The 57,671-nt window shown below is 60.9% G+C and carries 46 protein-coding genes and 2 riboswitches (1 of these 48 only partly in view); of the genes, 25 read left to right on the top strand and 21 right to left on the bottom strand.

Annotated features, from left to right (window positions below; translation table 11 throughout):
* The 7 genes from ACEN8Z_RS15600 to ACEN8Z_RS15570 all read left to right on the top strand — a co-directional run.
* Window positions 1-594, top strand: the final stretch of a protein-coding gene (locus ACEN8Z_RS15600) for an ABC transporter ATP-binding protein (protein WP_495594769.1). It extends 984 nt beyond the left edge of the window; only the last 594 of its 1,578 coding nucleotides appear in the window; the start codon falls outside the window, past its left edge; the stop codon is at window positions 592-594.
* Between the two features lie 145 nt (window positions 595-739).
* Window positions 740-2,155 (top strand): sigma-54 interaction domain-containing protein, encoded by a 1,416-nt coding sequence (locus tag ACEN8Z_RS15595; RefSeq protein WP_495594768.1) that lies wholly within the window; start codon window positions 740-742, stop codon window positions 2,153-2,155.
* Between the two features lie 285 nt (window positions 2,156-2,440).
* Window positions 2,441-3,832, top strand: coding sequence for a GntP family permease (locus ACEN8Z_RS15590; RefSeq protein ID WP_495594767.1), 1,392 nt, complete (start codon window positions 2,441-2,443; stop codon window positions 3,830-3,832).
* A gap of 7 nt (window positions 3,833-3,839) precedes the next feature.
* Window positions 3,840-4,613 carry a 3-hydroxybutyrate dehydrogenase gene (gene hbdH, locus ACEN8Z_RS15585; RefSeq protein WP_495594766.1) on the top strand — a complete coding sequence of 258 codons (774 nt, stop codon included), beginning with the start codon at window positions 3,840-3,842 and terminating at the stop codon, window positions 4,611-4,613.
* Window positions 4,614-4,733: 120 nt separating this feature from the next.
* On the top strand, window positions 4,734-6,689 hold the full coding sequence (locus tag ACEN8Z_RS15580; RefSeq protein ID WP_495594765.1) for an acetoacetate--CoA ligase: 1,956 nt from the start codon (window positions 4,734-4,736) through the stop codon (window positions 6,687-6,689).
* A gap of 207 nt (window positions 6,690-6,896) precedes the next feature.
* Complete coding sequence (locus tag ACEN8Z_RS15575; protein ID WP_495594764.1) at window positions 6,897-9,434, top strand: PAS domain-containing hybrid sensor histidine kinase/response regulator; 2,538 nt, start codon at window positions 6,897-6,899, stop codon at window positions 9,432-9,434.
* A 68-nt stretch (window positions 9,435-9,502) separates the two neighbouring features.
* Complete coding sequence (locus tag ACEN8Z_RS15570) at window positions 9,503-9,778, top strand: peptidylprolyl isomerase (RefSeq protein ID WP_007898282.1); 276 nt, start codon at window positions 9,503-9,505, stop codon at window positions 9,776-9,778.
* A gap of 116 nt (window positions 9,779-9,894) precedes the next feature.
* Here ACEN8Z_RS15570 and ACEN8Z_RS15565 read toward each other — a convergent pair whose 3' ends face one another.
* From ACEN8Z_RS15565 to ACEN8Z_RS15525, 9 genes are all read right to left on the bottom strand, one after another.
* Window positions 9,895-10,827, bottom strand: coding sequence for a sugar kinase (locus tag ACEN8Z_RS15565; RefSeq protein ID WP_495594763.1), 933 nt, complete (start codon window positions 10,825-10,827; stop codon window positions 9,895-9,897).
* Between the two features lie 130 nt (window positions 10,828-10,957).
* Entirely contained in the window at window positions 10,958-12,175 is a 1,218-nt protein-coding gene (locus ACEN8Z_RS15560; RefSeq protein WP_495594762.1) for an amino acid deaminase, read from the bottom strand.
* A gap of 39 nt (window positions 12,176-12,214) precedes the next feature.
* Window positions 12,215-12,979, bottom strand: coding sequence for an IclR family transcriptional regulator (locus ACEN8Z_RS15555; RefSeq protein WP_108228185.1), 765 nt, complete (start codon window positions 12,977-12,979; stop codon window positions 12,215-12,217).
* A gap of 172 nt (window positions 12,980-13,151) precedes the next feature.
* A complete protein-coding gene (locus ACEN8Z_RS15550; protein WP_008000121.1) occupies window positions 13,152-13,541 on the bottom strand; it encodes a RidA family protein in 390 nt (129 codons plus the stop codon).
* Window positions 13,542-13,571: 30 nt separating this feature from the next.
* The gene (locus ACEN8Z_RS15545; RefSeq protein ID WP_495594761.1) at window positions 13,572-14,366 is read right to left on the bottom strand and encodes an amino acid ABC transporter ATP-binding protein; all 795 of its coding nucleotides are present in this window, start codon (window positions 14,364-14,366) and stop codon (window positions 13,572-13,574) included.
* Window positions 14,363-15,025: an amino acid ABC transporter permease gene (locus ACEN8Z_RS15540; RefSeq protein WP_495594760.1), complete on the bottom strand. Its 663-nt coding sequence runs from the start codon at window positions 15,023-15,025 to the stop codon at window positions 14,363-14,365. Before ACEN8Z_RS15540 ends, ACEN8Z_RS15545 begins: the two co-directional genes overlap by 4 nt.
* Before the next feature lie 9 nt (window positions 15,026-15,034).
* Window positions 15,035-15,697 carry an amino acid ABC transporter permease gene (locus tag ACEN8Z_RS15535; RefSeq protein ID WP_108228182.1) on the bottom strand — a complete coding sequence of 221 codons (663 nt, stop codon included), beginning with the start codon at window positions 15,695-15,697 and terminating at the stop codon, window positions 15,035-15,037.
* A gap of 51 nt (window positions 15,698-15,748) precedes the next feature.
* Entirely contained in the window at window positions 15,749-16,597 is an 849-nt protein-coding gene (locus ACEN8Z_RS15530; protein WP_495594759.1) for a transporter substrate-binding protein, read from the bottom strand.
* A gap of 308 nt (window positions 16,598-16,905) precedes the next feature.
* On the bottom strand, window positions 16,906-17,310 hold the full coding sequence (locus ACEN8Z_RS15525; protein ID WP_008000112.1) for a MerR family transcriptional regulator: 405 nt from the start codon (window positions 17,308-17,310) through the stop codon (window positions 16,906-16,908).
* A gap of 76 nt (window positions 17,311-17,386) precedes the next feature.
* Here ACEN8Z_RS15525 and ACEN8Z_RS15520 point away from each other — a divergent pair, with 76 nt between their 5' ends.
* On the top strand, window positions 17,387-18,610 hold the full coding sequence (locus tag ACEN8Z_RS15520; RefSeq protein ID WP_495594758.1) for an NADH:flavin oxidoreductase/NADH oxidase family protein: 1,224 nt from the start codon (window positions 17,387-17,389) through the stop codon (window positions 18,608-18,610).
* Between the two features lie 136 nt (window positions 18,611-18,746).
* On the opposite strand, the gene ACEN8Z_RS15515 is transcribed toward ACEN8Z_RS15520, so the two are convergent.
* From ACEN8Z_RS15515 to cobW, 4 genes are all read right to left on the bottom strand, one after another.
* Window positions 18,747-19,292, bottom strand: a complete 546-nt coding sequence (locus ACEN8Z_RS15515) for a vWA domain-containing protein (protein WP_495594757.1) — start codon at window positions 19,290-19,292, stop codon at window positions 18,747-18,749.
* A gap of 119 nt (window positions 19,293-19,411) precedes the next feature.
* A complete protein-coding gene (locus tag ACEN8Z_RS15510; protein ID WP_495594756.1) occupies window positions 19,412-20,419 on the bottom strand; it encodes a magnesium chelatase ATPase subunit I in 1,008 nt (335 codons plus the stop codon).
* 150 nt (window positions 20,420-20,569) lie between these two features.
* Window positions 20,570-24,418, bottom strand: a complete 3,849-nt coding sequence (gene cobN / locus ACEN8Z_RS15505; protein ID WP_495594755.1) for a cobaltochelatase subunit CobN — start codon at window positions 24,416-24,418, stop codon at window positions 20,570-20,572.
* Between the two features lie 3 nt (window positions 24,419-24,421).
* Entirely contained in the window at window positions 24,422-25,492 is a 1,071-nt protein-coding gene (cobW, locus tag ACEN8Z_RS15500; RefSeq protein ID WP_495594754.1) for a cobalamin biosynthesis protein CobW, read from the bottom strand.
* 103 nt (window positions 25,493-25,595) lie between these two features.
* Window positions 25,596-25,808: riboswitch (cobalamin riboswitch) on the bottom strand.
* 176 nt (window positions 25,809-25,984) lie between these two features.
* Window positions 25,985-26,210: riboswitch (cobalamin riboswitch) on the top strand.
* Window positions 26,211-26,331: 121 nt separating this feature from the next.
* Here cobW and ACEN8Z_RS15495 point away from each other — a divergent pair.
* From ACEN8Z_RS15495 to cobM, 4 genes are all read left to right on the top strand, one after another.
* Window positions 26,332-26,523, top strand: coding sequence for a CbtB domain-containing protein (locus ACEN8Z_RS15495; RefSeq protein WP_108228174.1), 192 nt, complete (start codon window positions 26,332-26,334; stop codon window positions 26,521-26,523).
* A gap of 11 nt (window positions 26,524-26,534) precedes the next feature.
* On the top strand, window positions 26,535-27,242 hold the full coding sequence (locus ACEN8Z_RS15490) for a CbtA family protein (protein ID WP_495594753.1): 708 nt from the start codon (window positions 26,535-26,537) through the stop codon (window positions 27,240-27,242).
* Window positions 27,239-27,652, top strand: a complete 414-nt coding sequence (locus ACEN8Z_RS15485; RefSeq protein ID WP_007998825.1) for a cobalamin biosynthesis protein — start codon at window positions 27,239-27,241, stop codon at window positions 27,650-27,652. The genes ACEN8Z_RS15490 and ACEN8Z_RS15485 overlap by 4 nt, the downstream gene beginning before the upstream one ends.
* A gap of 85 nt (window positions 27,653-27,737) precedes the next feature.
* A complete protein-coding gene (cobM, locus tag ACEN8Z_RS15480) occupies window positions 27,738-28,484 on the top strand; it encodes a precorrin-4 C(11)-methyltransferase (RefSeq protein ID WP_495594752.1) in 747 nt (248 codons plus the stop codon).
* Between the two features lie 157 nt (window positions 28,485-28,641).
* Here cobM and nfuA read toward each other — a convergent pair whose 3' ends face one another.
* Both nfuA and ACEN8Z_RS15470 read right to left on the bottom strand, forming a co-directional pair.
* Window positions 28,642-29,226: a Fe-S biogenesis protein NfuA gene (gene nfuA / locus ACEN8Z_RS15475; protein WP_495594751.1), complete on the bottom strand. Its 585-nt coding sequence runs from the start codon at window positions 29,224-29,226 to the stop codon at window positions 28,642-28,644.
* Window positions 29,227-29,412: 186 nt separating this feature from the next.
* Window positions 29,413-31,722 carry a fatty acid cis/trans isomerase gene (locus ACEN8Z_RS15470; protein ID WP_495594750.1) on the bottom strand — a complete coding sequence of 770 codons (2,310 nt, stop codon included), beginning with the start codon at window positions 31,720-31,722 and terminating at the stop codon, window positions 29,413-29,415.
* 156 nt (window positions 31,723-31,878) lie between these two features.
* On the opposite strand from ACEN8Z_RS15470, the gene metH reads away from it, so the two are divergent.
* Both metH and ACEN8Z_RS15460 read left to right on the top strand, forming a co-directional pair.
* Window positions 31,879-35,589 carry a methionine synthase gene (gene metH, locus ACEN8Z_RS15465; protein ID WP_495594749.1) on the top strand — a complete coding sequence of 1,237 codons (3,711 nt, stop codon included), beginning with the start codon at window positions 31,879-31,881 and terminating at the stop codon, window positions 35,587-35,589.
* A 193-nt stretch (window positions 35,590-35,782) separates the two neighbouring features.
* Window positions 35,783-36,001, top strand: a complete 219-nt coding sequence (locus ACEN8Z_RS15460) for a DUF2970 domain-containing protein (protein ID WP_495594748.1) — start codon at window positions 35,783-35,785, stop codon at window positions 35,999-36,001.
* Between the two features lie 6 nt (window positions 36,002-36,007).
* On the opposite strand, the gene ACEN8Z_RS15455 is transcribed toward ACEN8Z_RS15460, so the two are convergent.
* Window positions 36,008-37,093: an ABC transporter substrate-binding protein gene (locus ACEN8Z_RS15455; RefSeq protein WP_495594747.1), complete on the bottom strand. Its 1,086-nt coding sequence runs from the start codon at window positions 37,091-37,093 to the stop codon at window positions 36,008-36,010.
* A 524-nt stretch (window positions 37,094-37,617) separates the two neighbouring features.
* Between ACEN8Z_RS15455 and ACEN8Z_RS15450 the strand changes: the two genes are divergently transcribed.
* Both ACEN8Z_RS15450 and ACEN8Z_RS15445 read left to right on the top strand, forming a co-directional pair.
* Window positions 37,618-39,276, top strand: a complete 1,659-nt coding sequence (locus tag ACEN8Z_RS15450) for a nitrite/sulfite reductase (RefSeq protein WP_495594746.1) — start codon at window positions 37,618-37,620, stop codon at window positions 39,274-39,276.
* A complete protein-coding gene (locus ACEN8Z_RS15445; RefSeq protein ID WP_007987432.1) occupies window positions 39,260-39,754 on the top strand; it encodes a DUF934 domain-containing protein in 495 nt (164 codons plus the stop codon). The genes ACEN8Z_RS15450 and ACEN8Z_RS15445 overlap by 17 nt, the downstream gene beginning before the upstream one ends.
* A gap of 51 nt (window positions 39,755-39,805) precedes the next feature.
* On the opposite strand, the gene ACEN8Z_RS15440 is transcribed toward ACEN8Z_RS15445, so the two are convergent.
* Both ACEN8Z_RS15440 and sohB read right to left on the bottom strand, forming a co-directional pair.
* A complete protein-coding gene (locus tag ACEN8Z_RS15440) occupies window positions 39,806-43,696 on the bottom strand; it encodes a dermonecrotic toxin domain-containing protein (protein WP_495594745.1) in 3,891 nt (1,296 codons plus the stop codon).
* Between the two features lie 326 nt (window positions 43,697-44,022).
* Window positions 44,023-45,045 (bottom strand): protease SohB, encoded by a 1,023-nt coding sequence (sohB, locus tag ACEN8Z_RS15435; RefSeq protein WP_007995949.1) that lies wholly within the window; start codon window positions 45,043-45,045, stop codon window positions 44,023-44,025.
* A 201-nt stretch (window positions 45,046-45,246) separates the two neighbouring features.
* Here sohB and ACEN8Z_RS15430 point away from each other — a divergent pair, with 201 nt between their 5' ends.
* From ACEN8Z_RS15430 to ACEN8Z_RS15410, 5 genes are all read left to right on the top strand, one after another.
* Window positions 45,247-45,957 (top strand): histidine phosphatase family protein, encoded by a 711-nt coding sequence (locus ACEN8Z_RS15430; RefSeq protein WP_007995948.1) that lies wholly within the window; start codon window positions 45,247-45,249, stop codon window positions 45,955-45,957.
* 64 nt (window positions 45,958-46,021) lie between these two features.
* The gene (locus ACEN8Z_RS15425; protein WP_007976511.1) at window positions 46,022-46,336 is read left to right on the top strand and encodes an SCP2 sterol-binding domain-containing protein; all 315 of its coding nucleotides are present in this window, start codon (window positions 46,022-46,024) and stop codon (window positions 46,334-46,336) included.
* A 268-nt stretch (window positions 46,337-46,604) separates the two neighbouring features.
* Window positions 46,605-47,468: a LysR family transcriptional regulator gene (locus ACEN8Z_RS15420; RefSeq protein WP_495594744.1), complete on the top strand. Its 864-nt coding sequence runs from the start codon at window positions 46,605-46,607 to the stop codon at window positions 47,466-47,468.
* Between the two features lie 106 nt (window positions 47,469-47,574).
* A complete protein-coding gene (locus ACEN8Z_RS15415) occupies window positions 47,575-48,720 on the top strand; it encodes a sterol desaturase/SRPBCC family protein (RefSeq protein ID WP_495594743.1) in 1,146 nt (381 codons plus the stop codon).
* The gene (locus tag ACEN8Z_RS15410; protein WP_495594742.1) at window positions 48,717-49,796 is read left to right on the top strand and encodes an SMP-30/gluconolactonase/LRE family protein; all 1,080 of its coding nucleotides are present in this window, start codon (window positions 48,717-48,719) and stop codon (window positions 49,794-49,796) included. The genes ACEN8Z_RS15415 and ACEN8Z_RS15410 overlap by 4 nt, the downstream gene beginning before the upstream one ends.
* Before the next feature lie 272 nt (window positions 49,797-50,068).
* Here the strand turns inward: ACEN8Z_RS15410 and ACEN8Z_RS15405 are convergent, their stop codons facing one another.
* The 3 genes from ACEN8Z_RS15405 to ACEN8Z_RS15395 form a co-directional block, all read right to left on the bottom strand.
* Window positions 50,069-50,302: a DUF465 domain-containing protein gene (locus ACEN8Z_RS15405; RefSeq protein ID WP_007995940.1), complete on the bottom strand. Its 234-nt coding sequence runs from the start codon at window positions 50,300-50,302 to the stop codon at window positions 50,069-50,071.
* A gap of 172 nt (window positions 50,303-50,474) precedes the next feature.
* Window positions 50,475-52,586, bottom strand: a complete 2,112-nt coding sequence (locus ACEN8Z_RS15400; RefSeq protein ID WP_495594741.1) for a hybrid sensor histidine kinase/response regulator — start codon at window positions 52,584-52,586, stop codon at window positions 50,475-50,477.
* A 265-nt stretch (window positions 52,587-52,851) separates the two neighbouring features.
* Window positions 52,852-53,541 (bottom strand): GntR family transcriptional regulator, encoded by a 690-nt coding sequence (locus ACEN8Z_RS15395; RefSeq protein ID WP_007987445.1) that lies wholly within the window; start codon window positions 53,539-53,541, stop codon window positions 52,852-52,854.
* 140 nt (window positions 53,542-53,681) lie between these two features.
* Between ACEN8Z_RS15395 and ACEN8Z_RS15390 the strand changes: the two genes are divergently transcribed.
* From ACEN8Z_RS15390 to ACEN8Z_RS15375, 4 genes are read left to right on the top strand one after another with little or no spacing between them, the layout of a single operon-like run.
* The gene (locus tag ACEN8Z_RS15390) at window positions 53,682-54,767 is read left to right on the top strand and encodes an ABC transporter ATP-binding protein (protein ID WP_495594740.1); all 1,086 of its coding nucleotides are present in this window, start codon (window positions 53,682-53,684) and stop codon (window positions 54,765-54,767) included.
* A gap of 1 nt (window position 54,768) precedes the next feature.
* Window positions 54,769-55,686 carry an ABC transporter permease gene (locus ACEN8Z_RS15385; RefSeq protein ID WP_007995937.1) on the top strand — a complete coding sequence of 306 codons (918 nt, stop codon included), beginning with the start codon at window positions 54,769-54,771 and terminating at the stop codon, window positions 55,684-55,686.
* Complete coding sequence (locus tag ACEN8Z_RS15380; protein ID WP_057714357.1) at window positions 55,683-56,471, top strand: ABC transporter permease; 789 nt, start codon at window positions 55,683-55,685, stop codon at window positions 56,469-56,471. The genes ACEN8Z_RS15385 and ACEN8Z_RS15380 overlap by 4 nt, the downstream gene beginning before the upstream one ends.
* Window positions 56,472-56,487: 16 nt before the next feature.
* Window positions 56,488-57,570, top strand: coding sequence for an extracellular solute-binding protein (locus ACEN8Z_RS15375; protein ID WP_442099483.1), 1,083 nt, complete (start codon window positions 56,488-56,490; stop codon window positions 57,568-57,570).
* Window positions 57,571-57,671: the final 101 nt, after the last annotated feature.

Raw genomic sequence — 57,671 nt, 5'->3', positions numbered from 1 at the left:
GACTCCGAAGGCAGCATCCGTTTTCAAGGCCAGGCGCTGGACGGCCTGACGCAAAAACAGCTACGACCATGGCGCAAGAAAATGCAGGTGGTGTTCCAGGACCCCTTCGGCAGCCTCAGTCCACGAATGTCGGTAGCGCAGATCATCAGCGAAGGCCTGGAAGTGCACAGCCAGTTGAGCACCGAAGAGTGCAACGCCGAAGTGATCCGGGCACTGAGTGAAGTCGGCCTCGACCCGCAAAGTCGCCATCGCTATCCCCACGAATTCTCCGGCGGCCAGCGCCAGCGCATCGCCATTGCCCGGGCGCTGGTGCTCAAGCCTGCGCTGATCCTGCTCGACGAACCGACCTCGGCGCTGGACCGCACGGTGCAGAAACAGGTGGTCGCCCTGCTCCGCCAGCTTCAGGAAAAGCATGGCTTGACCTACCTGTTCATCAGCCATGACCTGGCGGTGGTGCGCGCCCTGGCTCACGACATGATCGTGATCAAGGACGGCAAAGTGGTGGAACGCGGCGCCAGCCATGAAGTGTTTGATTCACCGCAGCATCCGTACACCAAGGAGCTGTTGGCGGCGGCGTTGTTGGGGCAGGCATAATCCATTGCATTCAGTTGGACCGCGGCGCGGCCTTCGCGAGCAAGCCCGCTCCTACAGGGGATTTGTGAACGACACAAATCAACTGTAGGAGCGAGCCTGCTCGCGATGAGGCCACCACAGGCAATAAATCATCAGGATCAAACCCATGAACACCACCGAAAGCCTCAAGGACTACCAGCGCGTTCGCCTGCTGGCGATCCGCTCGTTGTTCGAAATCATCGAGCAATCGAGTGAAGGCACGGTGATTGTCGACCGTGACGCCAACATCGTCTGGATGAACGAGCGCTACGCCCGGCGCTTCGGCCTGCAATCGGCGGAGGGTGCGATCGGCAAGCCCTGCGAAAGCGTGATCCCCGGCAGCCTGTTGCGTGAAGTGGTGCGCACCGGCCGGCCGATTCTGCTGGATATGCAAGACACGCCCAAAGAACCGCTGGTGGTCATGCGCCTGCCAATTCACGACGATGCCGGCGTGGTAATCGGCGCCATCGGTTTCGCCCTGTTCGACGAATTGCGCAGCCTGTCGCCGATGCTCAAGCGCTACATGAGCATGCAGGAAGAACTGGCCTCCACCCGCTCGCTGCTGCGGGCGCGGCAAACCAAATACAACTTCGCCCACTTCATCGGCACCAGCGCCGCCAGCCTGGAAGTCAAACGCCGTGCCCGGCGCAGTGCGAGTACCGAATCGCCGGTGCTGCTGCTCGGCGAAACCGGCACCGGCAAGGAATTGCTGGCCCAGGCGATCCACAATGCCTCGCCCCGCGCGCACAAGGCGTTTGTCAGCATCAACAGTGCGGCGATTCCCGAATCGCTGCTGGAGGCCGAATTCTTCGGCACCGCCCCCGGCGCGTTTACCGGAGCCGACCGCAAGGGCCGCGCCGGCAAATTGCAGATCGCCCAGGGCGGCACGCTGTTTCTCGACGAAATCGGCGACATGCCGCTGCCCCTGCAAAGCAAACTGCTGCGAGTGTTGCAGGAAAAGGAATTCGAGCCGGTGGGCTCCAACGAAGTGATCCAGAGTGATGTGCGGGTAATCGCCGCGACCTCTACGAACCTGGAAGCAGCGATCAAACGCGGCGAATTCCGCGCCGATTTGTACTACCGCCTCAACGTGTTGCCGATACAGGTTCCGCCCCTGCGCGACCGCCTCGATGACGTGCCGGCGCTCAGTGAAGCGATTCTTGAGGAACTGCGCAGCCAGCATGAACTGCACCACGAAGCCCTGGAACTGTTGGGGCAACACGCCTGGCCGGGGAACATCCGGGAACTGCGCAATGTGCTGGAGCGGGCCGCGCTGCTCAGTGATGATTTGCGGCTGACTACAGCGGATATCCGTGCGGCGATTGGTACGTTCACGCCAGTGGAGCGCGCGGTGCCCTTGGCCATCGAGCCGATTGCCCACGAAACGTTCAGTGCGGCGCGGGAGCGATTTGACCGGCATCTGATCGAAACGACCCTCGCGCAATGCGGGGGCAAGGTGATTGAGGCAGCGGCGCGATTGGGGCTGGGGCGGTCGACGTTGTACAAGAAGATGGCGGCGTTGGGGATTGTAGAGTCTCCATAAAGAGACACAAATCTCTATTGTTAGACAGACCATCGCGAGCAAGCTCGCTCCCACAGTTGACCGCGTTGGTTCGGAGAATGCCTTCTTCTGTGGGAGCGGGCTTGCTCGCGAAGGGGCCAGCACTCCCAACGAAAGTCTCAAAATAGAGACAGAAGTATCTGGAAAACTCACCGAACTGAAAATATATCCTTATATTTCAACAAGTTAGGTGCTTGGCACAAAACTCGCTATACGCCTCTCCTACCCAGTTTCACCCAACAAAAATAACAACCCAGGAGACACACCATGAGTGTGATCATTGCCTTGGCAGCCCTCGCGCTGCTGATGCTGGCTGCCTACCGTGGCTACAGCGTTATCCTCTTTGCCCCGATTGCCGCCCTCGGCGCTGTCCTGCTCACCGACCCCTCTGCCGTCGCCCCCGCTTTCACCGGGGTGTTCATGGAAAAAATGGTCGGTTTCATCAAGCTGTATTTCCCGGTGTTCCTGCTCGGCGCGGTGTTCGGCAAGCTGATCGAACTGTCCGGGTTCTCGCGCTCCATCGTCGCGGCGGCGATTCGTCTGCTCGGCACCCGCCAGGCGATGCTGGTGATCGTGCTGGTTTGCGCCCTGCTGACCTACGGCGGCGTATCGTTGTTTGTGGTGGTGTTCGCGGTTTATCCGTTTGCCGCTGAGATGTTCCGCCAGAGCAACATCCCCAAGCGGCTGATCCCGGCGACCATCGCCCTCGGCGCGTTCTCATTCACTATGGACGCCCTGCCCGGCACGCCACAAATCCAGAACATCATCCCCAGCACATTCTTCAACACCACCGCGTGGGCGGCGCCGTGGCTGGGCTTGATCGGCACGATCTTCGTGTTCTGCGCCGGCATGCTGTTTCTCCAGCGCCAACGCAACAAGGCCCAGCGTACCGGTGAAGGCTATGGTTCGGACCTGCGCAACGAGCCGGAAACCGCCGCCGACCTCAAGCTGCCCAACCCATGGCTCGCGCTGTCGCCATTGCTGGCAGTGGGCATCATGAACCTGCTGTTCACCCATTGGATTCCGCAGGTGTATGGCAAGACCCACAGCCTCGCGCTGCCGGGCATGGCCGCACCGGTGACCACCGACATCGCCAAGCTCACGGCGATCTGGGCGGTCCAGGCCGCGCTGTTGGTAGGCATCCTCATGGTGCTGGCGTTCGGCTACAAGGCGATCAGCCGCAAGCTGGCCGAAGGCAGTAAAAGTGCGGTCAGCGGTGCGTTGCTGGCAGCGATGAACACCGCCTCGGAATATGGTTTCGGTGCCGTGATCGCATCGCTGCCCGGCTTTCTGGTATTGGCCGACTGGCTCAAGAGCATTCCCAATCCACTGGTCAATGAAGCGATTACCGTGACCCTGCTGGCCGGCATCACCGGTTCCGCTTCGGGTGGCATGAGCATCGCGCTGGCGGCGATGTCCGAGCAGTTCATCAGCGCCGCCCATGCGGCAAACATTCCGCTGGAAGTGCTGCACCGGGTCGCCGCGATGGCCAGTGGCGGCATGGACACCCTGCCGCACAACGGCGCGGTGATTACCCTGCTGGCGGTCACCGGCCTGACCCACCGCGAAGCTTACAAAGACATTTTCTGTATTACGCTGATCAAGACCCTGGCGGTTTTCGTGGTGATCGGCACCTTCTACGCCACTGGCATTGTGTGAGGTATTCATGACGACTCTTTCGGGCAAGACCGCACTGGTCACCGGCTCCACCAGCGGCATCGGCCTGGGGATCGCCCTCAGCCTGGCCAAGGCCGGGGCCAACCTGATCCTCAACGGTTTCGGCGATGCCTCCAAAGTGATCGCCGAGGTGCAACAATTCGGCGGCAAGGTCGGCCATCACCCGGCCGATGTCAGCGATCCGGCACAAATTGCCGACATGATCGCCTACGCCGAGCGCGAGTTCGGCGGCGTCGACATTCTGGTCAACAACGCTGGCATTCAACACGTGGCAGCAGTGGATGAGTTCCCGGTGGAACGCTGGGATTCGATCATCGCCATCAACCTGTCGTCGGTGTTCCACAGCACTCGCTTGAGCCTGCCGGGCATGCGCGCTAAAGGCTGGGGTCGGGTGATCAACATTGCCTCGGTGCATGGTCTGGTCGGCTCGGTGGGCAAGGCTGCCTATGTCGCCGCCAAGCACGGGGTGATCGGCTTGACCAAAGTGGTCGCGCTGGAAACCGCGACCACCCAGGTCACCTGCAACGCGATTTGCCCGGGCTGGGTATTGACGCCGCTGGTGCAGAAGCAGATTGATGATCGTGCCGCCAGTGGGGTTGATCCGCAGCAGGCGCAACATGATTTGCTCGCTGAAAAGCAGCCGTCGCTGGAGTTCGTGACTCCGCCGCAACTGGGTGAACTGGTGCTGTTCCTGTGCAGCGAAGCCGGCAGCCAGGTGCGTGGCGCGGCGTGGAATGTGGATGGTGGGTGGTTGGCGCAGTGATCATCTGCCAGACCGCGTGATCGTTCATCGCGAGCAAGCTCGCTCCCACATGGAAATGCGATCCTCTGTGGGAGCGGGCTTGCCCGCGAATGGATCTAAAGACATAAGAAGAGGCAAACCATGTCCGACATCCTCTGGCAACCCGACCCCAAACGCATCGGCAAGACGCGCATGGAGGCCTTTCGGCGCTTCATCAATCAGCGACACCACCTCAAGATCGACGACTACCCTGCCCTGCACCAATGGTCCATCGATCAACGCCCGGACTTCTGGCAGGCCATCGTCGATTTCTTCGACATCCGCTTCCACGAGCAACCCGACGCAGTGCTGCTTGAAGGCACTGAGATGCCCAGCGCTCAGTGGTTCCCCGGCGCAACGCTGAACTTCGCCGAACACCTGCTACAGCGTCGCGATGATGCGATCGCTGTGGTAGCCGTTGGCGAAAACGGTCAGCGTGAACATTTGACCTGGGACGAACTCGCGGAGCATGTCGCCGGTTTTCAAAACGGGCTGGTAGCGGCCGGTGTCAGGGTTGGCGACCGGGTCGCCGCCTGCATGCCCAACACCTGGCAAACCCTGGTGGCCATGCTCGCCACCACCAGCCTTGGCGCTATCTGGTCCTGCTCTTCGCCGGACTTCGGCACCCAAGGGGTGGTTGACCGTTTCGGCCAGATCGAACCGAAAGTACTGGTGACTTGCGCCGGTTACCGCTATGCCGGCAAAGAGATTGACCAGACCGCCAAAGTCAACGAGATCCTCCAGCGCCTGCCTTCGCTGCAACAGTTGATCGTCGTGCCTTACGCACGTCCACAGGCGCACATAGAGGAATTCCGCACCCAGGCCAACGTGACGCTATGGGACGATTTCTACGAGCCCGGCGGCGAACCGGATTTCGTCCCCGTACCCTTCGCCCATCCGCTGTACATCCTCTACTCCAGCGGCACCACCGGTGTGCCCAAATGCATCATCCACAGCACCGGCGGCGTGTTGCTGCAACACGTCAAGGAACACGGTCTGCATTGCGATCTCGGCCCCGGTGAACGCCTGTTCTACTACACCACCTGCGGCTGGATGATGTGGAATTGGCTGGTGTCGGCGTTGGCGACAGGCAGTTCCGTGGTGCTGTACGACGGCTCACCGTTCCAGCCCGACCCGCAACGTTTGATCGACCTGATCGACGACGAGAGCATCAGTGTCTTTGGCACCAGCCCCAAATACCTTGCGACCCTGGAAAGCAGCGGTATCAAGCCGCGTGAAAGCCACGATCTGGGCAGCCTCAAGACGTTGCTTTGCACCGGTTCGGCGCTGTCACCGCAGAGTTACGACTTCGTCTATCGCGACTTCAAGGCTGACGTGTGCCTGGCGTCGATGTCCGGCGGCACCGACATCGTCTCGTGCTTCGTCAACGGCAACCCTGTGTCACAGGTCAGGCGCGGCGAAATCATGGGCAAGAGCCTGGGCATGGCCGTCGAAGTGTGGAACGACGAAGGCCAACCGGTAATTGGCGAAAAAGGCGAGTTGGTTTGCACCCGGCACTTCCCGGCGATGCCCGTTGGCCTGTGGAACGATCCCGATGGCGAGAAACTGCGCAAAGCCTATTTCAGCCAGTTCCCCGGCGTCTGGGCTCAAGGCGATTACGCTGAACAATTGCCCCATGGCGGGATGATGATCCACGGTCGCTCGGACGCCGTTCTCAACCCCGGTGGCGTACGTATCGGCACTGCCGAGATCTATCGTCAGGTGGAAAAAATTCCACAGGTGCTCGACAGCGTGGCCATCGGTCAGCAGTGGCAGGACGACGTGCGGGTGGTGCTGTTTGTACGGTTGCGTGACGGGCTCGAACTGGACGAGGCGCTGCAACAGCAGATCCGCGAGACGATTCGCGCCAACACCACGCCGCGTCATGTGCCGGCGAAAATTGTCGCGGTCACCGACATTCCCCGGACCATCAGTGGCAAGGTCGTTGAGTTGGCGGTACGCAATGTAGTGCACGGGCAGAAAGTGAAAAACACCGATGCACTGGCCAATCCCGAAGCGCTGGAGCAGTACCGAAACAGGCCAGAACTCCAGTCTTGAACCGCCACAAAAACCTGTGGGAGCGAGCTTGCTCGCGATAGCGGAGTGTCAGTTGACATCAATGCAAATTGACCCGACGCCATCGCGAGCAAGCTCGCTCCCACAGGTCCTGCGTCGCTGAACCGCTCAAGCGCCCGAATCAACCTGCGCCTGCCACCTGTGCAAGAATAGAGGCCAGCTAATGCGACCCAGGCGCAGGACTCCCAGATGAACGCAACACCAACCGCCAACGATGCCCAGGCCTTGATCGCCCGAATCGACTGGGCAAGCAGCCCGCTGGGCGCGGCCAGCAACTGGCCACAAAGCCTGCGAACCGCCGTGGACATCGTCATTCACTCTCCGATGCCGATGTTGCTGCTATGGGGCCCGCAACTGACGCAGATCTACAACGACGGCTTCGCCCTGCTCGCCGGAAGCAAACATCCACACGCCTTCGGACAACCGACACACCTGATCTGGCCAGAGTTGAAAGACTTTACCGACCCGATTTACAGCGCCGTCCTGCAAGGACAGGTACGCACCTACAGCGAACAGCGCTTTACCCTGCAACGTGAGGGCCGGGAGTCCGACTTCTGGCTCGACCTGACCTACAGTCCAATCCGCGACGAAGGTGCCAGGGTGGCCGGGATCCTGGTCACCGCCATCGAAACCAACGAGCGCCGGCGCATCGCCCTCGAACTCGAACAGCGCTCGGCGGCCAGCCTCAAGGCCCAGCGTGAAACCGAGGAGCGTCTGCAACTGGCCCTCGCCGCCACCGATGCGGTTGGCACCTGGGATTGGGACATCAGCGAGGACCGCTTCATCGCCGATGCGCATTTTGCCCAGCTGCACGGCATCGACCCGGCCATGGCCAACCAGTTGCCGATCAGTGAGTACCTGCACGGCGTACACCCGCAAGACCGCGCCCTGATCGCCCGCAGCATCAAGCACTGCATCGCCCACGGCAGCGAATACGCCGAGGAATATCGCCTGTTGCAAGACGACGGCCAGTTGCGCTGGGTGTTTGCCCGCGGTCGCTGCTACAAGGATCACCACGGCCGGCCGATGCGTTTCCTCGGCGCAGCCCTGGACCTGACCGAACGCAAACACACCGAACAGGCCCTGCGCCAAAGCCAGACCGAACTGCAACTGATCATTAATGCCATGCCGGTTCTGATCAGCTACGTCGACCGCGAAGAACGCTTTCGCCTGAACAATGCTGCGTACCTCGACTGGTACGGGCTGACGCCGCAAGAGCTATACGGGCGAACCATTCGTGAAGTGCTCGGCGAAGAAGCCTATGCGCTGCGCGCTCCGTACATCACTGAGGCGCTGTCCGGCCGGCCCTGCAGTTTCAGCATCAGCACGCCACACCGCGACGGCAGCATGCGCCAGGCCTTGATGAATTACCTGCCACGCCATGGCGCAGACGGCGCGGTAAACGGTTTCTACATCTTCGTGATCGACGAAACCGAACGCAAAAAGACCGAAGAAGCCCTGCGTAACCTGAACGAAACCCTTGAGGAACGGGTTGCCGCCCGCACCCGCCAACTGGCCGAGGCCAACGAGCGTCTGCAAAACGAGATGTTCGAACGTGAGCGCGCCGAAGACGCCTTGCGCCATGTGCAGAAAATGGAAGCGGTCGGCCAGCTGACCGGCGGCATTGCCCATGACTTCAACAACATGCTCACCGGCATCATCGGCAGCCTCGACCTGATGCAACGCTACATTGCCGACGGCCGTGCCAGCGAGATCGGCCGATTCACCGAAGCGGCCGTGTCCTCGGCTAACCGCGCCGCAGCCCTCACCCATCGCTTGCTGGCGTTCTCCCGGCGTCAGTCGCTCAACCGCAAGCCGTTGAACCCCAACGAGTTGATCCATTCGCTCGAAGACTTGTTCCGTCGTACCAAGGGCGACCACATCGAACTCAAACTGCAACTGACCGAGAACATCTGGCGGGTCAGCACCGATGTCAGCCAGCTGGAAAACGCCTTGCTCAACCTGGTGATCAACGCCCGGGATGCCATGCCCGATGGCGGCGAATTGCAGATCGAAACCGCCAATGTGTACCTCGACGGCAGCGACATCACGACCCTGGAACCGGTCAAGGCAGGCGACTACGTGATGATTGCCGTCAGCGACAACGGCACCGGCATGACGCCCTCGGTGCTGGCCAAGGCATTCGACCCGTTCTTCACCACCAAGCCCATCGGCCAGGGTACCGGTTTGGGCTTGTCGATGATTTACGGTTTCGCCCAGCAGTCAGGGGGCCACGTCAATCTGTTCAGTCTGCCCGGACGGGGCACCAGCGTGCGCTTGTACCTGCCGCGCCTGCATTCGACCGAGCCGGAAAAAGCCCTGTCGCCCGTCCTCGGCGAGGCACCGGCGGCGATTGCTGGCGAAACCGTGATGCTGGTGGAAGACGATCCGGCAGTGCGCATGCTGGTAATGGACCTGCTCAAGGAACTGGGTTACCGCGCCCATGAAGCCGAAGATGCCAAGGGCGCCCTGCCGGTGCTGGAGTCAGACTTGCGGGTAGACCTGCTGGTGACTGATGTGGGATTGCCGGGCATGAACGGCCGACAACTGGCAGAAATCGCCCGCCAGCATCGTCCCGAACTGAAAGTGCTGTTCATGACCGGCTACGCGGAAATCGCCGCCGAGCGCCAGGGTTTCCTCGAAGAAGGCATGGACATGGTGACCAAGCCGTTTTCCATCGACCTGCTGGCCAACAAGATTCGCACGATGATCGGTCAACCGAACTGAATTGAGGCATAATCGCGCGCCCCCCGCTGCCACCCACATAGCCAGCATCGTTGCAAGGTAACTGTCCCATGAAAGCTCAAGCCCGCCATATTCTGGTGAAGACCTCGGAAGAAGCCGAGCAGCTCAAACAACGCATCGCCAAGGGTGAAGCGTTCGATGTGCTGGCCAAGAAGTATTCGACCTGCCCATCGGGCAAGCGCGGCGGCGACCTCGGTGAAGTGCGGCCGGGGCAGATGGTCGGTGTGATCGATGCGGTAATCTTCAAGAAACCGCTGCGGGTGGTACATGGCCCGATCAAGAGCAAGTTCGGGTATCACCTGGTGCAGGTGTTTTACCGGGATTGATGCTATTGGCTTTCGGGCCTCTTCGCGGGCAAGCCCGCTCCCACATTTGGAATGCGTTCCCCTGTGGGAGCGAGCCTGCTCGCGATCCGATGGCGCAGCCAGCGGCCATTCAGCTGTTACTTGGGGATCAGTGCCCCCGGCACCTGAATCACCCGGCTCGCCAACCGATGCCCGGCCTCGGCGGCCTCCCCCGGGCTACCGCCCTTCAGGCGCGAGGCCAGATACGCGGCACTGAACGAATCTCCCGCCGCCGTGGTGTCCACCACCCGCTCGACCTTCTGCGCCGGCACCTCGAATGACTCGCCATCACAACGAATCAGGCACGCTTGCGCGCCGCGCTTGAGCACCACTTCCGGCGTACCGATCTGCTCATACGCTGCAAACACTGCTTCGCAATCGGCATAACCAAACAACGCCTGTTCGTCATCCACCGTCAGCAATGCCATGTCGACATGCGGCAGTATGCTGCGATACGCCGCTTGTGCGTCCTCGACCGATGCCCACAGCCGTGGCCGGTAGTTGTTGTCGAACACAATTCGCGCATCGCGCTGGCGGGCTTCAATCAGAGTGTCCAGCAATTTTTCCCGACCTTGAGCACCGAGCACCGCCAGGGTGATGCCGCTGAAATACAGCACGTCGTAATCCGGCAGCGCCGCAAGGATCGGCGCGGCGGCTGGCGTAGTGAAGCAATCGCGCACCGCCGCTTCATTGCGCCAATACAGAAAGCGTCGCTCACCGGCGGCGTCAGTCTGGATGCAATACAAACCCGGCAGGCGTCCAGGCAGGCGCTGGACCATCTCCAGGCCGATATTTTCCGCTGCCCAACTCTGGCACATCGCGTCACTGAAACTGTCATCGCCCAGGGCGGTGACGTAGTCCACGCTGCCGTCCTCTCCCAACTCCCGGGACAGGTACACCGCCGTGTTCAAGGTATCGCCGCCGAAACTTTGTTGCAGGCTGCCGTCGGCGCGATGCTGCAACTCGATCATGCATTCGCCGATCAGGGCAATGCGTGGAGTGTTGGGGCCGAGGGTGTTGATGGTGTTCATGTTGTGGGGTCTCTGGTGTTTCTTTGTTGTCTGGGCCGCCGCTATCGCGAGCAGGCTCGCTCCTACATTTGGAATGCGTTCCCCTGTAGGAGCGAGCCTGCTCGCGATGGCAGCGCCTCGGTCTCAAGCCTTAGAAACAGGTTTCCATGGTCTCGATGACGTTCAGTTGCTCGTCCACCAAACAGCCGACACGCCACTTGTCGAACGTCAGGCACGGGTGCGAAGTGCCGAACGAAATGATATCGCCCACCCGCAGATCAACCCCCGGCGCTACGGTCATGAACGCATGCTGGTCCATCACTGCAGTCACTTTGCAGGCACTCACATCATCGCCTATGGCCGGCACGACGCCCGCCTTGTAACGCAATAATGGCACCGGCAAACCGGCGTCATAGGCCACGTCGCGTTTGCCCAGGGCAATCACCGCGAAGCCCGGCTCCGGCAGCGATTGCACGTGCGCCCACACTTCCAGCGCCGGACGCAGGCCTTCGTGCAGGTCACTGCGACGGTCGAGTACACAGCACTGCGCTTCCTTGTAGATGCCATGGTCGTGAGCCACATAGCTGCCCGGACGCAGCACGCTGAGGAAACGTCCGGCGGCGTTCTGTGCTTCGAAGGATTCGGCAATCAGGTCATACCAGGCCGAACCCGACGCAGTGATGATCGGCTTGGCAATGGCGAAGGCTCCGCTGTCCTGCAACTGCACCGCCAGGCGCACCAGTGATGCGGCGAAATCGCGAATGCCGGTCACGGCGTGATCGCCATGGATCACGCCTTCATAGCCTTCGATCCCCGTCAGGGCCAGCGCCGGTTGCGCGGCGATGGCCTTGGCCAGGTCGAGCACTTCCTGCTCGCTGCGGCAACCGCAACGACCACCGACTACGCCGTATTCGATCATCACGTTGAGGCGCACGCCACGGGAGGCGAAATAGGCGCCGAGGTCGGCGACGTTGTCCGGGTGGTCGACCATGCAATAGAAGTCGAACGTCGGGTCGGCCAGCAGGTCGGCGATCAGCGCCATGTTCGGCGTGCCGACCAACTGGTTGGCCATCAGCACCCGGCGCACGCCATGGGCGTAGGCCGCACGGGTTTGCGTGGCGCTGGCCAGGGTGATGCCCCAGGCACCGGCGTCCAGTTGGCGACGGAACAACGCCGGGGTCATGCTGGTTTTGCCATGGGGCGCCAGTTCCGCTCCGCTGTCGCTGACGAATGCCTGCATCCAGCGAATGTTGTGTTCCAGCGCCTCGCGGTGCAGTACCAGCGCGGGCAGGCTGACGTCACGCACCAGGTTGGCACCGATCGGGGCAGCGCCTTTATCCACGTTGGCAGTATGGGGGGCAGAAGACATGGTCGAACTCCTCGTTCACGCAGCCGCAGGCAGCCGCTGTTATTCGTTGATGCGACGGGCCAGGCTGTTGGCGCTTTCGATCAGCACCCGGCGATAGTCGTTGTAGTTGTTCTTGGCATCGGCCCGTGGGGCGACGATGCACAGGGTCGCGATGGCCACGCCGTTGGGGTCTTTGACCGGCGCGGCGAAGCAATGGGTAAAAGTATCGGCAACGCTATCGAAGGAAAAGAAACCATCGATGCCGGCCTGACGGATTTCCTTGAGAAACTGCGCAAGCTCCAGGCGTTCGCCATCGGGCAGGATGAAGTCGTCGTGGTCGATCAGGTCGACGATTTCCTGGTCGCTCAGGTGCGCCAGCAACAGGCGCCCGGAGGCGGTCCAGGGGATGGGCGCGTTTTCGCCGATGTCCGAGGAAATGCGGAAATGCCGCTCCCCCTCTTTCATCAGCGCAACGGTGTATTTGCGCCCGTTGAGCAGGCACATCTGCGCGGTTTCATGGGTCTGGCTGACGATTTCCTGCAAGGCGTGATCGGCCTCGCGGGTCAGGTCGAAATGCCGCAGGTGCGCCTGCCCGAGAAAGTACAACTGACGACCGAGATAGACATGACCGTCCTTGCCCACCGGCTCCAGGATGCGCCGTTCCAGCAGCGAGGCCACCAGTTCGTAGACCGTGGATTTGGGGCTGCCGATGCCGTTGGCGATGTCGTTCGGGCGCAGCGGCTGGCCGATCTCCTTGAGGAAATCAAGGATATCGAACGCCCGGTCCAGACCGCGTGCCCGGCGCTTGATGGTGTCTTCGGTCATTTCAGTGGTTCCCATTCAAAGTCGCCGGGGAGTTTACCGAGAGTGTTGCTTTGACTGTTAGGCCGCCATCGCGAGCAGGCTCGCTCCCACAGGTTCTGTGTGCTGCCACAGACTGCAAACACACCTTCAATTCCTGTGGGAGCGGGCTTGCCCGCGATGGGCGCGACTCGGTTCAAGCCTTTTTCTTGTACGCAATGCAGTCGATCTCGACCTTGCAGTCGACCATCATGTTCGCCTGCACACAGGCCCGCGCCGGGGCGTGCTCGGGTTTGAAGTACTCGGAGAAGACCTTGTTGAAACTCGTGAAATCCCGCGGATCCTCCAGCCACACGCCAGCACGCACCACATCTTCCAGGCCAAAACCTGCCTCTTCGAGAATCGCGATCAGGTTCTTCATGGTCTGGTGGGTCTGCTCGACAATGCCGCCAGTAATAATCTCGCCGTCCACCGCCGGCACTTGCCCGGAAACATACAGCCAGCCATCGGCTTCAACGGCGCGGGCGAAAGGGCGAGGCTGACCGCCAGCGGCGGTACTGCCGGTGCCGTAACGAGTAATGCTCATGAGTGTTTCTCCTGATTGAACATTGAAGAATCAAAAACGGGTGCTTTTGAGAAATTCCGCCAGTCGTGGCGATTGCGGGCGCTCGAACAGGTCCTTGGGCGGCCCCTGTTCTTCGATACGCCCCTGATTCATGAAAACGATCTTGTCCGAAACCTCGAACGCAAAGCGCATTTCGTGGGTCACCAGCAGCATGGTCATGCCGTCTTCGGCCAGGCCCTTGATCACGCTCAGCACTTCGCCCACCAGTTCCGGGTCCAGCGCCGAGGTGACTTCGTCGAACAGCATCAGGCTCGGGTTCATCGCAATCGCCCGGGCTATCGCCACGCGCTGCTGCTGCCCGCCGGACAACTGACCGGGATAGTGATCGCGCCGTTCCAGCAGGCCAACGCGCTCCAGCCATTTCTCGGCCAGGGCCACGGCCTCGTCCTTGTGCAGCTTCTTGACCTTGAGCAGGCCCAGGGTGACGTTCTGCAACGCCGTCAGGTGCGGGAACAGGTTGAACTGCTGGAACGCCATGCCGGTCATGGCGCGATGGCGCGCGATGACTTTTTCCGGGTGGCGAATGCGTTTGCCGTTGACCTCGTCATAACCGATCGATTCGCCGTCGAGCAGGATCTGCCCGCCCTGGAACTCTTCAAGCATGTTCACGCAGCGCAGCAGCGTGGTCTTGCCCGAGCCGCTGGAGCCGATCAGCGTCACCACGTTGCCGCGCTGCATGGTCAGGTCGACGCCCTTGAGCACTTCGAGCTGGTCGTAACGTTTGTGCAGGCCGCGAATGTCCAGCAGCGGTTGGCCGTTTTGTGCTTGGGTTTGAGTCTGAGTCATGGCAAAGCCACCCGCTTTTCAATGTGCCGGCCGAGTAATTCGATGCCGTAGTTGATGACGAAAAACAGAAATCCGGCAAACAGGTAAAACTCCAGGGTCATGAAGGTCCGGGCGATGATCTGCTGGGTACTGAGCAGCAATTCCGCCACACCGATCACCGACAGCAGTGTCGAGGCCTTGACGATCTCGGTCGACGAGTTGACCCAGGTCGGCAGAATCTGCCGCAACGCCTGGGGCAACAGTACATAACCGAGGGCCTGGTAGAACGTCAGGCCGATGGCCTTGCTCGCTTCCATCTGCCCGCGCGGCAATGCCTGCAACGCCCCGCGCACGATCTCGGCGACATGGGAGCCGCAGAACAGCGTCAAACCCAGCGCACCGGCCTGGAACGCGCTGATATGCCAGCCCAGCGCCGGCGCCATATAAAAGCAGGCCAGCACCAGCACGAACACCGGCGTGCCGCGAATCACATCGACATAAAAACGAAACGGTGCGCGCATCCAGAACTTGCCGTAGGTCAGCACCAGTCCGGCGACGACACCAACCAGCGTGCCGAGCAAAATCGCCAGCACCGACACCTGCACACTGGTCAGAAAGCCCTGCCACAGGGGTTCGCGCGCCACCCACAACTCATGCAACCAACTGGGGGATTCGTACATGGGGGCCTCCTATCGGCGAATCGCCAGACGCTGTTCGAGGTAACGCAGCATCATGGCAATGAGGTAACAGGCCGCCACATAGAGCGCCGTGGTCACCAACCAGGTTTCAATCACCCGGTAGCTCTCGACATTGATCTTGCGCGCGTAATAGGTCAGCTCCGGTACGGCGATGGCCGCCGCCAGCGAGGTGTCCTTGAACAGCGAAATGAAGTTGTTCGACAGGGCCGGCAACACATTGCGCAACATCACCGGCACGGTGACATAGGCCTTGACCTGCCACTCACCCAGGCCAATGGCCAACCCAGCTTCACGCAGGCCCCCGGGAATGCTCAGCAAACCGCCGCGGAACACTTCGGTCAGGTAGGCCCCGGCATACAGCGACAGGGTGATGATGAACGAGGGAATCTTGTCCAGACGGATCCCCAGGCTTGGCAACGCAAAGTAGATCAACAGAATCAACACCAGGATCGGCGTGTTGCGGATCACCGTGACATACACCGACGCCAGCACCCGCAATGCGCGATGCTTCGACAGCAAGGCAAACGCCATCATCAGGCCGATCACGCAGCCGATGGCGATCGACACCAGGGCCAGTTCAAGACCCATGCCGAGCCCCGCCAGCAAGGTGTCGAAATCGCGCCAGACGGCAGCAAAGTTCAACTGATAGTTCATGGTCAGCAGTACCTGAACGGGGCGATTCATAACCGCCCCGCTCTCACGGGATCATTTGAATTCGACAGGGAAGCCAATTGCAGGCGTTGGAAGATCCACACCGAACCATTGCTTGAACGATGCCGCGTAAGTCGGGAACTCAACGCCGGTCATGGCTTCATGCAGGGTGGTGTTGACGAAGTTCAGCCAGTCCTGATCGCCGCGCTTGACCGCACAGGCGTAGGTTTGCGGGCTCCAGGCGTAAGCCGGGCTGCGATAGCGGCCGGCGTTCTGCACCATCAGGTATTTGACCGAAGACTGGTCGGTGGCCGCCGCGTCGGCACGACCGGAGTTCACGGCCTGATACATCAGGTCAACGCTGTCGTACTGATCGACCTTGGCCTTGGGCAGCGCCTGATGCACCAACTCTTCGGCATAGACGTTTTGCAGCACTGCCACGGTCAGGCCATCGCCGGCGGCTTTCATGTCGTCGATTTCCTTGTACTTGCTGTTGGCCGGCAACAGCAGGCCGACGCCTTCGCGGTAGTACGGCAGGGTGAACGCCACTTGCTGGGCACGGCTGGCGGTCACGGTGATGAACTGGCAACTCATGTCGACCTTGTCGGTCAGCAGGTTGGGGATACGCGCGTCGGACGACTGCACCACGAACTCGACCTTGCTCGGGTCGTTGAACAACCCTTTGGCGACCATTCGGGCGATATCGATATCAAAACCCTGCAACTTGCCGTCGGCGCCCTGGAAGTGCCACGGCGCATTGGTGCTGCCGGTGCCTACAATCAGTTTGCCGCGGGCCAGAACGCTGTCGAGCTTGCTGTCCGCCGCCTGGGCCACGCCCATGGCAGCGGCGCAAGCCGCGAACAGAAAAACACACGCTTTGAACAAGGAAGGTCGGCGATGCATGGCAAGCACTCCAGGGTAATGTTTATTCCGCTATACCGGAACATGGTATGCAACAACGGAATAGACAGCAGAAAGTGTGCCACAGGATGTGGAGGGAATGTGAGGGAGATTGAAATTTGTTTTGAATCAGAGGGATGCGTAAAAACAGCAAAAAACGTTACGAATCGCTCGGCACCGTAACCGCTACCGTTGGCTACAAAGGGCGGGTATCTGGTTCTCAAACGGGCTGCGCCAATGCACAGCCCTGTTCCATCGGCATCGTCAGCGCTGCCGGGCAACCCTTGTGCGCTGAACCGATGTCCTCGCAATCAGTGCTTGAATGAAGTCATCACCCTTTCGGCATTTTCGTCGCAGGTCATGCCTTCGGGTCGGGCCTCAATGGTGTCGATCCATCCCAGCAACTGCGCCTTGCTGTGGGCCAGGTGCCGTTGCATCTCTTCGATCTGCTCGATCTTGCGATGGAGGCCGGCCATCAACTCATCGTGCTTGAACGCGCCCGTCACATTATCCGGCAGCAATTGCTTGAGCTCATCCAGACTGAAACCGGCCTGTTGTGCACACTGGATGAGTTGCAGGGTTTGCAGCGCCTGTTGCGAGTAACGCCGATACCCGTTGGCAGAACGCTCGACCTGCCGGATCAATCCCTGAGACTCGTAAAAACGGATGCGCGATGCGGTCAACCCGCTCAACTGTGCCAATTCACCAATTTTCATCGGGACCTCATTTGCCTGCTTGACATTAAAGTTAACTTTAAGCTTAGGCTCTACTCATCACTTCGAGGAGTCAAGCATGTCGCCCTTCCAGATATTGAAATTGCCCAACGGTCAGACCATCGGTAATCGCATTGCCAAAGCCGCCATGGAGGAGAACCTCGCCGATACCGAGCAAGTGCCCGACCAGGCGCTGTTTCGCCTGTATCAGGCCTGGGCCGGAGGTGAGGCCGGCTTGTTGCTGACCGGCAATGTGATGATCGACCGCCGCGCCATGACCGGCCCCGGCGGTGTAGCGCTGGAAGACGAGCGCCATCTGGAACGCTTCCGCCAGTGGGCCAGTATTGGCCGCGCTGGCAGTGCGCATTTCTGGATGCAGCTCAACCATCCTGGCCGCCAGACCATGGCCAACCTTGGCCAGCAAGCGCTGGCGCCGTCGGCGGTTGCACTGGATCTCGGCCAGTTCTCGAAGATGTTCGCCGAACCCAAACCCATGAGCGAGGACGACATCCAGGAGGTGATCCGACGCTTCGCCACCAGCGCCGCACTGGCGGAGAAAGCCGGTTTTACCGGTGTACAGATCCACGCCGCTCACGGCTACCTGATCAGCCAGTTCCTTTCACCATTGACCAATCGACGCACCGATCAATGGGGCGGTTCGCTGAAAAATCGTGCGCGCCTGCTGTTGTCCGTCGTCGAGGCGGTGCGCCAGGCGGTGTCGCCACAATTTTGTGTGTCGGTGAAGCTCAATTCAGCGGATTTCCAGCGTGGTGGTTTCGATGCCGATGATGCGCGGCAGGTGATCCTGTGGCTCAACGAACAACCGATCGACCTGCTGGAACTCTCCGGTGGCAGTTACGAAGCACCGGCCATGCAAGGTGAAGCGCGCGATGGCCGGACCCTGGCACGGGAGGCGTACTTTCTGGAAATGGCCGGTGAACTGGCCAGCGTGGCGCGCATGCCGGTGATGGTGACGGGCGGGATCCGCCGTTTGGCAATCGTCGAACAGGTTCTCGACAGTGGCATCGCCATGGCCGGCATCGGCACTGCGCTGGCCGTGGAACCGCACTTGGTCAAGCACTGGCGCGAAGGCCAGAACAGCCACCCGCAACTGCCGCCGATCCGCTGGAAGCGCAAACCTTTGGCGGCGCTGGCGAGCATGGCGGTGGTGAAGTTCCAGCTGCATCGTTTGAGCCGTGGGCGCACCACCCGGCCTGACGTGTCGGCGTTGTGGGCGTTGATTGTCGACCGGTTGTACATTGGCAAGCGTACCCGGCAGTATCGGCAGGCGATGGGCAAGTGATTCAAATTTGAGGTTGGCAGGTACACCGCTATCGCGGGCAAGCCCGCTCCCACAGGATTAGCGCCATTTCAAAATCTGCGCATGACCTGTGGGAGCGGGCTTGCCCGCGATGGGGCCAGTACAGGCAAAACAGATCTCAGCCCGGAATCAGCTCGTCAATGTGCCGATACTCGGCCTGCAACTGCGCTGCCAGCACCTTGCTGCGCCCAAGCCGAATCGGCCCGCGCTCGATGTCGATCAGCACCCCCGGGCACTCCAGCGTCGGCAGCAGCGGCCAGTCCTTCAGCCGACCATCGGTCACCAACAACAACCGCTGCTGCTCTGCCGGAAAATACTTTTGCCGTGCTGCAAGCCATTGCCCCGCTTCGCTCAAAGCCGCCAGCAGCGGCGTGCCGCCACCGGCGCCAAGGCCATCGAGCCAACGGCGCAACCCGGTCGAAGCCTTCAACCCCTGCACCTGCCACTTGGGTACAGAACCGCTGGCCGTGAGCAGGGCCAGTCGCGCACGCTGGCGATAGGCATCGTCGAACAATTGCGCCAGCAGGCCCTTGGCATCGCTCAATGCCTGATGACGGCGGGTCGATGCCGAGGCATCAACGATCACCAGCCACAGCTCATGGGGCGAACGCGTGCGCAGGTGAAACAACAGATCGTCACGCTGACGCGGCCGGCCATTGAGCAATGTACCTGGCCAGTTGATCGAGCCATTGCGTGCGGCGTGACGCTTGCCCTGCTTGCCGTGGTCCAGCCGCCCGGCACGGGGTCTGGCATTCGCCCCCGCGTCGGAGCGAGGGCGAATGCCTAGGGCTTTTTTGGCCAGCTCGGCACTTCACGTCGTGCGCCGACCGCCAGCGCCTGGGCAGGCATTTCGCCCCACTGGCCCTGTCCTTCGCTCGGGTTGTCGCTCTGCGGCGCGGTTTGTTGCGCAGTATGGGATTGCGCAGGTGCCGGCGGCGAATGCTCGCGACGGCGATGACGCAAGGCGAACTCGGCGACTGCGTCGATATCGTCCTCGGCGATGGTGCTCGCCCCGCGCCAGGCGGCGTGCGCCCGGGCGGCACGCAGCCAGACCAGGTCGGCGCGCAAACCATCGACGCCGGCGGCAAAGCAGCGCTCTGTGATGCGTGCCAGCGCCTGGTCGTCGAGGGGAATGTTCGGCAATGCGTTGCGTGCGTTCTGGCAACGTTCACGCAAAGACGCCTGCGCGGATTCCCATTCGGCGCAGAAACCTTGCGGGTCGCTGTCGTAATCCAGGCGACGGCGGATGATCTGGCCCCGTTCGGCAGGCGCGGTGTGGCCACCGAGGGCGACATTCAAGCCGAAACGGTCGAGCAATTGCGGACGCAGCTCACCCTCTTCCGGGTTCATGGTGCCAATCAACACGAACTTCGCCGAGTGCCGATGGGAAATACCGTCGCGCTCGACCAGATTGGTGCCGCTGGCGGCCACATCAAGTAGCAGGTCAACGAGGTGATCGGGCAACAGATTGACCTCGTCGACGTAGAGCACGCCACCGTCAGCCTTGGCCAGTACGCCGGGGGAAAACTGAGCACGACCTTCGCCCAGCGCCGCGTCGAGATCGAGGGTGCCGACCAGGCGTTCTTCGGTGGCGCCCAGCGGCAAAGTGACGAACTGACCGCTGGCCAGCAGGTCCGCCAGACCGCGGGCCAGGGTCGACTTGGCCATGCCCCGCGGGCCTTCGATCAGTACACCGCCGATTTTCGGGTCGATGGCGGTCAGGTACAGAGCCAGCTTCAAATCGTCGGCACCGACCACGGCGGAGAGCGGGAAATGCGGGGTGTCGGTCATTGTTCTATCTCGGTCATGGTCGGTGATGTCACAGACACCTATACCCCTGTGGGAGCGGGCTTGCTCGCGAAGGCAATTTGTCAGCCAACGATGATGTTGGATGTGATGGCCTCTTCGCGGGCAAGCCCGCTCCCACAGGGTTTGCGGTGACTAGCTGTCTTCTTCTATATCCAGCAACAGATTCTCCAGTGCCTCGCGGTAGGCGCCGGGTTCCTTCCACATCCCGCGTTGTTGCGCCTCGAGCATGCGTTCAGTCATGTCGCGCAAGGCATGGGGATTGTGTTCACGGACAAAATCCCGGGTGTCCGGGTCGAGCAAATAGGCGTCGGCCAACAACGCGTACTGGTGATCGTCGATCAACTGCGTGGTGGCATCGAAGGCGAACAGGTTATCGACTGTCGCGGCCATTTCAAACGCGCCTTTGTAGCCGTGACGTTTAACGCCTTCGAGCCACTTCGGGTTGGCCGCCCGGGAGCGGATCACCCGGTTCAGTTCTTCCTTCAGGGTGCGAATCTTCGGCAGGTCCGGCTGGCTGTGGTCGCCATGATAACTGGCTGCCGCCTCACCTCTCAGGCTTTCCACCGCCGCGAGCATGCCGCCCTGGAACTGGTAGTAATCGTTGGAGTCGAGCAAATCGTGTTCGCGGTTATCCTGGTTTTGCAGCACCGCTTGCACCTGGCCCAGACGCTGGGTGAATTGCTCACGAGCCGCAGTGCCTTCGTCAGAACCACCGTAAGCGTAGCCGCCCCAGTTCAAATAGACGGCGGCCAGATCCTCGCGGCTCTGCCACAGGCGACCGTCGATGGCGCCCTGCACACCCGCGCCGTAGGCACCGGGTTTGGCACCGAAAATCCGCCAGCCCGCCTGACGTCGCGCTGCGTCTTCATCAAGCCCCGCCTGCAACAAGGCTGCACGCTCGGCGCGCACCTTGGCCGCCAACGGGTTGAGGTCGTCCGGCTCATCGAGGTCGGCCACCGCTTGTACTGCTGCGTCGAACAAGCGGATCAAATTGGCAAAGGCATCGCGAAAGAATCCGGACACACGCAAGGTCACATCGACTCGCGGACGGTCGAGCAAACTCAACGGCAGAATCTCGAAATCATCGACCCGCTGACTGCCGGTCGCCCAGACCGGACGCACGCCCATCAACGCCATGGCCTGGGCGATGTCATCGCCGCCGGTGCGCATGGTCGCGGTGCCCCACACCGACAGACCGAGCTGGCGCAAATGATCGCCGTGGTCCTGCAGGTGCCGCTCCAGAATCAGGTTGGCCGACTGGAAACCGATGCGCCACGCCGTGGTGGTCGGCAGGTTGCGCACGTCCACCGAATAGAAGTTGCGCCCGGTGGGCAGCACATCCAGGCGCCCACGACTCGGCGCACCGCTGGGGCCGGCCGGGACGAAACGACCGCTCAGGGCATCGAGCAATCCGCGCATTTCCGCCGGACCGCAGGCGTCCAGACGCGAGGCGACTACTTCGCGCAAACCATCGATGATGGCTTGCACTTCATTCCAGCCTGCCCCTTGTGGGAGCGGGCTTGCTCGCGAAAGCGGTGGGTCAAGCGACATCAATGTTGAATGGTCCGCCGATTCGCGAGCAAGCCCGCTCCCACAGGGGTTACTCAACGCGTCCGAAATCAACTGCGCAGCAAACAGTTCCAGGCGCTCGCGGGTATCGCCCGCCGTGCGCCAGGTATCTTCGCTGATGTCCACAAGAGCCTCGGGGCGCGGTCCGATCCAAGGCTCGGCCAATGCACAATCGAGCGGATCGAACCCTAGTCCGAATGCCTTGGCCAGCGCCCGCAACAAACTCGATTGCGCTCCTCGGCCATCGCCCCGTGGAATGCGTAACAACGCCAGCAAGGTGTCGATACGCAAACGACCGGTGGGCGATTCGCCGAATACATGCAAACCATCGCGGATCTGCGACTCCTTCAAGTCGCACAGGTAAGTGTCGAGTCGCGGCAACCAGATCGCTGCGTCGGCATCACTGTCGAGTTGTTCGTCCAGTTGCAGTTCACGGTCGATGTGCGTGTCACGCACCAGTTGCAGGATGTCGCGCTGCAACTCACGGGCCCGGCGCGGATCGAGCAACTGCGCTTCGTAATACTCGTCGGCCAACAGTTCGAGATTGCGCAGCGGGCCGTAGGTTTCGGCGCGGGTCAGCGGTGGCATCAGGTGATCGATGATCACTGCCTGGGTGCGCCGCTTGGCTTGGGCCCCCTCGCCCGGGTCGTTGACGATGAACGGATAGATGTTCGGCAACGGCCCGAGCAGCGCATCCGGCCAGCAGTTCTCCGACAGCCCCACACCCTTGCCCGGCAGCCATTCGAGGTTGCCGTGCTTGCCGACGTGGATCACGCCGTGGGCGCCGTAGGTGTTGCGCAGCCAGAAGTAGAACGCCAGGTAGCCGTGGGGCGGCACCAGGTCCGGGTCGTGATACACCGCGCTCGGGTCGACCTGATAACCCCGGGCCGGCTGAATGCCAACGAAGGTCAGGCCAAAGCGCAGGCCGGCGATCATCATCCGTCCGCTGCGACACATCGGGTCGTTTTCTGGCGCGCCCCAACGTTCGAGCACTGCCGCGCGGTTGGTTTCGGGCAGTGCGTGGAACATCGCCAGATAATCATCCATCCCCAGGCTTTGCTGGCACGGACGCAGGTCGAGGGTATCGACATCGTTGCTGACGCCGCCCAGCAACTGCTGGATCAGCGCGGTGCCGCTGTCCGGCAACTCCGCCGGCAACGGATAACCTTCGGCATGCAGCGCCCGCAGGATATTCAGCGCGGCGGCCGGGGTGTCGAGGCCGACGCCATTGCCGATGCGGCCGTCGCGGGTCGGGTAATTGGCGAGAATCAACGCAATGCGTTTTTCAGCATTGGGCAACCGCGCCAGATCGACCCAACGCTGCGCCAGTTCAGCGACGAAGTCCATGCGCTCCGGTTGCGACCGGTAGCACACCACATCCGACTGACTGCGCTCACTGCGCCACGCCATATCCTTGAAACTGATCGGGCGGCTGATGATCCGCCCGTCCAGTTCCGGCAAGGCAATGTGCATCGCCAGGTCGCGAGGGCCAAGTCCCTGTTCACTGGCGCGCCAACCGGGTTCATTGTCCTGGGCACAAATCGCCTGGATCACCGGAATATTGCGACGAAACGGCCGCAGGTGCGGCGCTTCGGGGCTGGACTGGGCAAAACCCGTGGTGTTCAGAATCACCGAGACGCCGGCCTCGTCGAGCCAGTCCTCGACCACGCCAAGGCAGCCAGGTTCTTTCAGGCTCGCCAGCGCAATCGGCAACGGATTCAATCCCGCCGCCTGCAAACGCTGGCAAAAAACATCAATGAAAGCGGTGTTCGCCGCCTGTAAATGCGAGCGGTAAAACAGCACCGCCGCCACCGGTTGACCCACTTGCCAGTCGGCTTCCCAGTCGCTCAATGCGGAAGAATGTTTGTGCGGATGGTAAATCGCCGTGCGTGGCAGGGTTTGCGGCTCGCTCCAGCTGTAATCGCGCGCCAGCCAGCGGTTGGCCAGGCAGCGGAAGAAATCCAGGGCGTTGCCCATGCCACCCTGACGCAGAAACTGCCAGAGCCGGTCACGATCCTCGGCGCCGACGGTGCTCAAGTCGCTGAGCTCCGGGTCCGGGCGATCATCGCCCGGTACCAGGATTACCTGCACGCCGCGCTGCGACAGCTCGACCAGGCGCTCGATGCCGTAACGCCAATAGGCGATGCCGCCATGCAGCGAAATCAGGATCACCCTGGCGTGACGCAGAACCTCATCGACGTACAAGTCGACCGAGGCATGGTTCTGCACCTGCATCGGGTTGGCCAGGCGCACGCTCGGATAATCGTCGGGCAGCTGTTGCGCCGCTTCGGCGAGCAGCGCCAGGCTGGAGTCGCCGCTGCACAGGACCACCAGTTCGGCGGGGGTTTGTCCAAGGTCGGCGATGTTGTCATCCGACACGAAACCGCCGGGCTGGGTCCTGAGCAGGTGCATGGCTTACACGCTGAGCGCGGCGCGCAGTTGCGCTTCGAGAACAGTGGCGTCCAGTTCCTGGCCAATCAGCACCAGGCGGGTGATGCGCGCTTCTTCGGCGCCCCACTGGCGGTCGAAATGTTTGTCGAACCGCATGCCCACGCCCTGGATCAGCAAGCGCATCGGTTTGTTCGGGATCGCCGCAAAACCCTTGACCCGCAAGATGCCGTGCTGGACCACCAGTTGGGTCAGCGCGTCCATCAGCAGGCTTTCGTCGGCTTGGGGCAGTTCGATGGAGATCGAATCGAAGGCGTCGTGATCATGGTCATCATGATCGTCGTCGCCATCGTGATGATGGTCGTGGTGGCTGTGACGGCTGTCGATGTGTTCTTCGGAGCCGGCACCCAGGCCGATCAGCACGTCCAGCGGCAGGCGACCGCTGCTGGCCTCGATGATTTTGACCGCTGGCGGCAATTCTTCGGCGACTTCCAGGCGCACGCGGGCCAGGTCGGCCGGGTTGATCAGGTCGGATTTGTTGAGAATCACCAGGTCGGCGCTGGCCAATTGGTCGGCGAACAGTTCGTGCAATGGCGACTCGTGGTCCAGGTTCGGGTCGAGTTTGCGTTGGGCGTCAACCTGATCGGGGAATGCGGCGAACGTGCCGGCGGCGACGGCCGGGCTGTCGACCACGGTGATCACCGCATCCACCGTGCAGGCGCTACGGATTTCCGGCCACTGGAAGGCTTGCACCAGCGGTTTTGGCAGGGCCAGGCCCGAAGTTTCGATCAGGATGTGATCGAGATCGCCGCGACGGGCCACCAGTTCGCGCATCACCGGGAAGAACTCCTCCTGGACGGTGCAGCACAGGCAGCCGTTGGCCAGCTCGTAGACACGGCCGTTGGCTTCTTCTTCGGTGCAGCCGATGGAGCACTGCTTGAGGATTTCGCCGTCGATGCCCAGCTCGCCGAATTCGTTGACGATCACCGCGATGCGGCGACCCTGGGCGTTGTCGAGCATGTGCCGCAGCAGCGTGGTTTTACCCGAGCCGAGAAAGCCTGTGACGATGGTGACGGGGAGTTTGGCCAGTGTTTTCATCGGATGCCCTTTGGCTAAGCTGGCGGGCATACGGGACGACGACCGGCAACGCGCACGCGTGTGCCTGAAGAGTTCGCCACCGGATCACCCCGCCCGGTTGAAAGTGAGAATCTGTGTCGAGGCAGGTCTCCTGGCTGACGGTGTGCCGGCCTTGAGCCTGGCATTCGCTGCGCCTTCCCGCCGGCCCCATGGATAGAGCCTGCAGTGGCGTGGCAGCGAACATCACCGTTCACAGTTGCGGGGGCAGCCGCGGCATTGACCGCGTTCCCTTCTTAGCTTCGACAAACGCCGAAGAACCTCGAAAGCGCAAGGCTACGCATGGTATTGGGGCGGGTCAATGTCTTGTGGCGCCATCAGAGGCCCCATCGCGAGCAGGCTCGCTCCCACATTGGAATGCAATCACCTGTGGGAGCGAGCCTGCTCGCGATGAAGGCACCTCGGTCTGCTGTTGAGAACCCTTGCCAATTGACGCCCAACCCCCGCCCATGCTCTCCTACACACCTTGTTACGGGTGCCCTTCACAGGGTGAAACGGGAAACCGGTGAATCATGTGCTTTACTCTTAAGCCATGTCAGTCCGGTGCTGCCCCCGCAACGGTAAGCGAGTGAAGCATCAGATCCACTGTGCCACTACGGCATGGGAAGGTGATGCTTGCAGGATCAGGCCCAAGCCTTTGCCCCTCGTGAGCCCGGAGACCGGCCCGCAACACAAAGTGACCAGTACGATCACTGAACCAACAAACCCGCGGTGGGCGGGCGCTGTTCGAAACGCTGCGCGCCTGGTCGTGCAGGTTTTTGCATGCGCTCTTATTCCCCGCTGACAGACCAGAGGGATACGCCATGTCGATCATCAGCAGCACCGGCCACATCACCACCAGCAGCACTTCTACCCTGGCCCAACGCCTGACCGCCGCCGTCTGCGCGTCGATCCTGGGCGCTTGCCTTGTGTATTTCGCCGGTTTCTCGCACATCGAAGCGGTGCACAATGCCGCCCACGATACCCGTCACAGCTCCGCGTTCCCGTGCCATTGAGAGCTGCCGACATGATCAAGCGTATTGCGCAAACCGCAGGTTTCACCGGGCTGCTGGCCGCCCTGCTGCTGACGCTGCTGCAAAGCTTCTGGGTCGCGCCGCTGATTTTGCAGGCCGAGACCTACGAAAAAGCCGAACCGGTCGCTGCTGAAGTTCACCAACACGCCGATGGCGCCATGGCTGCCCACACCCACGATGCGCAAGCCTGGGAGCCGGAAGACGGCTGGCAGCGCGTGCTGTCGACCACTGGCGGCAATCTGGTGGTGGCCGTCGGTTTCGCCCTGATGCTGGCCGGCCTGTACACCTTGCGCGCACCGACCAAAACCTCTCAAGGCCTGCTCTGGGGCCTGGCCGGTTATGCGACCTTCGTGCTCGCGCCGACGCTCGGCCTGCCACCTGAATTGCCCGGTACTGCCGCAGCCGATCTGGCACAACGGCAACTTTGGTGGATCGGCACCGCCGCCTCCACCGCTGCTGGTATCTCTCTGATCGTGTTCAGCCGTCACTGGCTGATGAAAGTCCTCGGTGCGGCGATCATCGCCGTTCCCCATGTGATTGGCGCACCGCAACCGGAAGTGCACTCGATGCTCGCTCCGCAAGCACTGGAAGCCCAGTTCAAAATCGCTTCGCAGCTGACCAACGTGGCGTTCTGGCTGGCCTTGGGCCTGATCAGCGCCTGGTTGTTCCGCCGCAAAAGCGATGGCCAATACCACGCATGACGGATGCCAGCACAGCGCCGACCCTGGTGGTCGGCCTGGGCTGCCAGCGGGGCTGCCCCGTCAGCACGTTGCTGGCGCTGCTCGATCAGGCGTTGGAGGCGCACCAGATTGCTCGTCATGAAATCAAGGCGCTGGCCAGCATCGATTTGAAGCGCGACGAACCTGCGCTGATCGAACTGGCTCAGCAGCTTGGCCTTGAATTGAAGTATTTCAGCAGCGAACAACTGGCCGTCTATGAGCCGCAACTCAGTCATCAATCGCAAATAGCGTTTGAACGCACCGGTTGCTATGGCGTGGCGGAAAGCGCCGCCCTGGCCTTGGCCGAACAACTGGCCCAGGGCCCGGCAAAACTGCTGATTCCACGACAAAAATATGCCCAGGCAACCCTGGCATTGGCCGGCGCGGCATAAAAACCCCGATAATCCCCGCCATTGATCATGAACATTCTTCATCTGAAGCCCTGTTCAGCCCCTTTTTTACCCACAGGAACCGACGATGACCGTCTACTTCATTGGCGCAGGTCCCGGCGACCCCGAACTGATTACCGTCAAGGGCCAGCGGCTGATTCGCAGCTGCCCGGTGATCATTTATGCCGGCTCTCTGGTGCCTGCCGCCGTACTGGAAGGTCATTGTGCCGAGCGGGTGGTCAACAGCGCCGAACTGCACCTGGAACAGATCATCGACCTGATCAAGAGCGCCCACGCCAAAGGTCAGGATGTGGCCCGGGTGCACTCCGGCGATCCGAGCCTGTACGGCGCCATTGGCGAGCAGATTCGCTATCTGCGTGAGCTGGACATTCCGTTCGAGATCGTGCCCGGCGTCACCGCAACGGCGGCCTGCGCGGCTCTTTTGGGCGCCGAACTGACCCTGCCGGACGTCTCACAGAGTGTAATCCTGACCCGCTACGCCGACAAAACCGCCATGCCACCCGGAGAGGAATTCTCCAGCCTGGCACAGCACGGCGCGACCATGGCGATTCACTTGGGAGTCAATCACCTGGCGAAGATCGTTGAGGAGCTTGTGCCGCATTACGGCGTCGATTGCCCGATTGCAGTGGTGCATCGCGCGAGCTGGCCGGATCAGGATTGGGTGGTAGGAACGCTCGAGGATATTGCCGGGAAGGTTGAAGCCAAGGGCTTTCGCCGTACGGCGTTGATTCTGGTGGGTCGGGTGCTGGGCAGTGATCACTTCAGCGAGTCGTCGCTGTATCGCGCGGGGCATGCGCATTTGTATCGCCCGTAGGGCCCCATCGCGAGCAAGCTCGCTCCCACATTGAAATGCGGTCAACTGTGGGAGCGACGGTGCGGCGATCCGACTTGCTCGCGATGGCGTCGGTCAATTTCACCCATAAAAAAACGGCGCTCACGGGGCGCCGTTTTTTCGTTTCGCAGCGAACACCTTAGTAGTAGGCGTTTTCTTTCTGCGTGTGGTCGGTCACGTCACGAACGCCCTTGAGCTCTGGAATACGCTCGAGCAAGGTGCGCTCAATGCCTTCCTTCAGCGTCACGTCGGCCTGGCCGCAGCCCTGGCAACCGCCGCCGAACTGCAGGACAGCGATGCCGTCTTCGACCACGTCGATCAGGGTGACCTGACCGCCGTGACTGGCCAGCCCCGGGTTGATCTCGGTTTGCAGGTAATAATTGATGCGCTCGTTGACCGGGCTGTCAGCATTGACCATCGGTACCTTGGCGTTTGGCGCCTTGATGGTCAGCTGGCCGCCCATACGGTCGGTGGCATAGTCGACAACTGCATCGTCCAGGAAGGCTTCGCTGAAATGGTCGATGTACGCAGTGAAGCTTTTGAGCCCCAGCGCGGTGTCTTCGGGTTTTTCTTCGCCCGGCTTGCAGTAGGCAATGCAGGTTTCGGCGTACTGGGTGCCAGGCTGGGTGATGAAGACGCGGATGCCGATGCCCGGGGTGTTCTGCTTGGAGAGCAGATCAGCCAGATAATCGTGGGCGGCGTCAGTGATGGTAATAGCGGTCATGGAAACTCCTCGCAGGCTTGGGCGCAGTTTACGCCAATCAACGCGCCGGACAAAGTCCTAGTATTTTTGTCGGGAAAGAATTGTGGGAGCGGGCTTGCTCGCGAAAGCGGAGTGTCAGGCGAATCAATTGCGACTGACACTCCGCTTTCGCGAGCAAGCCCGCTCCCACAGGGGGTTTGCGGTGGTTCAGAGGTTCTCGTAGCGGTTCATGTCCAGTACGCCCTCTTCCACCGGATCGGTTTCGTGGATGTAGCGGCTCAGGTCATGGAAATAAGGCCAGAATTGCGGATGACTGCGACGTATCCCCCAACGTTCGACGATTTTTTCGAAACTGTCGGCATCCTTGGCGTTCTCCATTGCATCCACAAACGCCGGCACTTGCCCGGCCGGAATATTGAACATGAAGTTCGGATAGCTGCTGAGCACACCCGGGAAAATCGTCAGGGTGTCGAGCCCCGGCTGATAGCGCAGCGATTCGCCGAGCAGGAATGCGACGTTGCTGTGGGCACGGTTGCGCAGCAGGCTGTAGACCTCACGCTTGCCACTGCTGGTTTCGATTCGCAGCAGGGTCGCTTCCGGCAGTTGATCAATCACTTTCAACCCGGCAGCCGGACGCGAAGTCAGTCGGCTCAGCGCCTGCTCGGCACTTTGCAGGTCCGGATCAATGTTCGGCCGCGAGCAGTAGGCGCCGTCGCAGCGATTGATCGGATCGGGCCTGGCATTGAGGTCACCATAACGGGCCAGCAATTGCTGGGCGAAGTCGCGCTTGGGATCCCGCGGGTTCAGCTTCAGCGCAGTCGGCGTGTCGTTGTCGATGGACTCGTAGTCCAGCCACATCTTGAATTTGCCACTGTTCTGATACCAGTCGTCGAGGTAGCCATCCCGGGAATCGGCGGGCATCAGGCGCAGGAAATTCTGTTCGGCACCGTTGCGGATCAAATCGAAATACAGGCGCGTCTGGGCCTGGTGAGACACATTGCCAAACACGTCGAAGTTCACTGCCAATTGATAGTAGGTGCGCTCCAGCAGCGGATAGTCGAACAGCCACATTGTTTGCGGCACGTCACCGATCAGGCCTTTGGTCACCGAAGCACTGTCGAAATGGCGGAAGATACTCAGCAACGCATTGTCATTGCCCGCCCACAGGGTCGACCAGCTCGGCGCAGGCTGATCGGCGTAGCTGTCCCGGCGCAAGGCTTCGTATTCATTACGCTTGTCGCGGTAGTCGTGCCACAGGCTCAGGACGCTGCCGACGTCATCGTTCTGCCCCGGCATTGCCAGCAACGGTGTGGCCTGCCCGCGATAGTTCGGATCGGTGACATAGAGGTCGTGCTCGGGTGCCTGGAACAGCGCCCAGAAGTTATCGCGGATCACGTCCGTGGCGATCTGACCACGACACACCGGCCCACGGATAAACGTGCGCACAAAGTACTCGGCGTTATCGAGCATGAACTGATAGCGCGCCTGGGCCGGAATCGCTTCGAAGGTGGCAAACGGGTTGGCCCGGCTCTGCGGCCCATAGCCCGGCAACGCGTTGACCTGCCAGTTGCCGCTGTAGAACAGCGACTTGACCCGCGCCAGCTTCGCCGTACTCAGCGGATAGGTGATGTGGGTCTTGTGCACGATCACGCCCTGCACCGGCCACAAGCGATAGTAAAACTGCGTGCCCGGATCATCGTTGGGGCGACGGGTGTTGATCAGGTCGATCGGCTGGCCGGTCGGCGTGCGCGAACGCACCCACTGGAAGAAATGCCCGGGCTCGCCATCCTTGAAGTAGAGATGGGCGAGGAACCAGTGCTCGTACAACCAGCGCCCCACCAGGCTTTCCCGGGCGCCCGGCGAATTGAGCAGGTTTTCCCACTGGACCACTTGTCGGGCTTCTGTTGCGCTGGGGGCCATGCCCTGCTGGTCGATAGGCGCCCCTGCCGCCAGCCAGCGTTGTAGCGTCTGGTACTGCTGCTCGGTCAGGCCGGTCACCGCCAGCGGCATGCCTTCCTTCGGGTGCGAAGCGGCGTAGCCGTCAAACTCCGCGGGCGTGGAGCACATGTTTTCCCGGTTCAGGCCCAGGACGATGTCCTCCGGCAGCCTGGCGTTGGGCTGCAACGGGGTTTTGTGGCCAAGTTCAAGCATCCGTGCCATCAATGCGGCCTGGCTGCCCTGGGCATCGAGCACTGAATAGAAGCCCTTTTGCTGCCAGGCCTGTTTGCCGGAGGCGTCCTGGAACAGTCGGGTCGGCGCAACCGCCTGACGGCGGTCACCGTCGTAGACCGGTACTTTGGTTGCGCCCCGTGCCGCGCCCTCGCCGCTGCCCAGGTTGAGCTGACAGGCGGCGTCGTTGCAGGCGTGGCAGGCCACGCACTTTTCAGTGAAGATCGGTTGAATGTCGCGGCTGTAGGAAATAGAAGGTGAAATGGCAGAGGAAATCGCCGGACTTTGCGCCACTGCGCCCCAGCTTGAAAACAGCAGCAATGTGCCGATGACGAAGCGATACGACATGTCCCTGGTCCTGAATCCTGAAAAAACGCCGCGATTCTACCGGTCTGTCATCCTTACCAACATGAACGATATTCATGAAAAATCGAGTCATGCTCTAAAAGCGCACAGGTTTGCTATCATCCCGGCCCTTCGTCATGGTCTTACCGAGTAGTCCAAATGTCCGATCGCAGCGTTCGCCTTCAAGCTCTCAAGCACGCCCTCAAAGAGCGCATCCTGATTCTCGATGGCGGTATGGGCACGATGATCCAGAGCTACAAGCTCGAAGAGCAGGATTACCGTGGCAAACGCTTCGCTGACTGGCCGAGCGATGTCAAAGGCAACAACGACTTGCTGGTACTGACTCGCCCGGATGTGATTGGCGGCATCGAGAAAGCCTACCTCGACGCCGGCGCCGACATTCTGGAAACCAACACCTTCAACGCCACCCAGATCTCCCTGGCTGACTATGGCATGCAAGGCCTGGCGTATGAGTTAAACGTAGAAGGCGCACGCCTGGCGCGCAAGGTTGCCGACGCCAAGACCCTGGAAACCCCGGACAAGCCACGCTTCGTTGCCGGCGTGCTCGGTCCTACAAGTCGCACCTGCTCGTTGTCCCCGGACGTGAACAACCCCGGCTATCGCAATGTGACCTTCGATGAACTGGTGGAAAACTACACCGAATCCACCAAAGGCCTGATCGAAGGCGGCGCCGACCTGATCCTGATCGAAACCATTTTCGACACTCTGAATGCCAAGGCTGCGATCTTCGCCGTCCAAGGCGTGTTCGAGGAACTGGGCATCGAACTGCCGATCATGATTTCCGGCACCATCACTGACGCCTCGGGCCGCACCCTGTCGGGTCAGACCACCGAAGCGTTCTGGAACTCCGTGGCCCACGCCAAGCCGATCTCGGTCGGCCTGAACTGCGCACTGGGCGCCCGCGAATTGCGCCCGTACCTCGAAGAGCTGTCGAACAAGGCCAACACCCACGTTTCCGCGCACCCGAACGCCGGCCTGCCAAACGAGTTCGGCGAATACGACGAGCTGCCATCGGAAACCGCCAAGGTCATCGAAGAATTCGCCCAAAGCGGCTTCCTCAACATTGTCGGCGGCTGCTGCGGCACCACGCCGGGCCATATCGAAGCCATCGCCAAGGCAGTGGCCGGTTATGCGCCGCGGGAGATCCCGGACATTCCCAAGGCTTGCCGCCTCTCGGGCCTGGAACCCTTCACCATCGATCGCAGTTCGCTGTTCGTCAACGTCGGCGAGCGGACCAACATTACCGGTTCCGCCAAGTTCGCCCGGCTGATCCGCGAGGACAACTACACCGAAGCCCTGGAAGTCGCCCTGCAGCAGGTCGAGGCCGGCGCCCAGGTGATCGACATCAACATGGACGAAGGGATGCTCGATTCGAAGAAGGCCATGGTGACCTTCCTCAATCTGATTGCCGGCGAACCGGACATCTCCCGCGTACCGATCATGATCGACTCCTCCAAGTGGGAAGTGATCGAAGCCGGCCTGAAATGCATCCAGGGCAAGGGCATCGTCAACTCGATCAGCATGAAAGAAGGCGTCGAGCAGTTCATTCACCACGCCAAACTGTGCAAGCGCTACGGCGCCGCAGTGGTGGTGATGGCCTTCGACGAAGCCGGCCAGGCCGACACCGAAGCGCGCAAGAAGGAAATCTGCAAACGCTCCTACGACATTCTGGTCAACGAAGTGGACTTCCCGCCGGAAGACATCATCTTCGACCCGAACATCTTCGCCGTCGCCACCGGTATCGAAGAGCACAACAACTACGCCGTCGATTTCATCAACGCGTGTGCCTACATCCGTGACGAACTGCCCTATGCGCTGACCTCCGGTGGCGTGTCCAACGTGTCGTTCTCGTTCCGCGGCAACAACCCGGTGCGTGAGGCGATCCACTCGGTGTTCCTGCTGTACGCGATTCGCGCCGGGCTGACCATGGGTATCGTCAACGCCGGCCAACTGGAGATCTACGACCAGATCCCGGTGGAACTGCGCGACGCCGTGGAAGACGTGATCCTCAACCGCACGCCGGAAGGCACCGACGCCCTCCTCGCCATCGCCGACAAGTACAAGGGCGACGGCAGCGTCAAGGAAGCCGAGACCGAAGAGTGGCGCAACTGGGACGTCAACAAGCGACTGGAACACGCGCTGGTCAAAGGCATCACCACGCACATCGTTGAAGACACCGAAGAATCGCGCCTGTCCTTCAACCGCCCGATCGAGGTGATCGAAGGCCCGTTGATGGCCGGCATGAACATCGTCGGCGACCTGTTTGGCGCCGGCAAAATGTTCCTGCCGCAAGTGGTGAAATCCGCCCGAGTGATGAAACAGGCCGTGGCCCACCTGATCCCGTTCATCGAACTGGAAAAAGGCGACAAGCCGCAGGCCAAGGGCAAGATCCTGATGGCCACGGTCAAGGGCGACGTGCACGACATCGGCAAGAACATCGTCGGCGTCGTGCTCGGTTGCAACGGCTATGACATCGTAGACCTCGGCGTGATGGTACCGGCGGAGAAAATCCTGCAGGTGGCCAAGGAACAGAAGTGCGACATCATCGGTCTGTCCGGCCTGATCACCCCATCGCTGGATGAGATGGTCCACGTCGCCCGCGAAATGCAGCGCCAGGACTTCCACCTGCCGCTGATGATCGGTGGCGCGACCACCTCCAAGGCCCACACGGCAGTGAAGATCGAGCCTAAGTACAGCAACGATGCGGTGATCTACGTCACCGATGCCTCCCGCGCCGTGGGCGTGGCGACGCAGTTGCTGTCCAAGGAACTCAAGGCCGGTTTCGTCGAGAAAACCCGCCAGGATTACATCGAGGTTCGCGAGCGCACGTCCAACCGCAGCGCCCGCACCGAACGCCTGAGCTATGGCGCAGCCATTGCCAAGAAACCGCAATTCGACTGGGCGACCTATACGCCGGTCAAACCGACCTTCACCGGGACGCGGGTACTGGACAACATCGACCTCGACGTTCTGGCCGAGTACATCGACTGGACCCCGTTCTTCATATCCTGGGACCTGGCCGGCAAGTTCCCGCGCATCCTCCAGGACGAAGTGGTCGGTGAAGCCGCCACCTCGCTGTACAACGACGCAAGGGAAATGCTGCGCAAATTGATCGACGAGAAGCTGATCAGCGCCCGCGCGGTGTTCGGTTTCTGGCCGGCCAACCAGGTGCATGACGACGACATCGAACTCTATGGCGATGACGGCAAGCCAATGGCCAAGCTGCATCACCTGCGCCAGCAGATCATCAAGACCGACGGCAAGCCGAACTTCTCCCTGGCCGACTTCGTCGCGCCGAAAGACAGTGAAGTGACCGACTACGTGGGTGGTTTCATCACCACCGCGGGGATTGGTGCCGAAGAGGTGGCCAAGGCCTACCAGGATGCTGGCGACGACTACAACTCGATCATGGTCAAGGCCCTGGCCGACCGCTTGGCCGAGGCCTGCGCCGAGTGGCTGCACCAGCAGGTGCGTAAAGACTACTGGGGTTATGCCAAGGATGAAGCGCTGGATAACGAGGCATTGATCAAGGAGCAGTACAGCGGTATCCGTCCGGCACCGGGTTACCCGGCCTGCCCGGATCACACCGAGAAAGCCCAACTGTTCGCCCTGCTCGATCCCGAAGCCCAGGAAATGCGCGCAGGCCGCAGCGGCGTGTTCCTCACCGAACACTACGCGATGTTCCCGGCAGCAGCAGTCAGCGGCTGGTACTTCGCTCACCCGCAGGCGCAATACTTTGCCGTAGGCAAGATCGACAAGGACCAGGTACAGAGCTACACCTCGCGCAAAGGCCAGGAGTTGAGCGTGACCGAGCGCTGGCTGGCGCCGAACCTGGGTTACGACAACTAAGCGGCTCTATTGGCCACGATATTGTGGCCAACACATACCCCTGTGGAAGCGAGCTTGCTCGCGATGGCGGACTGACAGTCGCATGGATATCGACTGTTATGGCCTCATCGCGAGCAAGCTCGCTCCCACATTTGTTTTGTGCATGCTGTGAATTGTCTATGCTTGCCTCACACACATTCCTGGCGAGGGATTTATGGACGATCCGGCCGACAACAAGCCGCCGACGTTCTGGCAAATGCTGCACAGCGTCATGGCGGCGGCGTTCGGGGTGCAGAGCGGGAAGAACCGGGCCCGTGATTTCACTCATGGCAAGCCGAGTCATTTCGTGATTCTGGGGATTCTGTTCACGGCGGTGTTTGCATTGACACTGTTCGGCATCGTCAAACTGGTGCTGTTTCTGGCCGGGGTTTGATGCGACTCAGTGCATCAGGGTTTGCAGGGTGAACGGGTAGCGCCAGGATGCGGGACGCCCCTTGGCCGAGAATTTGTGAAAGTCCACGCCGAAATCCTGCGCGGCGCCCATCGCCAGCAGTCGCCTGGCCTGTGTCCGATCGATCAGTTGCAACAACGGAACCTGTCGGTCACGGCCGCCGTACTGGCTGATGTCCACGCCTTCATCGTAGTCATGCAATTGCACCAGCGCCCAGCCTCCCAGTGTGAAGTGCCCGCCCAGCAAGACGCTCAGGCGACGGTCCAGAAGTGCCTGCAACGCCGCGGGTGAATTGTTGATCGCGCCGAACAATACGCCTTGGCCTGGCACACCGCCGGCTTCGGCATAAGCCTGCATCACACCGAACGCCATCTCGTCATTCGCGGCCCAGACCAGCGACGTCTGCGGGTAACGCTTGAACAACAACCTGGCCTGCTCGTAGGCGCGTTGCCGGGTCCAGCCGCCGTACACCAACTGGCGCAAACGTACTTCGGGGTGCTCGGCCAAGGCACGCCGCAGGCCCTTCTCGCGAAACTGCGCGGACGGGGTGATCTTCAAACCGGAAAACGCCAGCAGTTCGATCGTCTGGCCAGGGGCCACCGGGCCGCGCTGTCGAATCAGCTCTTTGAGCATCAGGTAGCCGCCCTCCTCGTCATTGGGCACCAGACTACCGAGTAAATCGGGATACTTGTCAGGTCGGGCGCCGATCAGTTTCATCTGATCCGCAGTCAAGGCGTTGTTGACCATGAACAGCTTCACACCGCTGCCATTGGCCAGCCGCAGGATTTCGGGCGCGATGTATTGCTCGTTGACGAAGACCAGATAGTCGGGACGATGGGAGCCCTGAAGGGCTTCGCGAGCCTGCCGGATAGTGTTTTCCGAGACGCGGTCGGAATACTGGATGCGCAAGTCCATCCCCAGGTCGGTCGCCGCGGCCTGCATGAACTGCGAGTAACTCATCCAAAAAGCTTCCGTGGGGGTTCCCGGGTTCAGGAACAGCACTGACGCTGCCTGGGCACAAGGTCCCACGACCATGCCCAGCGTCAGTAATACGCCACACAGAAACTTCAACATTGGTCGTCCGAGCCCCCGGAAATTCGCCGCGCATTATAGCCAGCGAACGTCCGTAAAACGGCGATTTTTCCGGTTTTTGTCAGACAATCGTCGGAACCGGGCCCGGACGGGGTCGTTTACTGATGGCTGACCCAGAAAACCGCCGTCCCCACGACCAGCATGATCAGGAACAAAATTGCCCAGGCATCAACGGTGCTATCGCTTTTCCGTGCTTTGGTTGGGTTGCTCATTGCATCGCCTCTTGTCGGTTTTATCGGTGATTGCATAAAGACTCGAGCAGAGTAAAGACGACGATTGCCCGCACCACAAACAAGGGCTTTGAAACAATAACTCTCATTAGGCGATTTGGTTCTTTACATATACTCAAACATCACTTTTGCGCATAACCGCAAACTGGTATCTTGCCCCGGCTCCGTAGGGAGTGCGCGGCCGTGCGCGCAGAATTGCCGAGGTTTTATCGGACGCCAGCAAGCCAAAAAAACGCCGCTGTTTCCGACCGGCCCAAGCCTGAGAACAGGACTTTTATGTACGTATACGACGAATACGATCAGCGGATCATCGAGGACCGCGTCAAGCAGTTCCGTGATCAGACCCGACGCTATCTGGCAGGCGAGCTGAGCGAAGAAGAATTCCGCCCCCTGCGCCTGCAAAATGGTCTTTATATCCAGCGTTTTGCACCGATGTTGCGAGTCGCCGTGCCTTACGGCCAACTGACTTCGCGTCAGATACAAATGATGGCCAAAATTGCCCGCGACTACGACAAGGGCTACGCCCACATCAGTACCCGGCAGAACGTGCAGTTCAACTGGCCGGCCGTGGAAGACATTCCGGACATCCTGGCTGAACTGGCCACCGTGCAGATGCACGCGATCCAGACCAGCGGCAACTGCCTGCGCAACGTCACCACCGACCAGTTCGCCGGTGTCGCCTTCGATGAGCTGATCGACCCGCGCCCATGGTGCGAGATCGTCCGCCAGTGGACTACATTCCACCCGGAATTCGCCTACCTGCCGCGCAAGTTCAAGATCGCCGTCAACGGCTCGACCTCCGACCGCGCCGCCATCGAAGTCCACGACATCGGCCTTGAGCCGGTGCACAACGCCGCTGGCGAACTGGGCTTCCGTGTCTTGGTGGGTGGTGGCCTGGGCCGTACACCGGTGGTGGGGGCATTCATCAATGAATTCCTGCCGTGGCAAGACTTGCTGAGCTACCTCGACGCCATCCTGCGGGTCTACAACCGCTATGGCCGTCGCGACAACAAGTACAAGGCACGGATCAAGATCCTGGTGAAGGCGCTGACGCCTGAAATCTTCGCGCAAAAAGTCGATGCGGAGATGGAACACCTGCGCGGTGGCCAGACCACATTGACCGAAGCCGAAGTGCAGCGCGTCGCCAAGCATTTCGTCGACCCGGACTACAAGGCGCTGGAAAACCAGACCGCTGCACTGGCCGAACTCGACCAGCAGCACCCGGGCTTCGCCCGCTGGCGCGCGCGCAACACCCTGGCCCACAAGAAGCCGGGCTATGTGGCCGTGACCCTGTCCCTGAAGCCGACCGGCGTTGCACCAGGCGACATCACCGACAAACAGCTCGACGCCGTGGCCGACCTGGCCGACCGCTACAGCTTCGGTCAACTGCGCACCTCCCATGAGCAGAACATCATCCTGGCCGACGTCGAGCAGGACAAGCTGTTCGCCATGTGGGGCGAGCTGCGCGAGCAAGGCTTCGCCACGCCGAACATCGGCCTGCTGACCGACATCATCTGCTGCCCGGGTGGCGACTTCTGCTCCCTGGCCAACGCCAAGTCGATCCCGATCGCCGAATCGATCCAGCGCCGTTTCGACGACCTGGATTACCTGTTCGACATCGGTGAACTGGACCTGAACATCTCCGGTTGCATGAACGCCTGTGGCCACCACCACGTTGGCCACATCGGCATCCTCGGGGTGGACAAGAAAGGCGAAGAGTTCTATCAGGTTTCCCTCGGCGGCAGCGCCAGCCGTGACGCCAGCCTGGGCAAGATCCTCGGCCCGTCCTTTGCCCAGGAAGCCATGCCTGACGTGATCGAAAAGCTGATCGACGTGTACATCGAACAACGTACCGAAGACGAACGCTTCATCGACACCTATCAGCGTATTGGCATCGAACTCTTCAAGGAGCGTGTCTATGCAGCGAATAATTAAGAACAACGAGGTCGTCGACGAGACCTGGCACCTGCTGCCCAAGGATTTCAACATCGACGGGATCAGCAACTGCGACGACCTCATCGTGCCGTTGCAGCTGTGGCGCGAACACAGCCGTATGCTCCTGGCCCGCGACGGCGGCCTGGGCATCTGGCTGGACGCCGATGAAGAAGCCGAGGAAATCGGTGAAGACGTGGCGCAGTTCCAGGTCATCGCCCTGAACTTCCCGGCATTCACCGATGGCCGCAACTACTCCAACGCCCGCCTGCTGCGCGACCGTTACGGTTTCAAAGGCGAATTGCGGGCCATTGGCGACGTGCTGCGTGACCAGTTGTTCTACATGCATCGCTGCGGTTTCGATGCCTTTGCTGTACGCCCCGACAAAGACCCGTACGAAGCCCTTGAAGGCCTCAAGGACTTCTCGGTGACCTATCAGGCCGCTACCGACGAACCGCTGCCGCTGTTCCGTCGCCGCTGACCGTCACGCCTTGAACCCCGGCCCGGGGTTCAAGGCGTTTTACCCTTCCCGCTAAAACACCGGATGATCCGCCAGCGGAATCGGCCGCCCCATGGCGACCCAGTCGCGGTACAGCCGGACTCGATCTTCCAGTACCACGAACAACCTGAACGGATTGTCCGCATCGGCCATCCGCGTTTCGACACACTGACGCAACCAGCCCCACAACTCCTCTGAAGCATCCGCTTCGTGCAGCAAGCGCCACACTCGCGCCTGTAGCGACAGATAACCGACCTGGAAATCCGCCGTCAGGCTCAAACCATCCATTACCCTCAGCAACGTACTGCCCGATGGCTTGCCCGCCAATCGTTGCCAGATCTGTTGCCGCGCCTCGCGCACGCTTTCGTCGCCCTCCTCCAGCCAGGGCGTCGCACTGCCATAATCGGCACCCGGCTCACTCAACCACAGATTGATACCGGTGCGCTCACGATGACTCACCAGGCGCAACAACGTGTCTTCATCCGTCAGCGGGTTACCCCACAGTTTCACCCGGTCCCGGGAGACCGCCTGATTCAGAATCGCGTAGGGAACCCGGTCGATCCGGTTGCCGCGCAAGTCAAGCGAGGTGAGGTACGGCTGATCGGCGATGCCAATCGGGCAATGGCGAATTCCGGTGTTTCTCAAGTTCAACACGCGCAACTCATTCAACCCCAGTACAACGGGCGGGACAGCCAAAGGGTTGTCGCTCAGATCCAGCGTTTGCAGGCTCACCAGATCACAAAACTGTGAAGCCGTGTTCTCCTGAAGCTGCAGAAAGGTGGAACCCAGGCTGAGCGTTTTGAGTCGGGTCATCTGACGGACCGGCGCAGGCAATACCCCCTCCAGCACGTCGTTTGCGTTGAGCCGACGCAGGTCGACACGCTCCAGATTCAGGGAGCGCAGATTCGGAAAGCTTTCCAGAAAGGTGTCCAGGCTCTCGCGCTCGACCACGTGCAGGCCCTTCATTGATATCTCGACGACATCATTGAAGCGCACGTTCATCGTCGGCAACCGATGGAAGTCCTCGAAACCCAGATCCAGCCTGTAGCCGGAAAACTCTTCATCGGACAGCACCCTATTGATCCGGGGCGGGCATTTTTGCCAAATGCTCATCAGTTCGTCGCCCAGTTCCATTCGTGTTTCACGCTCGTAATCGATCACGCTTTGCAGCAGTTCGACATTGTGCGCCGCCACCTGCTGAGGACTCATGCCCGCGGCATCTTCATCACCTACCGCCAGAAAATCCACATCCATGTCATCGGCATCCAGCACAGCCTGGTCGACCCACTGGCGCAGGTCGGCATGCAGCTGCTGCATCTCGAGAGTCAGGCGATCCACCAGTGCTTGTGCACCAGCACCCGCCATCAGGAGTAACTCGTCCGCCTGGGCATCGGTGAAGTCCGGGTACAGACTCTTGACCTGCAAACGCTGGATTTCGTGGGTCAGCACAGCGGCCTGTGGCGTATTCGGAAAGCCGCCGCCGCGCAATCCCGGGGCCTCGAAGGGCAAGCCCGAATCCATTCGATTCAAACCGAGCATCAGCTCGGAACGGGGCAACGAATGCGTGCCAATACGCAACCGCAACTGGCTGGCCGCATCTGGCGAACGCAGCGACATCGCCGCGCATTCCTCCTCTGACAATAGATCGACCAGCGCGGTAAACAGATCCGAACCCTCGCCGTCGGTAGCGGCCACTGCAGAATACCGATAGCGATCACCCTCCTTGATCAAACGCCGACAATCCGCTGAATCGAGCGGACCGCAGCGGTCCAGGACCCGGCCACTGATTGATCCGTCGAGCACTTCGATGCGCAAGCCTTTCGGCCAATCGGGCAGGCGTTGCAGGGAATGAAACGCCAGGACATCGGTTTCGGGATGGACAACCGAGCGCAAGTACAGGCCTTCATAAGCCCGGTTGAGTCGTACGTGTTGTCGATACTCCCGCGCCTTGCTGTCCAGGCGCTTGAACAGTTGCAGCGCCTCGTCAGCATCGAAGGGCTGATCGATGTCGACTCCCGAACGGTCGAGGATTTGCTCCACGGCACTTTTCGGCAACCCGGGGTATTCGCCCTGAAACAGGCGAATCCAATCCTGGTCCGAGCGCTGCAGCGCCTGATAGCGGGCATTGAACAATCCGGCCCGCGCTTGCGGATCGGCGACAGCGTCGAGTTCCTGATCGAGCTTGAAGCGCGTAATGGTGTCGGCGAGCAACGGTGTCGGCGGGCGTCCGGCCTGCGTCAGGCGCAGCATATCGTCGTCGACCGTACTGACCTGCGCGATTTGCGCCAGCACCTCATCACTGAAGGAAGCAAGTGGCGCGCAAACGCCACGCATCAGCTCCACACGTGTCAACACGGGCGCCGGAGCCGATCCGGGTGTGGGCTCGACCTGCGTTACGGGAGGCGGCTCGCTCCCGGGTTCCCGGGGCTCGCGCAGCGTTCCGGCGATTTTTTCTTCCCCCTTGAGTGCCGCCACCGCCCCGGCCAGCGGAAGCGCATTGAGCAAGCCGAACACGGTGCGCGTTACGCCTTCGGAGCGCTGCTCGGGTGTTTTGCCGTTGATGGCCTGATCGAGGCCGTAACCGGCGTCGATCAGGCCGGCCAGCACCAGCACACCCTCGCCTCCTGGAATGAACAACGCCAATGGACCCAACCGATTGATCCACTGTACAAGCGGCTCCACCACCGCACTCAGGTTGTCGCGGTTGACTTGGGCATCGTCGCGAATGGTTTTGACACTGGCCATGGAGGCTTGCTTCATGGTCAGCACCAGCTGTGCGAACGGGTCAGTGTCGGTCGGCGGACGCGCAAGGTCGATGTAGTCCTGCGGGTCCCAGAAACCGTCGTTGTTGAAGAGCCCGGCGCTCTTTTTCAGCCAGTGCTCCTTCGGGTAAACCGCCATGCCCTCCAACGCCGTCAACACGCCCGCATGGAAGGTGCCGTCTTCACGATCGTCTTCGGCAAAGTGCGCGGCCAGCGCTTGCCGTGTAGCGTCCACCCGGCCTTGGGCCACGATCCATTGGCGCAGGTGCTGGAAGTCGGTGAATTCATGCAAGGGTGAGGAATTGCCCGGGATATTCAGCAAGACCCTGCCACTGTGACGGTGGCGATAACACCAGATATCGTTCGAGGTGTAGCGATAGATCGTCAGCCGGCCGACTTCGATCGGTGCGCTGACGCGGGTTGGCGCCTGCACCTGGCCGATGCTCAGCGCATTCCAGGTCTGCTCCGCCGGCAAACCGGCGGCCTGCATTGCCAGGGCCAGGCCCTCCTGACTCAAACTGCCCTCCTGATGCTGCAGGCAGGCGCTCATGATAAAGGCGGCCTTGGTCGAGGTTCTCAGGTCGTAAGGCTCTGTCTGGACGATGCGCTTATCGGAAGGCCAGGCCTGGTCAAGATAAGCCTGATAGCGGGTTTGCAGATCCAGTTCCCATACCCATTGTTTGAAATCGGCCGGCCGGAGGGCGATTTGCGTGGAGGGACCGTAGGTCTGCGGTGTTGTGCACCGGTAAATTCCCTCATAGTCCCGGTAATAATCCACGACTCTGGCAGGTGGCTCATCAACGATGCGTATCTCGGGACCGATGTCCGCAGGCGTGTACAAGCCGAACGCCGTTTCACCGAAACGACCGTCACCCACCGTCTGATAATTCGACAACAATGCCTGCACCAGGGTGCGTGAATTGTTCACCTTTCCCTGGTGGATCGCGTCATGCGCGGCGCTAGCGTCGGTGTCGTAGTCCAGCGTTACCAGCAGAGCTGTTTGCGGATCGATGGCCTGTCCCCATTTTTCCGTTATCAGTGCTGCACCGAATTGCTCAGGGGATTGCGGCAGCGCTGTCGCTACCGCGGTTTTCAGTTCATCACGCAAGGGCGTGACAGGTGGGTGTAGCCGTGCGTAGTGGCCGTGCGAATAGTCGTTCATGTGCATTCCGTTGCAAATATTGGAGAAAATGCAACATAGCGGCCGGTGGCTGGGTCGGCAGCAGGAAGGGCTCGTCAGCGCGTCTGGGAAATTTCGCTGATGCGTGAAGGATGTAGCAGCTGCCGAGCCTGCGAGGCTGCGTTCGAGGACAAAGTCCTCGCAGGCTGGTGTACGCGGTTTGTCTGATACACCGGGCTGCACGGTTTTGCGACTGCTTCGCAGCCGAACGCAGCCTCGTAAACTCGACAGCTGCTACAAAGGACCGTTTCAACTTCAAAAACCGCAGCAGGCGCTGCGGTTTCATTTTTTCGAAGGCAACAAAAGCGTTACCAGAAGCGTTGCTGGGTCAAGCGGCTCCACCAGCTCAGCAGCACGCGATCGACCGAACCGCTGGCGGCCATGCCGATGCGCTCCGGCAGGCTTTTGCGTTCGGAGTAATGCAGGTGATAGAGCTCGGACTGCCTGGCCCGTTCGGCGAGGTATTCATCACTGGTCTTGAGTTCGTCGACCAGATGTTTGTCCAGCGCTGCGACGCCGAGCCAGATTTCGCCGGTGGCCACTTCATCGATCGCCAGTTGCGGGCGATAGCGCGACACGAAGTTCTTGAACAGTTGGTGGGTGATGTCCAGGTCTTGCTGGAACTTCTCCCGACCCTTCTCGGTGTTTTCGCCAAACACGGTCAGGGTGCGTTTGTATTCACCGGCGGTCAGCACTTCGAAATCGATGTCGTGCTTTTTCAGCAAGCGATTGACGTTGGGCAACTGCGCCACCACGCCAATCGAGCCGAGGATCGCGAACGGTGCACTGATGATCTTCTGGCCAATGCACGCCATCATGTAGCCGCCGCTGGCCGCGACCTTGTCGATGCACACGGTCAAGGGCACGCCGGCCTCACGGATACGCGCCAGTTGCGAGGAGGCCAGGCCGTAGCTGTGAACCATGCCGCCGCCGCTTTCCAGGCGCAGCACCACTTCGTCCTTCGGTGTGGCGAGGGTCAGCAAGGCGGTGATTTCGTGGCGCAGGCTTTCGGTGGCCGAAGCCTTGATATCGCCGTTGAAATCCAGCACGAACACCCGGGGTTTGGCCTCGGGTTTTTTCTTCTGTTTCTTGTCGGTTTTAGCCTGGGTCTTGCGCAGGGCCTTGAGCTGGTCCTTGTCGAGCAAGGTTTGCTCCAGGCGTTCGCGCAGCCCTTTGTAGAAATCATTGAGCTTGCTGACCTGCAACTGGCCGGACGACTTGCGCCGTCCCTTGCTGCGCAAGGCCGCAAAACTGGCCAGGACCACCAGAATGGCGATCACCAGGGTCACGGTCTTGGCCAGAAATATGGCGTACTCGGAAAAAAACTCCACGGGGACTCCTCAAACGATGCGCGGCTCGAACGCGCGCGGGATACTTCCAGCATACCCATGCTCCGACCTTGCGACCAGTCGTGAAACCTCTGGCAACAGGCCTGTAACGGGCATTTCAAACAAGCGTATGTTTTTTCATTGACAGCACACCGCCATCCCCATAACCTCGCCAAACCTTCAACGTACCGGGATGACGCGGACGTGGGCAGTATCTATTTGATTCGACATGGCCAGGCCTCCTTCGGTGCGGACGACTACGACGTCCTGTCGCCGACCGGCATTCGTCAGGCTGAAATCCTCGGCCGGCACCTGGCCGAACTGGGGATCAGCTTCGACCGCTGCCTGGCAGGGGATCTGCGCCGCCAGCAGCACACGGCCAACAGCGCGCTGGAACAGTTCGCCGCGGTGGGCCTGCCGGTGCCGCTTCTGGAAACCGACTCCGCCTTCAACGAATTCGATGCCGATGCGGTCATCCGCGCGCTGTTGCCGGCCATGCTGCCGGACGAACCCGAAGCCTTGAACGTCTTGCGCAACGCCGCGCAAAACCGTGGCGAGTTCCAGCGTATTTTCGCCCTGATCATCGAACGCTGGCTTGCCGGCACCTATGACACACCGGGCCTGGAAAGCTGGCTGGGGTTTGTCGAGCGGGTGCGGGCCGGCTTGCACCGCATCCTCGACCAGGCCGACAACACCCAGAAAATCGCCGTGTTCACCTCCGGCGGCACCATCACTGCCCTGCTCCACCTGATTACGCAAATGCCTGCCCGGCAGGCCTTTGAATTGAACTGGCAAATCGTCAACACCTCGCTCAACCAGCTTAAGTTTCGTGGTCGCGAGGTGGCCCTGGCTTCCTTCAACGGACATGCACACCTGCAACTGTTGAAGGCCCCGGAACTCATCACGTTTCGCTGAGTCCGGACTATTGTGACCCTGGCTGTAATCACCCAGCTCTTATTACCCAAGAAAGGATCGAACCATGACCTCCGTAGCTGATGCCGTACAAGCAATGAAAGCCAAGTTCAACCCAGCCGCTGCCGCCGGTCTGGACCTGGTTTTCGGTTTCCGCATCGACGACACCAAGAACTTCTCGCTGATCGTCAAGAACAGCACTTGCGAGCTGCAGGAAGGCGAAAACCCGGACGCCCAGGTGACCCTGGTGATGGATGGCGAAACCCTGGAAGGCATCGTCGACGGTTCGACTGATGGCATGCAAGCGTTCATGGGCGGCAAACTGCGCGCTGAAGGCGACATGATGTTGGCCATGAAACTGTCCGAGCTGTTCCCGTCGTAAGCACCTGGCTCCCGATCTTCGGGAGCGTGCCTGCTGCAAACGAATCCCGCCCCTAGTGGCGGGATTCGTCGTTTTTGCCTGCCCTGTGGCGAGGGGGCTTGTCGGATCGCCGCATCGCCCCGTTCGGCTGCGAAGCAGTCGCCCATTCGGAGTTTCTATTGGCCGGGCGAACGTCAAGGGCCGCTTCGCGCCCCAACGGGGGCAAGCCCCCTCGCCACAGGTTCGGTGGTGATCTTACAATGTCCGCACTTTCGACACCGGCCGCCCCATGGACATCGACCTCGCCCGCACCTTCCTCGAAATCGTCCGCCATGGCAGCCTGGCTGCCGCCGCGGAAAAGCTCCATGTCACCCAGACCGCCATCACCGCGCGGGTGCAAAAACTCGAGAGCCAGCTGGGCAGCACCCTGTTCGTGCGCAATCGTGCCGGCGCCCGCCTGACGCCCAACGGCGAAGCGTTCGTGGTGTACGCCAATCAGCTGGTGCAAACCTGGGAAGCCGCGCGGCGTGATTTGCCGTTGCCCGAGGGCTATCGCGATGTGCTGCACATCGGTGGCGAAGTGAGCCTGTGCAACCCGCTGATGCTCGGTTGGGCCGGCGAAATCCGCAAGAACATCCCCAGCCACGCCTTGCGCATGGAAATCCGTGACGGCGAAAACCTGCTGCGCCAACTGGAGTTGGGCGTTCTGGATGCGGCGCTGGTGTACCAGCCCGAGTATTGGCCGCGTTTGCAGGTCGAGCAGATTCTCGAAGAAAAGCTGATTCTCGTGCGCCTGGCCGACAAGCCCGATCCTTATGTGTACATCGACTGGGGCAGCGAATTCCGGCGCCAGCACGACGCTGCCCTGCCGGAAAAGGCCAAGGCTGCGCTGAGTTTCAATCTCGGCCCGCTGGGCTTGCAGTACCTTCTTGAAAATGGCGGCAGTGGCTACTTCCGCACCCGCGTCGTGCAGAGTTATCTGGAAAGCGGCGCCCTGGAACGGGTGCCCAAGGCTCCGGAATTCAGCTACCCGACCTATCTGGTCTACTCGCGCGATCGTGACTCGCCGACGCTGCAAGGTGCCTTCGACCTGCTGCGCAAGGTCATCGATTCCGACGAAGACTGGTCGCAACGCTGGGATCCGCTGACCTGAAACCGGTTTGCACCGGATCATGGCCGTTGCGTCCTCAAGGTTCGGCCCGCCAGATCACCGGGATCGGCTAATCTGAAAGAAATAACAATAACGACAGGTGATTGCAGTGAGGCAGACCACCGAAGGATTCCGCAGCCGTTACCGCGCCGACATTCATCCGCTCTACAACCCTTGGCTGCACGGCGCTTTTGTCCTGTTGTTCGGGGTACTGGCGATCAGCGTTTTCTGGAGCAACGTGCATCAGGTGCGGCCAGCGCAATGGCTGGCGGTGCCCGTCACGCTGCTCTTGTTCAACCTCGGTGTATACGTGGTGCACCGCCACCTGGGTCATCATAGAAAGAGCTTCGCCCGGCTTTTTTATGCCCGTCACGCAGGCGAACACCACAGCTTTTTCACCCCCGGCCACATGACCTACGACAGCGCCCGCGACTGGCGGGTGATTCTGTTTCCGGCATGGCTGATTGTGCTGCACACCCTCGTTGTCGCCCTGCCTCTCTGGTGGCTGCTCAAGCACATCGATACCAACGTCGCGGGATTGGTCGGCGGCCTTCTTGTCCTCGGTTACCTGGCCTATGAAGTGTTTCATGCCTGCGAACACCTGCCGCCGCACAACCCGATCACGCGATTGCCGTGGATCCGCCAGATGCGCCGGCTACACGAACTGCATCACCGTCGCGAATTGATGCAGGAACGTAATTTCAACATCGTTTTCCCGCTGATGGACTACCTGTTCGGCACCCTCTATTGGGAGCCGGAACCTGTGCTGCTCAACCCGACGAGAACGTCCATGACCCGCATGCAGCATCAGATTGTCATTGCCGGACACCCGGTCGACGTACTGACCTACGCCAGCACCGTGACCTTTTGGCCGCAATGGCATCCGTCGTCGCTGCGCATCGATGGGCCAAAAGGTCCGTTGCATGCCGGCGCACGTTTCGAGGAAGACATACGCGCCGGCGGCCGCGACGGGCACTTGAGCTGGGAGGTGGCGGAGTACCTGCCCGGACGACGCTGGAGCGCACGGGCCCAGGGTGATCATGGCCTGTCGCTGATGGTGACCTATGAATGCGATGCCACAGGCGAGGACACATGTTTCGTCCGCACCCTGGAATATCAATTCAGCGGTCTGGCGATGCGGATCGCCAACCGGGTGCTGCTCAAGCGTCGCATCGACCACGAATCGGCGGCGTCGATGCAGGCGTTGCGCGACATGGCGCAAAAACATCTGGCGGCGTCAGGAGTCAACGCGTGAGCAGAACCTTCAAGTGTCTGTTGCTGGTCATCGTCGTCATCGGCGCCTTCCTGCTACTGATGCCGACCAAGGTGCGACCGGTGGCCTGGACGCCACAACCCGCGCCGTCCCTCTCCAGCGGAATCTATGCCGACAATCAGCGGCTCAAAGACGTGGAGCGCGTCGGTGCCGCCGACATCAACGGGCCGGAAGCCTTGTTGCTGGAAAACGACACGCTCCTCACCGGCCTGCACGACGGTCGCCTGATTCGCACGAGCCTGGACGGCAAGACCACCAAAGTCCTGGCCGATACCGGTGGCCGGCCACTGGGGCTGGCCCGGCATCCCAATGGCCTGCTGGTGATCGCCGATGCCATCAAAGGCTTGTTGTCACTCGATGCCCAGGGGCGTCTGGTGGCCTTGACCACAGAGGCCGACGGCGTCCCCTTCGGTTTTACCGACGATGTGGCCATCGACAAACCCGGTCACTACGCTTATTTCAGCGACGCTTCGAGCCGGTTCGGCTATGGCCACGACGGTGAGGCCGTGCTCGAACACGGCGGGGACGGTCGACTGCTGCGTTATGACTTCCAGACCGGCAAGACCTCGGTTGTGCTGGACAAGCTGGAGTTTGCCAACGGCGTAACCCTGGGACCGGACGATGCCTATGTACTGGTCAATGAAACCGGTGCCTACCGCATCAGCCGGTATTGGCTCAGCGGCCCGAAGGCCGGCACCCATGACCTGTTCATCGACAACCTGCCGGGGCTGCCGGACAACCTGTCGTTCAATGGTCACGATCGGTTCTGGGTGGCACTGTATGCCCCCCGCAACGCCTTGCTCGATGGCACGGCCGCACATCCGTTCGTGCGCAAGATGATCGTGCGGGCCATGACCGTCTTGCCCAAACCCGTGGAAAAGCGCGGGTTTGCCCTGGGTCTGGACCTTGAGGGCAAAGTGATCGCCAACCTGCAGGACGGCAGCAGCGACAATTACTCGCCCATCACCACGGTGCGCGAGTATGGGGACTGGTTGTATTTCGGTTCGCTGAAAGCGCAGAACATGGTGCGATTGCCGTTGAGCAAGGCATTGCAATGAGCAGTACCCCTCTCTGAATCACCGTAGCCCCAGTGGGAGCGGGCTTGCTCGCGAAGAGGCCGGCACATTCAACAGAGATGTTGGCTGACCTGACGCCTTCGCGAGCAAGCCCGCTCCCACAAGGACAGCGTTCAGTTCACCGGGATATTCGGGCTGGGTCATGAGGGCACCTCGTTGAGAGCCGTAACATCGGTCTCTGAGCATTCGAGGTGCCGTTTTTTTTATGCCGTTCCAACTGTTCAGCCACCGGTCATCGGTGGCAGGCTGGTGGGTCAGGACGACGAGCCAAGTTGCTTGACGATCTTGTCCTTGACCTCCAGGCGCTTCGCCTTGAGCTTCGTCACCGTGTCATCGCTGGATTTGGCCTCCTCTGCTTTCACCACTTCGGCATCCGCCTGGGAATACTTGTTAAGCAGTGAATCCAGTAACGGATCCTTGGTGCGTTTCTGCTGGACTTCTTCCTTTGAGCGTTTCAGATCCTGATAAAGGTCATGGGGCACCGGCATGGAACACCTCCGTTTGTTGATCGGCAGCGAATTGCGATCAATTGCGTTCACCAATTATCAGAATGGCCTCGGTTAGCCCGTTCTGTCGACCACCTGTCAGACCAGCGGTGCCCGTTCGTCGTCCTGTCTCAAATGCGATAAAACCTTGCCTGCGCCGGCGCTTCCACCGGTTTCAGCCGTTAAGCACCGTACGCACCATTTGCCTGAGTGCTTCGGGATTGTAGGGTTTGCTCAGCAGGTGGGTGTCGGGGCTGAGCTGGTGATTGCGCGAGATGATGTCGCGGGTATGCCCCGAGGTGAACAGCACGGCCACTGGTGGTTCCTGCACTTTCGCCCAGGCCGCCAGATCCGAACTCTTGATCAGGCCGGGCATGACCACGTCGGTGAATATCAGGTCCACCGCCAAGCCTTCCAGCAACATTTGCATGGCGACGTCACCATTGGTGGCCGTGAGGATCTGATAGCCCTCTTCGCGCAACAACTCCACCACCGAGACCCGCACAGCCTCATTGTCTTCGACCACCAGGATGCGTTCGTGCCCGCCCCTTTGCGGCACATCAGGGCTCACCGTTTCACCGGGTGCCGCGCGCAAGGTGCGCGGGAAGTACAACTGCACCCGAGTCCCCTGCCCCACGTTGCTGGCAATTTCGATATGACCGCCACTCTGTTTGACGAAACCAAACACCATGCTCAAGCCCAATCCGGTGCCCTGACCATCGGCCTTGGTGGTGAAGAATGGCTCGAACGCCTGGGCCAGCACCTGCGGCGACATGCCAACGCCGGTGTCTGTCACGGACACCCGCACATAGTCCCCGGCGGCAATGCCCTTGCCGATGCAAAACTTGCGATCCAGGACGATGTTGTCCGCACAAAGATCAATGGTCCCCTCACCCTGCAGGGCGTCCCGGGCATTGATCGCCAGATTGAGAATGGCGTTTTCCAGTTGATTGCGATCGACAAACACATTCCACGAATCTTCGGGCGCCGTCATCTGCACCTGAAGGGTTTCACCCAAGGCGCGCTGCAACAGTTCCGCCAGGCCATCGAAAATCTGCCGCAATGTGAAGACCGCGGGCGACAACGGTTGGCGACGGGCGAATGCAAGCAATTGCGAGGACAGCTTGGCACCGCGTTCGACGGCGGCAATCGACGCCGAGACCCGGCGCTGCACATTGGCGTTATTCGGCTCATGGCGTGCCAACAGGTGCAGGTTGCCAGCGATCACTTGCAACAGGTTGTTGAAGTCGTGGGCCACACCGCCAGTGAGGCCACCGATGGCTTCGAGTTTCTGTGACTGGCGCAGTTGTTCTTCCGCCGCCAGCCGCGCCTCGACCTCATCAGCCACCCGCTGCTCCAGGTTGCGGGTGAACTTGAGCAGGGATTCTTCGGCGGTCTTGCGTTCGTGAATATCGATCAGCACGCCGGGGAACCGAAATGCCTTCCCCTGCTCATCGAATTCGCAGCAACCGCTGGCGAGCACCCAGAAGTAACTGCCGTCGGGACGCTGGATCCGGTACTCGACGTTGTAGGGTTCGCCAGTCTCGACCGACAGTGCGATCCGTTCCTGGACCCAGCTACGGTCGTCCGGATGGATCCGCCCTTCGACGATCTCCTGTGACAGGTTGCCCAAGTCTTGCCCGGGTGGATAAGAGAACGTGCGAGCGAAGCGCTCATCACCCGACAGCACGTTGGTCTTGATGTCCCAGACAAAGGAACCGAGCAAGGCCCCGGCGTTCAACGCCAGGCGCACCCGCTCGTTATCCGCTCGATAAGCGTCTTCGGCCGCCTGCCGCCGGCGTTCGGAAATTACCCGCTCCGTGGTTTCCACCACCATGCCCATGACCCCGGCCGGGCGCCCGTCATCGTCGGCCACCGGACTGTAATAGAGGTCGAGCCAGACATCCTCGGGAACGCCGTCGCGCAGCAATACCAGGACTTTATTGCGATAGGACAAGGTGCCGCCCGCCAGGCAGGTATCCACCACGTGGCGATTGAATTCGGCGACTTCTGGCCAGCCCAGCTCCACCGCAGACCCCAGCAGGTACGGATGACGCCCACCGGCAAACTTGGAGTAAGCGTCGTTATAGATCATGTACCCGGACTGGCCCCAGAGCATCACCATCGGCAGCGAGGACGCGAGCATCAACTGCACCGTGCTGCGCAGGCTCCTGGACCATGAGTCGAGTGGGCCAAGTTCGGTCAGGCTCCAGTCGAACGCACGAATGCGCCCGGCCATTTCGCCGTTCCACCCGGAGCACCCGTGGCTATCCTCTAGAAACTGCATGACTTGGCTCTATCCCGGTCATTTGCACCCGTTTGTTTCGAGCATCCTGCACGCTATTCGTTTCATAGAGGTATAGCTGATTCTGAGGCTTCCTTGTCGAGCCGGGAATCTGTGGCCAATAGAGATCCCTGTGGGAGCGGGCTTGCCCGCGATAGCAGTGTCCCTGCCGCCATATTTGTTGAATGTGCTGACGTATTCGCGGGCAAGCCCGCTCCCACAAGGATCTCCAGTGATTGAAAATCCTTGGTCGTCAAATTCCGGTGCTTTAAACCTCAATCAAGTGCTTGAGCGGGTTGTAGCTGCTTTTCAGGGTGGCCGCGACATCCAGAATCGCCTTCTCGATGCCATTCAAGTGCATGCAGGTCAGCTCGATGGCCGCGCTCTGGTTGCCCGCTTCGATGTACTCGATCAGCCGCAGGTGCTCGTCGTCGCGGCAGGCTTCGTGGCTGTCGTCATCCAGCGCGGCGGCGTACAGCGACGCCCGGGAAATCAGTTTCTGGAACCAGTCGAGCAGCACCGGGTTGTTCAGGCTGCGGGCCAGTTTGATGTGGAACTCGCCGAGCAGGTGAATCAGCCGTTCGTGATCACCGCTTTGATGCGCTTCATCCTCCAGCAACAAGTGATCGCGCAGGTCCTGGGTCACCGCCGTATCGCGACGACGGCACAGTTCGCTGACGATACCGATCTCGATCAAGCGCCGGGTTTCGAACAGCGAACGAATCTCTTCGTCGCTCGGTAACGACACCGACGCACCTTTATTGGGCTCGGTGGTGACCAGTCCGTCAGCCTCCAATTGCTTGAGCGCTGCCCGAACGGACGTGCGGCTGACATTGAAGAGCTCCGCCAGCGAGGCTTCGCCAAGCTTCATTCCCGGACGCAACGAGCGTTTGCTGATCGCCTCGTAAACCCCTTGGTAGACGCGGTCGACTGTGGTTTCCAGTTTCTTTTCCGTCATTCATCAACTCCTTGCGCCCTGTGCAAACAACCCTGGCGAATGAACAGCCTTTGAAAAAGGGGCTTGCACGGGCAGATTAATCCGGGTATCTCTAAATTGCATCCAGATTTTGCATACAATAATTAGAGGAATGCACCATTATGGGTCATCCAGTTGCAATTGAAGTGCGAAACGTCTCCAAGCGGTATTCCGACGATCCGGGGTTGGCGCCCGCCCTCGATAACGTATCGGTGAACATTGCCGACAACGAATTCTTCACCCTGCTCGGCCCCTCTGGCTGTGGCAAGACCACCCTGCTGCGCACCATTGCCGGCTTCGAGCACATCAGCGACGGTGAGATCCGCCTCGCGGGCGAGCCGGTCAACGATTTGCCGCCGTTCAAGCGTCGGGTCAACACGGTGTTCCAGAGTTACGCGCTGTTTCCACACATGAGTGTTGCGCAGAATATCGCCTTCGGCCTCGAGATGCAGGGTCTTGATCGCAAACTGATTCCGCAGCGGGTCGATGAAATGCTCGCGCTGGTGCAAATGCAGCACCTGGCCCGGCGCAAACCGGCCGAGCTGTCCGGCGGTCAACAGCAGCGCGTGGCTCTGGCCCGGGCCCTGGCGCCGAAACCCAAAGTGCTGCTGCTCGATGAGCCGCTGTCGGCGCTGGACCTCAAGCTGCGCAAGGAAATGCAGGTCGAACTCAAGCGCGTGCAGAAAGAAGCCGGGATCACCTTCATTTTCGTTACCCACGATCAGGAAGAAGCGCTGACCCTGTCCGATCGCATTGCCGTGATGTCTGCCGGCAAGATCCTGCAAATCGGCACGCCCAACGAGATCTACGAACGCCCACAGCATCAGTTCGTCGCACAATTCATCGGCGACATCAACTTCCTCCCCGGCCACCTCAAGCGCGGTCAACAGAACGAAAACCTCTTCGTGCCTAACGGCATGCCAGTGGAAATCCCCTGCCAGGCCCAGGGCTTTGCTGGCAGCAAGGTGCAACTGGCGTTCCGCCCCGAGCGTTCGCAACTGGTCGAGCCGACGCAGCCGCATCACCTGCGCGGCGTGATCGAGGCCGTGCTGTATGTCGGCACGGCCACGCTCTATCAATGCCGCTTGAACAATGACATCCAGGTCATGTTGCGCGAGAACAACGAAGGCCTGAACCACGGGCGGGTGGTGGGTGATCGCGTCGCGGTCAACCTGCCGCCCCACGCCTGCCTGTTGATGGAGGCCTGAGATGAGCGTCAGCAGCACTTCCCCAGCTCTCAACCGTGCGCTGCTGCTCAGCCCGGTGGTTCTGACCCTCCTGGCCCTGATCGCCATTCCGCTGGGCATCATGGGCTACATCAGCCTGTTGCCACGCAACGTCTACGGTGGCGTCGACTGGCAGGCCAACTGGCAATTGCAAAGTTACGTGCAGCTGTTTTTCCAGGAAGGTTTCGACGGTGAACTGGAACTGAACTGGGTCTACGCCCAAGCGTTGTTGCGCTCGGTGTTCCAGGCCGGTGGCACCACGGTGTTGTGTTTCCTGTTCGGTTTTCCGGTGGCGTTGTGGATGTCGAGCCTGACACCCCGTCGGCGCAACCTGATGGTGTTGCTGATCACCATCCCGTTCTGGACCAACCTGCTGATCCGCAACTATGCCTGGCTGATCATCCTGCGTGAACACGGCTGGGTCGCCCAGAGCCTCAACGCGCTGTTCCCGCAAGCCGGTGGCATCACCCTGCTCTACAACGACTTCGCGGTCAGCGTCGGCCTGGTCTACAGCTTCCTGCCGTTCATGATCCTGCCGATCTACTCGACCCTGGAAAAACTCGACTGGCGTCTGGTGGAAGCCGCCTACGACCTCGGTGCCAACCGCTGGCACGCGTTGCGCCGGATCATCCTGCCGCTGTCGATGCCGGGCGTGATTGCAGGTGCCTTGCTGGTGTTCGTGCCAAGCCTGGGTGCGTTCATTACTCCGGCGATCCTCGGCGGTGGCAAGACGTTGATGATCGGCAACCTGATCCAGCAGCAATTCGGCACCGCACGCAACTGGCCCCTGGGCAGTTCGCTGTCGTTCCTGTTGCTGGGGATCATGCTGCTGTCCCTGGTGCTCTACGCCCTCTATAGCCGCAATGCCGCCAAGACCCTGCGTCGGGGAGCCCAAGCATGATTGCCCTGCACCTGAAAAAACTGCCCCTGACCCGTGAAGTCAGTCTGCTGATGCTGGCCTATCTGTATCTGCCGATTTTCGTGTTGATCGCCTACAGCTTCAACGCCAACCGCTCGGCGACGGTATGGACCGAGTTCTCGTTCGACTGGTACGGGCGAATCCTGGCCAACCCGTCGATCCAGACCGCGGCGCTGAACTCGATTATCGTCGCCAGCATCGCCACGGTCTGCGCCACGGCCATTGCGTTGCTCGCGGCGCTGGCGACTTACCGGCCGTTCTACGGACAGAAAATGGTCGAGGGCGGGATCAACCTGCCGCTGATCCTGCCGGAGATCGTCACAGCCGTGGCCACCCTGCTGCTGTTCATGGCACTGGGGATCAAGCTCGGTTTGCTGACGGTGATCGTTGCGCACATCGGCTTTTGCATTCCCTTTGCCTACCTGCCGATTCGTGCACGGCTCAACGACCTGGACAAGAGCCTGCTGGAAGCGGCGAACGACCTGTACGCCAACCCGTGGCAGGTGTTTCGCCGGGTGACCTTGCCGTTGCTGTGGCCGGCGGTGCTGTCCGGTTCGGTGCTGGCGTTCGTGGTCAGCCTCGACGATTTCATCATGACTTTCTTCGTCGCAGGTCCCGGTTCGACGACCCTGCCGGTGTACATCTTCTCGGCGATCAAGGCCGGCGTGACGCCGGAGATCAATGCGATCTCGACCCTGATGCTGGTGATTTCCATCGTGCTGGTGGTGCTGGCCTTCTGGCTGGGACAGCGCGGCAAACAACAATAAGCCTGGAGACTTCTTTATGAGCAAGAAAGTGAAAAGCCCCCGTTTTGCTGCTGCCAGTTTCGCCGTTGCCGGTCTGGCCTTGAGTTGCTTCACCGCGTTCACTACGTTCAGCGCCCAGGCCGCCGAGCCCAAGGAGCTGTTCTTCTACAACTGGACCGACTACTACCCGGTCGACCTGCTGGCCAAGTTCGAAAAGGAGACCGGGATCAAGGTCACCATGGACGGCTACGACAGCAACGAAACCCTGCTGGCCAAGTTGCAGGCCGGCGGCGCCGCGTATGACGTGATCGTGCCGTCGCAATCGATCATGCGCACCCTGATCAACCAGGACCTGCTGCTGGAAATCGACGCCTCGACCCTGCCCAACTTCCAGTACGTCAAACCGGCGTTCCGCGACCCGGGCTTCGACCCTGGCCGCAAGTTCTCGGCACCGTACCTGTGGGGCACCACCGGGTTCTCCTATGACAGCGCCCGGGTGCCTGGCGGCAAACTCGACGACTCGTGGAAAGAGTTCTTCGAGCCACGCAAGGAACTGCAAGGCCAACTCGCCGCCCTCGACACCTCCAGCAGCGTGATCAACGCCGCCAGCCACTACCTGAATGTCGACGAATGCAGCGAAAACCCGCAGGACGCCAAGCGCATCCTCGAACTGCTGCAAAAACAGAAACCCTTCCTGAAGATGTACAGCTCGGACAACACCGTCGACCGCATGGCCTCCGGTGAAGTGATCATGATGCAAAACTGGAACGGCTCCACCGCCCGGGCCACCTTGCAGAAGAGCACCATCAAGTACGTCTACCCGCGTGAAGGCCTGGCGATGTTCCAGGACAACTTCGCCGTACCGAAAAGCGCGCCCCACCCCGGCAACGCAAAAATCTTCATCGACTGGATGATGAAACCGGAAAACGCCGCCGCCGTGTCCAATGCCATCGCCTACGACAACGGCATCCAGAGCGACAAGCTGATCGACGCCAAATGGCGGGTGATGGATGCCATCAACATGCCCGACGAATTCGCCTCGCGCCTGCGCCCGGAAAAGGAATGCAGCAACAAGGCGCGTGAGCTGCAGGACCGGATCTGGGCCAAGCTCAAGGGCTGATTGTTTGACTTGAAACCGAGTCGCGGCCATCGCGAGCAAGCTCGCTCCCACAGTGGATCTTCGGCGTTCACAAAATCCCTGTGGGAGCGAGCTTGCTCGCG

It is taken from the genome of Pseudomonas sp. Pseusp10 (genome assembly GCF_059492225.1).
Note: the sequence above shows the minus strand (reverse complement) of the source record. Positions and strands in the feature narration are given on the sequence as shown.

Excerpts from the sequence above, each read along its gene's own strand:
- ACEN8Z_RS15570 (WP_007898282.1), top strand. The coding sequence starts at position 9,503 with ATGAAAGCTCAAGCCCGCCATATTCTGGTGAAGACCTCGGAAGAAGCC.
- ACEN8Z_RS15490 (WP_495594753.1), top strand. The coding sequence starts at position 26,535 with ATGATCAAGCGTATTGCGCAAACCGCAGGTTTCACCGGGCTGCTGGCC.
- ACEN8Z_RS15540 (WP_495594760.1), bottom strand. The coding sequence starts at position 15,025 with ATGTACGAATCCCCCAGTTGGTTGCATGAGTTGTGGGTGGCGCGCGAA.
- ACEN8Z_RS15455 (WP_495594747.1), bottom strand. The coding sequence starts at position 37,093 with ATGTTGAAGTTTCTGTGTGGCGTATTACTGACGCTGGGCATGGTCGTG.
- cobW (WP_495594754.1), bottom strand. The coding sequence starts at position 25,492 with ATGAAAACACTGGCCAAACTCCCCGTCACCATCGTCACAGGCTTTCTC.
- nfuA (WP_495594751.1), bottom strand. The coding sequence starts at position 29,226 with ATGACCGCTATTACCATCACTGACGCCGCCCACGATTATCTGGCTGAT.
- ACEN8Z_RS15555 (WP_108228185.1), bottom strand. The coding sequence starts at position 12,979 with ATGACCGAAGACACCATCAAGCGCCGGGCACGCGGTCTGGACCGGGCG.
- ACEN8Z_RS15460 (WP_495594748.1), top strand. The coding sequence starts at position 35,783 with ATGGACGATCCGGCCGACAACAAGCCGCCGACGTTCTGGCAAATGCTG.
- ACEN8Z_RS15375 (WP_442099483.1), top strand. The coding sequence starts at position 56,488 with ATGAGCAAGAAAGTGAAAAGCCCCCGTTTTGCTGCTGCCAGTTTCGCC.
- ACEN8Z_RS15405 (WP_007995940.1), bottom strand. The coding sequence starts at position 50,302 with ATGCCGGTGCCCCATGACCTTTATCAGGATCTGAAACGCTCAAAGGAA.
- ACEN8Z_RS15495 (WP_108228174.1), top strand. The coding sequence starts at position 26,332 with ATGTCGATCATCAGCAGCACCGGCCACATCACCACCAGCAGCACTTCT.
- ACEN8Z_RS15400 (WP_495594741.1), bottom strand. The coding sequence starts at position 52,586 with ATGCAGTTTCTAGAGGATAGCCACGGGTGCTCCGGGTGGAACGGCGAA.
- ACEN8Z_RS15390 (WP_495594740.1), top strand. The coding sequence starts at position 53,682 with ATGGGTCATCCAGTTGCAATTGAAGTGCGAAACGTCTCCAAGCGGTAT.
- ACEN8Z_RS15450 (WP_495594746.1), top strand. The coding sequence starts at position 37,618 with ATGTACGTATACGACGAATACGATCAGCGGATCATCGAGGACCGCGTC.
- ACEN8Z_RS15575 (WP_495594764.1), top strand. The coding sequence starts at position 6,897 with ATGAACGCAACACCAACCGCCAACGATGCCCAGGCCTTGATCGCCCGA.
- ACEN8Z_RS15385 (WP_007995937.1), top strand. The coding sequence starts at position 54,769 with ATGAGCGTCAGCAGCACTTCCCCAGCTCTCAACCGTGCGCTGCTGCTC.
- ACEN8Z_RS15545 (WP_495594761.1), bottom strand. The coding sequence starts at position 14,366 with ATGACTCAGACTCAAACCCAAGCACAAAACGGCCAACCGCTGCTGGAC.
- ACEN8Z_RS15550 (WP_008000121.1), bottom strand. The coding sequence starts at position 13,541 with ATGAGCATTACTCGTTACGGCACCGGCAGTACCGCCGCTGGCGGTCAG.
- ACEN8Z_RS15590 (WP_495594767.1), top strand. The coding sequence starts at position 2,441 with ATGAGTGTGATCATTGCCTTGGCAGCCCTCGCGCTGCTGATGCTGGCT.
- ACEN8Z_RS15530 (WP_495594759.1), bottom strand. The coding sequence starts at position 16,597 with ATGCATCGCCGACCTTCCTTGTTCAAAGCGTGTGTTTTTCTGTTCGCG.
- ACEN8Z_RS15445 (WP_007987432.1), top strand. The coding sequence starts at position 39,260 with ATGCAGCGAATAATTAAGAACAACGAGGTCGTCGACGAGACCTGGCAC.
- hbdH (WP_495594766.1), top strand. The coding sequence starts at position 3,840 with ATGACGACTCTTTCGGGCAAGACCGCACTGGTCACCGGCTCCACCAGC.
- cobN (WP_495594755.1), bottom strand. The coding sequence starts at position 24,418 with ATGCACCTGCTCAGGACCCAGCCCGGCGGTTTCGTGTCGGATGACAAC.
- ACEN8Z_RS15425 (WP_007976511.1), top strand. The coding sequence starts at position 46,022 with ATGACCTCCGTAGCTGATGCCGTACAAGCAATGAAAGCCAAGTTCAAC.
- ACEN8Z_RS15525 (WP_008000112.1), bottom strand. The coding sequence starts at position 17,310 with ATGAAAATTGGTGAATTGGCACAGTTGAGCGGGTTGACCGCATCGCGC.
- ACEN8Z_RS15380 (WP_057714357.1), top strand. The coding sequence starts at position 55,683 with ATGATTGCCCTGCACCTGAAAAAACTGCCCCTGACCCGTGAAGTCAGT.
- metH (WP_495594749.1), top strand. The coding sequence starts at position 31,879 with ATGTCCGATCGCAGCGTTCGCCTTCAAGCTCTCAAGCACGCCCTCAAA.
- ACEN8Z_RS15485 (WP_007998825.1), top strand. The coding sequence starts at position 27,239 with ATGACGGATGCCAGCACAGCGCCGACCCTGGTGGTCGGCCTGGGCTGC.
- ACEN8Z_RS15470 (WP_495594750.1), bottom strand. The coding sequence starts at position 31,722 with ATGTCGTATCGCTTCGTCATCGGCACATTGCTGCTGTTTTCAAGCTGG.
- ACEN8Z_RS15440 (WP_495594745.1), bottom strand. The coding sequence starts at position 43,696 with ATGAACGACTATTCGCACGGCCACTACGCACGGCTACACCCACCTGTC.
- ACEN8Z_RS15535 (WP_108228182.1), bottom strand. The coding sequence starts at position 15,697 with ATGAACTATCAGTTGAACTTTGCTGCCGTCTGGCGCGATTTCGACACC.
- ACEN8Z_RS15520 (WP_495594758.1), top strand. The coding sequence starts at position 17,387 with ATGTCGCCCTTCCAGATATTGAAATTGCCCAACGGTCAGACCATCGGT.
- ACEN8Z_RS15595 (WP_495594768.1), top strand. The coding sequence starts at position 740 with ATGAACACCACCGAAAGCCTCAAGGACTACCAGCGCGTTCGCCTGCTG.
- ACEN8Z_RS15395 (WP_007987445.1), bottom strand. The coding sequence starts at position 53,541 with ATGACGGAAAAGAAACTGGAAACCACAGTCGACCGCGTCTACCAAGGG.
- ACEN8Z_RS15510 (WP_495594756.1), bottom strand. The coding sequence starts at position 20,419 with ATGACCGACACCCCGCATTTCCCGCTCTCCGCCGTGGTCGGTGCCGAC.
- ACEN8Z_RS15565 (WP_495594763.1), bottom strand. The coding sequence starts at position 10,827 with ATGAACACCATCAACACCCTCGGCCCCAACACTCCACGCATTGCCCTG.
- cobM (WP_495594752.1), top strand. The coding sequence starts at position 27,738 with ATGACCGTCTACTTCATTGGCGCAGGTCCCGGCGACCCCGAACTGATT.
- ACEN8Z_RS15560 (WP_495594762.1), bottom strand. The coding sequence starts at position 12,175 with ATGTCTTCTGCCCCCCATACTGCCAACGTGGATAAAGGCGCTGCCCCG.
- ACEN8Z_RS15420 (WP_495594744.1), top strand. The coding sequence starts at position 46,605 with ATGGACATCGACCTCGCCCGCACCTTCCTCGAAATCGTCCGCCATGGC.
- ACEN8Z_RS15580 (WP_495594765.1), top strand. The coding sequence starts at position 4,734 with ATGTCCGACATCCTCTGGCAACCCGACCCCAAACGCATCGGCAAGACG.